The sequence below is a fragment of the Streptomyces sp. NPDC101152 genome, from assembly GCF_044768275.1.
GTDB lineage: Bacteria > Actinomycetota > Actinomycetes > Streptomycetales > Streptomycetaceae > Streptomyces.
This window is the reverse complement of the sequence record NZ_JBIWPO010000054.1, coordinates 1-48,041: the sequence shown is the minus strand read 5'-3', so window position 1 is coordinate 48,041 and position 48,041 is coordinate 1. Positions and strand designations below refer to the sequence as shown.

42 protein-coding genes and 2 pseudogenes are annotated in these 48,041 nt (G+C 71.8%); 22 read left to right on the top strand and 22 right to left on the bottom strand.

The genetic code is table 11. From position 1 onward, the window contains the following. Positions 1-116: 116 nt before the first annotated feature. Together ACIRVK_RS38715 and ACIRVK_RS38710 are read right to left on the bottom strand one after the other, a co-directional pair. Positions 117-2,510, bottom strand: a complete 2,394-nt coding sequence (locus ACIRVK_RS38715) for an HAD-IC family P-type ATPase (protein ID WP_404255704.1) — start codon at positions 2,508-2,510, stop codon at positions 117-119. A gap of 97 nt (positions 2,511-2,607) precedes the next feature. Further along, on the bottom strand, positions 2,608-2,874 hold the full coding sequence (locus ACIRVK_RS38710) for a DUF2530 domain-containing protein (protein WP_404255702.1): 267 nt from the start codon (positions 2,872-2,874) through the stop codon (positions 2,608-2,610). A gap of 153 nt (positions 2,875-3,027) precedes the next feature. On the opposite strand from ACIRVK_RS38710, the gene ACIRVK_RS38705 reads away from it, so the two are divergent. Beyond that, positions 3,028-4,479, top strand: a complete 1,452-nt coding sequence (locus ACIRVK_RS38705) for an NCS2 family permease (RefSeq protein ID WP_404255700.1) — start codon at positions 3,028-3,030, stop codon at positions 4,477-4,479. On the opposite strand, the gene ACIRVK_RS38700 is transcribed toward ACIRVK_RS38705, so the two are convergent. Beyond that, a complete protein-coding gene (locus ACIRVK_RS38700; RefSeq protein WP_404255708.1) occupies positions 4,472-4,660 on the bottom strand; it encodes a ribbon-helix-helix protein, CopG family in 189 nt (62 codons plus the stop codon). The two genes, ACIRVK_RS38705 and ACIRVK_RS38700, sit on opposite strands and share 8 nt — an antisense overlap. Before the next feature lie 146 nt (positions 4,661-4,806). Between ACIRVK_RS38700 and ACIRVK_RS38695 the strand changes: the two genes are divergently transcribed. The 3 genes from ACIRVK_RS38695 to thpR are packed head-to-tail and all read left to right on the top strand — an operon-like array spanning position 4,807 to position 7,207. Further along, positions 4,807-5,244 carry a MarR family winged helix-turn-helix transcriptional regulator gene (locus ACIRVK_RS38695; protein ID WP_404255698.1) on the top strand — a complete coding sequence of 146 codons (438 nt, stop codon included), beginning with the start codon at positions 4,807-4,809 and terminating at the stop codon, positions 5,242-5,244. A gap of 38 nt (positions 5,245-5,282) precedes the next feature. Then, positions 5,283-6,638, top strand: a complete 1,356-nt coding sequence (locus tag ACIRVK_RS38690) for an MFS transporter (RefSeq protein WP_404255696.1) — start codon at positions 5,283-5,285, stop codon at positions 6,636-6,638. Then, the gene (gene thpR / locus ACIRVK_RS38685) at positions 6,635-7,207 is read left to right on the top strand and encodes an RNA 2',3'-cyclic phosphodiesterase (protein WP_404255694.1); all 573 of its coding nucleotides are present in this window, start codon (positions 6,635-6,637) and stop codon (positions 7,205-7,207) included. Before ACIRVK_RS38690 ends, thpR begins: the two co-directional genes overlap by 4 nt. Positions 7,208-7,342: 135 nt before the next feature. Here the strand turns inward: thpR and ACIRVK_RS38680 are convergent, their stop codons facing one another. The 4 genes from ACIRVK_RS38680 to ACIRVK_RS38665 form a co-directional block, all read right to left on the bottom strand. Beyond that, positions 7,343-8,335 carry an aldo/keto reductase gene (locus tag ACIRVK_RS38680; RefSeq protein WP_404255692.1) on the bottom strand — a complete coding sequence of 331 codons (993 nt, stop codon included), beginning with the start codon at positions 8,333-8,335 and terminating at the stop codon, positions 7,343-7,345. Positions 8,336-8,365: 30 nt separating this feature from the next. Beyond that, positions 8,366-9,019, bottom strand: a complete 654-nt coding sequence (locus ACIRVK_RS38675; protein ID WP_404255690.1) for a 1,4-alpha-glucan branching protein — start codon at positions 9,017-9,019, stop codon at positions 8,366-8,368. A gap of 17 nt (positions 9,020-9,036) precedes the next feature. Beyond that, positions 9,037-9,630 carry a Uma2 family endonuclease gene (locus tag ACIRVK_RS38670; protein WP_404255688.1) on the bottom strand — a complete coding sequence of 198 codons (594 nt, stop codon included), beginning with the start codon at positions 9,628-9,630 and terminating at the stop codon, positions 9,037-9,039. Between the two features lie 109 nt (positions 9,631-9,739). Next, positions 9,740-10,414 (bottom strand): GDSL-type esterase/lipase family protein, encoded by a 675-nt coding sequence (locus ACIRVK_RS38665; RefSeq protein ID WP_404255686.1) that lies wholly within the window; start codon positions 10,412-10,414, stop codon positions 9,740-9,742. A gap of 118 nt (positions 10,415-10,532) precedes the next feature. Here ACIRVK_RS38665 and ACIRVK_RS38660 point away from each other — a divergent pair, with 118 nt between their 5' ends. Together ACIRVK_RS38660 and ACIRVK_RS38655 are read left to right on the top strand one after the other, a co-directional pair. Next, entirely contained in the window at positions 10,533-11,543 is a 1,011-nt protein-coding gene (locus ACIRVK_RS38660) for a WD40 repeat domain-containing protein (RefSeq protein WP_404255684.1), read from the top strand. Positions 11,544-11,670: 127 nt separating this feature from the next. Further along, the gene (locus tag ACIRVK_RS38655) at positions 11,671-13,182 is read left to right on the top strand and encodes a cellulase family glycosylhydrolase (protein WP_404255682.1); all 1,512 of its coding nucleotides are present in this window, start codon (positions 11,671-11,673) and stop codon (positions 13,180-13,182) included. A gap of 54 nt (positions 13,183-13,236) precedes the next feature. On the opposite strand, the gene ACIRVK_RS38650 is transcribed toward ACIRVK_RS38655, so the two are convergent. From ACIRVK_RS38650 to ACIRVK_RS38615, 8 genes are all read right to left on the bottom strand, one after another. Then, positions 13,237-13,731: a hypothetical protein gene (locus ACIRVK_RS38650; protein ID WP_404255680.1), complete on the bottom strand. Its 495-nt coding sequence runs from the start codon at positions 13,729-13,731 to the stop codon at positions 13,237-13,239. Between the two features lie 96 nt (positions 13,732-13,827). Next, positions 13,828-14,946, bottom strand: a complete 1,119-nt coding sequence (serC, locus tag ACIRVK_RS38645; protein WP_404255678.1) for a phosphoserine transaminase — start codon at positions 14,944-14,946, stop codon at positions 13,828-13,830. Between the two features lie 97 nt (positions 14,947-15,043). Continuing rightward, the gene (locus ACIRVK_RS38640) at positions 15,044-16,288 is read right to left on the bottom strand and encodes a cytochrome P450 (RefSeq protein ID WP_404255676.1); all 1,245 of its coding nucleotides are present in this window, start codon (positions 16,286-16,288) and stop codon (positions 15,044-15,046) included. A 67-nt stretch (positions 16,289-16,355) separates the two neighbouring features. Continuing rightward, a complete protein-coding gene (locus tag ACIRVK_RS38635; RefSeq protein WP_404255674.1) occupies positions 16,356-17,597 on the bottom strand; it encodes a cytochrome P450 in 1,242 nt (413 codons plus the stop codon). After that, entirely contained in the window at positions 17,594-18,217 is a 624-nt protein-coding gene (locus ACIRVK_RS38630; protein WP_404255672.1) for a GTP-binding protein, read from the bottom strand. The genes ACIRVK_RS38635 and ACIRVK_RS38630 overlap by 4 nt, the downstream gene beginning before the upstream one ends. Further along, positions 18,198-18,545, bottom strand: coding sequence for a DUF742 domain-containing protein (locus ACIRVK_RS38625; protein WP_404255670.1), 348 nt, complete (start codon positions 18,543-18,545; stop codon positions 18,198-18,200). The genes ACIRVK_RS38630 and ACIRVK_RS38625 overlap by 20 nt, the downstream gene beginning before the upstream one ends. Next, on the bottom strand, positions 18,542-18,949 hold the full coding sequence (locus ACIRVK_RS38620) for a roadblock/LC7 domain-containing protein (RefSeq protein WP_404255668.1): 408 nt from the start codon (positions 18,947-18,949) through the stop codon (positions 18,542-18,544). The genes ACIRVK_RS38625 and ACIRVK_RS38620 overlap by 4 nt, the downstream gene beginning before the upstream one ends. Then, positions 18,946-21,288: an ATP-binding protein gene (locus tag ACIRVK_RS38615; protein ID WP_404255666.1), complete on the bottom strand. Its 2,343-nt coding sequence runs from the start codon at positions 21,286-21,288 to the stop codon at positions 18,946-18,948. The genes ACIRVK_RS38620 and ACIRVK_RS38615 overlap by 4 nt, the downstream gene beginning before the upstream one ends. Positions 21,289-21,531: 243 nt before the next feature. Between ACIRVK_RS38615 and ACIRVK_RS38610 the strand changes: the two genes are divergently transcribed. The 3 genes and pseudogenes from ACIRVK_RS38610 (at position 21,532) to ACIRVK_RS38600 (ending at position 25,923) form a co-directional block, all read left to right on the top strand. Beyond that, on the top strand, positions 21,532-24,486 hold the full coding sequence (locus ACIRVK_RS38610) for an FAD-binding and (Fe-S)-binding domain-containing protein (protein ID WP_404255664.1): 2,955 nt from the start codon (positions 21,532-21,534) through the stop codon (positions 24,484-24,486). Between the two features lie 118 nt (positions 24,487-24,604). Continuing rightward, positions 24,605-24,965 (top strand): annotated as a pseudogene (locus ACIRVK_RS38605) (hypothetical protein); the annotation flags it as partial. 31 nt (positions 24,966-24,996) lie between these two features. Next, complete coding sequence (locus ACIRVK_RS38600) at positions 24,997-25,923, top strand: EamA family transporter (protein ID WP_404255662.1); 927 nt, start codon at positions 24,997-24,999, stop codon at positions 25,921-25,923. 20 nt (positions 25,924-25,943) lie between these two features. Here ACIRVK_RS38600 and ACIRVK_RS38595 read toward each other — a convergent pair whose 3' ends face one another. From ACIRVK_RS38595 to ACIRVK_RS38585, 3 genes and pseudogenes are all read right to left on the bottom strand, one after another. After that, positions 25,944-26,687, bottom strand: a complete 744-nt coding sequence (locus tag ACIRVK_RS38595; protein ID WP_404255660.1) for a class I SAM-dependent DNA methyltransferase — start codon at positions 26,685-26,687, stop codon at positions 25,944-25,946. A gap of 36 nt (positions 26,688-26,723) precedes the next feature. Then, positions 26,724-26,936 carry a DUF397 domain-containing protein gene (locus tag ACIRVK_RS38590; RefSeq protein WP_404255658.1) on the bottom strand — a complete coding sequence of 71 codons (213 nt, stop codon included), beginning with the start codon at positions 26,934-26,936 and terminating at the stop codon, positions 26,724-26,726. Beyond that, a pseudogene (locus ACIRVK_RS38585) lies at positions 26,896-27,752 on the bottom strand (helix-turn-helix domain-containing protein). Before ACIRVK_RS38585 ends, ACIRVK_RS38590 begins: the two are co-directional and overlap by 41 nt. A 103-nt stretch (positions 27,753-27,855) precedes the next feature. On the opposite strand from ACIRVK_RS38585, the gene ACIRVK_RS38580 reads away from it, so the two are divergent. The 8 genes from ACIRVK_RS38580 to ACIRVK_RS38545 are packed head-to-tail and all read left to right on the top strand — an operon-like array spanning position 27,856 to position 37,880. Continuing rightward, positions 27,856-28,650, top strand: a complete 795-nt coding sequence (locus ACIRVK_RS38580) for a TIGR03084 family metal-binding protein (RefSeq protein WP_404255656.1) — start codon at positions 27,856-27,858, stop codon at positions 28,648-28,650. Next, positions 28,647-30,329, top strand: coding sequence for an acyclic terpene utilization AtuA family protein (locus ACIRVK_RS38575; RefSeq protein WP_404255654.1), 1,683 nt, complete (start codon positions 28,647-28,649; stop codon positions 30,327-30,329). Before ACIRVK_RS38580 ends, ACIRVK_RS38575 begins: the two co-directional genes overlap by 4 nt. Then, the gene (locus ACIRVK_RS38570; protein ID WP_404255652.1) at positions 30,284-31,924 is read left to right on the top strand and encodes an acyl-CoA carboxylase subunit beta; all 1,641 of its coding nucleotides are present in this window, start codon (positions 30,284-30,286) and stop codon (positions 31,922-31,924) included. The genes ACIRVK_RS38575 and ACIRVK_RS38570 overlap by 46 nt, the downstream gene beginning before the upstream one ends. A gap of 17 nt (positions 31,925-31,941) precedes the next feature. Further along, complete coding sequence (locus ACIRVK_RS38565) at positions 31,942-33,789, top strand: acetyl/propionyl/methylcrotonyl-CoA carboxylase subunit alpha (RefSeq protein WP_404255650.1); 1,848 nt, start codon at positions 31,942-31,944, stop codon at positions 33,787-33,789. Between the two features lie 5 nt (positions 33,790-33,794). Then, the gene (locus ACIRVK_RS38560) at positions 33,795-34,925 is read left to right on the top strand and encodes an acyl-CoA dehydrogenase family protein (protein ID WP_404255706.1); all 1,131 of its coding nucleotides are present in this window, start codon (positions 33,795-33,797) and stop codon (positions 34,923-34,925) included. Positions 34,926-34,933: 8 nt separating this feature from the next. Then, positions 34,934-36,511, top strand: a complete 1,578-nt coding sequence (locus ACIRVK_RS38555) for a 4-coumarate--CoA ligase family protein (RefSeq protein WP_404255648.1) — start codon at positions 34,934-34,936, stop codon at positions 36,509-36,511. Continuing rightward, positions 36,508-37,242 carry an enoyl-CoA hydratase family protein gene (locus tag ACIRVK_RS38550; RefSeq protein ID WP_404255646.1) on the top strand — a complete coding sequence of 245 codons (735 nt, stop codon included), beginning with the start codon at positions 36,508-36,510 and terminating at the stop codon, positions 37,240-37,242. The genes ACIRVK_RS38555 and ACIRVK_RS38550 overlap by 4 nt, the downstream gene beginning before the upstream one ends. Then, positions 37,230-37,880, top strand: coding sequence for a TetR/AcrR family transcriptional regulator (locus ACIRVK_RS38545; protein WP_404255644.1), 651 nt, complete (start codon positions 37,230-37,232; stop codon positions 37,878-37,880). The genes ACIRVK_RS38550 and ACIRVK_RS38545 overlap by 13 nt, the downstream gene beginning before the upstream one ends. On the opposite strand, the gene pdxH is transcribed toward ACIRVK_RS38545, so the two are convergent. Continuing rightward, entirely contained in the window at positions 37,870-38,538 is a 669-nt protein-coding gene (gene pdxH / locus ACIRVK_RS38540) for a pyridoxamine 5'-phosphate oxidase (RefSeq protein ID WP_404255642.1), read from the bottom strand. The two genes, ACIRVK_RS38545 and pdxH, sit on opposite strands and share 11 nt — an antisense overlap. Before the next feature lie 143 nt (positions 38,539-38,681). On the opposite strand from pdxH, the gene ACIRVK_RS38535 reads away from it, so the two are divergent. The 3 genes from ACIRVK_RS38535 (at position 38,682) to ACIRVK_RS38525 (ending at position 42,461) form a co-directional block, all read left to right on the top strand. Next, positions 38,682-39,782 (top strand): citrate synthase 2, encoded by a 1,101-nt coding sequence (locus ACIRVK_RS38535; protein ID WP_404255640.1) that lies wholly within the window; start codon positions 38,682-38,684, stop codon positions 39,780-39,782. Between the two features lie 308 nt (positions 39,783-40,090). After that, entirely contained in the window at positions 40,091-40,912 is an 822-nt protein-coding gene (locus tag ACIRVK_RS38530) for a GNAT family N-acetyltransferase (protein WP_404255638.1), read from the top strand. 139 nt (positions 40,913-41,051) lie between these two features. Continuing rightward, complete coding sequence (locus tag ACIRVK_RS38525) at positions 41,052-42,461, top strand: PAS domain-containing protein (protein WP_404255636.1); 1,410 nt, start codon at positions 41,052-41,054, stop codon at positions 42,459-42,461. A gap of 51 nt (positions 42,462-42,512) precedes the next feature. Here ACIRVK_RS38525 and ACIRVK_RS38520 read toward each other — a convergent pair whose 3' ends face one another. After that, on the bottom strand, positions 42,513-43,268 hold the full coding sequence (locus ACIRVK_RS38520) for an SIS domain-containing protein (RefSeq protein WP_404255634.1): 756 nt from the start codon (positions 43,266-43,268) through the stop codon (positions 42,513-42,515). Positions 43,269-43,526: 258 nt separating this feature from the next. On the opposite strand from ACIRVK_RS38520, the gene ACIRVK_RS38515 reads away from it, so the two are divergent. Next, complete coding sequence (locus ACIRVK_RS38515) at positions 43,527-44,219, top strand: metal-dependent transcriptional regulator (RefSeq protein WP_404255632.1); 693 nt, start codon at positions 43,527-43,529, stop codon at positions 44,217-44,219. 447 nt (positions 44,220-44,666) lie between these two features. Next, positions 44,667-45,557 carry an alpha/beta fold hydrolase gene (locus ACIRVK_RS38510; protein ID WP_404255630.1) on the top strand — a complete coding sequence of 297 codons (891 nt, stop codon included), beginning with the start codon at positions 44,667-44,669 and terminating at the stop codon, positions 45,555-45,557. 3 nt (positions 45,558-45,560) lie between these two features. Here the strand turns inward: ACIRVK_RS38510 and ACIRVK_RS38505 are convergent, their stop codons facing one another. Continuing rightward, a complete protein-coding gene (locus ACIRVK_RS38505; protein ID WP_404255628.1) occupies positions 45,561-47,153 on the bottom strand; it encodes a transporter in 1,593 nt (530 codons plus the stop codon). Further along, on the bottom strand, positions 47,150-47,923 hold the full coding sequence (locus tag ACIRVK_RS38500) for an ABC transporter ATP-binding protein (RefSeq protein WP_404255626.1): 774 nt from the start codon (positions 47,921-47,923) through the stop codon (positions 47,150-47,152). The genes ACIRVK_RS38505 and ACIRVK_RS38500 overlap by 4 nt, the downstream gene beginning before the upstream one ends. Positions 47,924-48,041 lie beyond the last annotated feature (118 nt).

The following is a 48,041-nucleotide window of genomic DNA, read 5'->3' as shown; positions in this document are numbered from 1 at the left end:
TCCTCCGGCCGGCACGCCGAGAGCACGCTCCCCCACGCTCGAACAACTCGCGCGAGGGACCCCCACGACGCCGCGCGGCCGCCCTGCGGGCGACGACGCCACTTTCGCAACAGGCCCTAGGCGGGAAAGCGGCGGTCGACCCACTTCCACAGGAGTTCGAGGGCGGCCGCCGCCACCGCCGCGATGCCCACCGCGACCCACGGCATCGTCTCGCCCACCAGTTTCAGCGCGAAGAAGTGCTGGAGCCCGGGGACGATCAGGACGAACACGAACGCCCCGCCCATCGCGGCGACCAGGGCGACGCGCCACCAGGTGTAGGGGCGGGCGATGATCGCCAGGACCCACATGGAGATCAGGAAGAGGGTCAGCGTCGCGGCGCTGGTCTCCGCGTCCAACTGGCCGCCACCCGTGTAGTAGTGACGGGCGATCAGGTACGTCACGAAGGTGGCCACCGCCGCCACCGCCCCGCCGGGGATCGAGTACCGCATCACCCGCCGCACGAAGTGCGGTTTCGCCCGTTCCGTGTTGGGGGCCAGGGCCAGGAAGAAGGCCGGGACGCCGATGGTGAGGGTGGACAGCAGCGTCAGGTGCCGGGGCAGGAAGGGGTACTCGACCCCGGAGCAGACCACCATGATCGCCAGCAGGACGGAGTAGACCGTCTTGACGAGGAAGAGCGTCGCCACCCGCGTGATGTTGCCGATCACCCGGCGGCCCTCCGCCACCACCGACGGCAGGGTGGCGAAGCTGTTGTTCAGGAGGACTATCTGAGCCACCGCGCGGGTGGCCTCGGAGCCCGAGCCCATCGAGACACCGATGTCCGCGTCCTTCAGGGCCAGTACGTCGTTCACGCCGTCGCCGGTCATCGCGACGGTGTGGCCACGGGACTGGAGCGCCCCCACCATGTTCCGCTTCTGCTGCGGGGTGACCCGGCCGAAGACCGTGCCGTCGTCCAGGGACCTCGCCAGCTCCTCCTGCTCGGCGGGCAGGCCGCGGGCGTCGACCGCCCTGCCGGTCAGGCCCAGTTTCGCGGCCACCGCGCCCACCGACACCGCGTTGTCGCCGGAGACGACCTTGGCGTGGACGTCCTGCTCGGCGAAGTAGCGCAGGGTGTCGGCCGCGTCGGGGCGCAGCCGCTGTTCGAGGACGACCAGGGCGGTGGGGCGGGCGCCCCGGGCCGGCTCGGTGTCGTCCAGGTCGCGGGAGGAGCGGGCGAGCAGCAGGACCCGCAGGCCCTGCTCGTTGAGGCGGTCGGTCTCCAGCAGGGCGGGGTCGTCCGCGCCCAGCAGCACGTCCGGCGCCCCCAGCAGCCAGGTGCTGGACTGGCCGTCGCCCTCGCTGAAGGTGGCGCCGCTGTACTTGCGGGCGGAGGAGAAGGGGAGGGACTCGGTGCAGCGCCAGTCCTCCACGTCCGGGTAGGCGTCGATGATCGCCTGCAGGGACGCGTTGGGCCGCGGGTCGGACTCGCCGAGGGCGCCGAGGACCTTGCGGACGTACGACTCGTCGGCGCCCTGCAGCGGCCTGAGCTCGGTGACGTCCATGCCGCCCTCGGTGAGGGTGCCGGTCTTGTCGAGGCAGACGGTGTCGATGCGGGCGAGGCCCTCGATGGCGGGGAGTTCCTGCACCAGGCACTGTTTCCGGCCAAGGCGGATCACGCCTATGGCGAAGGCCACAGAGGTCAGCAGGACCAGGCCCTCGGGGACCATCGGCACGATGCCGCCGACGGTGCGTGCGATCGAGTCCTTGATGCCGTGCTGCTTGACGACCAGTTGGCTGATGACGAGGCCGATCGCGGTCGGGATCATCATCCAGGTCACGTACTTGAGGATCGTGGAGATGCCGGTGCGCAGTTCGGAGTGGACGAGGGTGAAGCGGGACGCCTCCTCGGCCAGTTGGGCGGCGTAGGCCTCGCGGCCGACGTTGGTGGCCTGGAAGGCGCCGCCGCCCGCGACGACGAAGCTGCCGGACATGATCCGGTCGCCGGGCCGCTTGGCCACCGGGTCGGCCTCCCCGGTCAGCAGCGACTCGTCGATCTCCAGACCGTCGGCCTCGACGCACACGCCGTCGACCACGGCCTTGTCGCCGGGCCCGATCTCGATCAGGTCGTCCAGGACGATCTCGGAGGTACTGACCTGGCCGGCCACCCCGTCCCGCCGTACCGTCGGCCGGGCCTCCCCGATCACGGCGAGGGAGTCCAGGGTCCGTTTCGCCCGCCACTCCTGGATGATGCCGATACCGGTGTTGGCGAGGATCACGTACCCGAACAGGCTGTCCTGGAACGGTGCGACGAACAGCATGATCAGCCAGAGCAGGCCGATGATCGCGTTGAACCGGGTGAACACGTTCGCCCGGACGATCTCGCCCATCGACCGGCTGCTGCGCACCGGTACGTCGTTGACCTGGCCCCGCGCGACCCGCTCGGCGACCTCGGCCGGGGTCAGTCCGCGCGTCGCCACCGGGGCGGGCACGGGGTGCACGGGGTCGAGCTCGGCGCCCGCGTCGATTCGCGTCATGCATTCGACGGTACGTGCGGTTTTGCGCCTTCACCCGCCGAGTGACGGAAAGTTCCGACCTGCGGAGGAGCAGGGGTCCTGCGGCGGTTGTAGGAAGTTACTCCCCGGCACCCGACCCCGGTACCGCCGCGCGCTTGATCGCCGCGTCCCGCTTCCTGACGAACCAGACGCCGTACAGGCCGAGCACGCCACCGGTCAGGCACGTCCACAGCCACCAGGTGTGGCCGTGGTCGTGGAACCAGCCGTAGAACGGCAGCTGCACCAGGAAGAGGACGAACCAGAGGATCGTGCCGCCGGTGATGGTGGCGACGACGGGCCCCTCCAGGGGCTCCGGCGCCTCGTGCTTCGCGGTCCACTTCGCCATGGAGGACAGCTTACGAGGCGATCGGGTCTACGCGGTTCTCCGCGGGTCCACCCCGGTCGAAGGCGGGTCTACGCGCGGAGATAGCGTCCGTGCGTTCATATGTTCATACTGAAACCGTTTGCGTCTGTCCACTTCTGCTCGTAGGAACATCCAATGTCCACCTCGGCTCCCGCCAAGGCCACCGCCCCGCAGCAGCCGGGGAACACCCCCGCGTCGGGTGTGCTCGACCGCTACTTCAAGATCTCCGAGCGGGGCAGCACGCTCCCCCGGGAGATCCGTGGCGGCTTCGCCACCTTCTTCGCGATGGCCTACATCATCGTGCTCAACCCGATCATCCTGGGCAGCGCGAAGGACATGTACGGGCACCACCTGGACAACGGCCAGCTGGTCACCGCGACCGCGCTGACCGCGGCGTTCACGACCCTCCTCATGGGCGTCGTCGGCAACGTGCCGATCGCGCTCGCGGCCGGCCTCGGTGTGAACTCGGTCGTCGCCCTCCAGCTCGCGCCCCGGATGTCCTGGCCGGACGCGATGGGCATGGTCGTGCTGGCCGGCTTCGTGGTGATGCTGCTGGTCGCCACCGGGCTGCGCGAGCGCGTGATGAACGCCGTGCCCTACAGCCTGCGCAAGGCGATCTCCATCGGCATCGGCCTGTTCATCATGCTGATCGGGCTCGTCGACTCCGGCTTCGTCTCCCGCATCCCGGACGCCGCCCAGACCACCGTCCCGCTCCAGCTCGGCGCGAACGGTCACCTGAGCGGCTGGCCGGTGCTGGTCTTCATTCTCGGCGCGCTGCTCACCCTCGCGCTGATCGTCCGTAAGGTCTCCGGCGCGATCCTGATCTCGATCGTCACGATGACCGTCCTCGCGGTGATCATCAACGCGGTGGCGAAGATCCCGTCCTGGGGCCTGACGACGCCCAAGTGGCCCGGCAACCCGGTCGCCACCCCCGACTTCGGCCTGATCGGCAAGGTCAGCCTCTTCGGCGGCTTCTCCCACGTCGGCGTGCTGACCGGGATCCTCTTCGTCTTCACGGTCCTGCTGTCGTGCTTCTTCGACGCGATGGGAACGATCATGGGCGTCAGCGACGAGGCCAGGCTGACCAACGCCCAGGGCGAGATGCCCGGCATCAACAAGGTCCTCTTCGTCGACGGCATCGCGGTCGCCGCGGGCGGCGCCAGCTCCTCCTCGGCCACCACCTGCTTCGTGGAGTCCACGGCCGGCGTCGGCGAGGGGGCCCGTACCGGGTTCGCGAACGTCGTCACCGGCGCGCTGTTCGCCGTGGCGCTGTTCCTGACCCCCGTCGCCACCATGGTCCCGTCCCAGGCGGCCACCCCGGCCCTGCTCGCGGTCGGCTTCCTGATCCTGGCCGGGTCGGTCAAGGAGATCGACTGGGCCGACCACACCCTCGCCATCCCGGCCTTCGTGACGATGGTGATGATGCCCTTCACCTACTCGATCACCAACGGCATCGGCATGGGCTTCCTCACCTTCGTGGTGCTGCGCCTGGTGGCCGGGCGCGGCCGGGAGATCCCGGTGCCGATGTACGTCGTCGCGGCGGTGTTCGGCTTCTACTACCTGATGCCGGCCCTGGGCCTCACGTGACCCCGTAGAACCTCTCGGTCTCCTCGACGGCGCTCTGGAACCGCTCGTCGAAGTCATCACGGACGAGCGTCCGGACCACATAGTCCTGGACGCTCATCCCCCTCTTGGACGCGTGGTCCCTGAGCCGCTCGAGCAGCTCCCCGTCTATTCGCAGGCTGAGCACTTCTGTCCCCATGGACACGAGGGTCGCTGCCGGGATCGGGGAGCTGGTCACTTTCCGCCGCCCTCTCACCCGTAAGGGTGAAGCTCTCGTGTCAGTGGCCAGGGTCACGGGAATCGCCCTGCGCGCCAGCTTGTTTAGCGAGAGTAATGAGTTACGCTAAAGACATGCCGGACCTCACGCATGGCGACGACGCTGCCGCCGTGAACTCCCTTCGCTCAGCCGTCATGCGGCTGTCCCGTCGGCTCAAGCACCAGCGCGTCGACGAGTCGCTGAGCCCCACCGAGATGTCGGTGCTGGGCACCCTGTCGAACTACGGCAGTGCCACCCCGGGCGAACTCGCCCGCAAGGAGCACGTGCAGCCGCCGTCGATGACCCGCATCGTCGCGCTGCTGGAGGCCAAGGGACTGGTGCGGCTGGAGCCGCACCCCGAGGACCGGCGGCAGAAGGTCGTCACCAAGACCGAGCAGGCCGAGGCCATGCTCAAGGAGAGCCGCGCCAAACGCAACGCGTTCCTGGCGGGCCTGGTCGAGGGCCTGGACGAGGACGAGTGGGCCAAACTGCGCGCCGCCGCCCCCGTGCTGGAGAAGCTCGCGCACCTGTAAGCAGCAGTACGGAGCACTGAAAAGAGGAGGCGAACCCTTTGAGTTCGGGACCCGGAGCAGAATCCGCCCCCGCACCGACCACCCCCCACACCTCCCCGCCCGCCCCCAGAGCCGCCCGCAAGTCCTCGATGTTCAGCTCGCTGAAGGTCCGCAACTACCGGCTCTTCTTCGCCGGCCAGGTCGTCTCGAACATCGGCACCTGGATGCAGCGCATCGCCCAGGACTGGCTGGTCCTCAGCCTCACCGGCTCCGCGACCGCCGTCGGCGTCACCACCGCCCTGCAGTTCCTGCCGATGCTGCTCTTCGGCCTCTACGGCGGTGTCCTCGTCGACCGTCTGCCCAAGCGCCCCACGCTGCTGTTCACCCAGTCCGCGATGGCCCTGACCGGAATCGCCCTGGCCCTGCTGACCTTCTCCGGCCACGTCCAGGTCTGGCACGTCTACGTCGCCGCCTTCGCCGTCGGCCTCGCCACGGTCCTCGACAACCCGGCCCGGCAGTCCTTCGTCTCCGAGATGGTCGGCCCGGAGCAGCTGCAGAACGCGGTCAGCCTGAACTCGGCGAACTTCCAGTCCGCCCGGCTCGTCGGCCCCGCCGTCGCCGGTGTGATGATCACCGGTGTGGGCACCGGCTGGGCGTTCCTCGTCAACGGCCTGTCCTTCGCCGCGCCGATCGCCGGCCTGCTGCTGATGCGGGCCCGGGAACTGCACGTCGTGGAGCGGGCGCCGCGCGGCAAGGGCCAGCTGCGGGAGGGCCTGCACTACGTCGCCGGGCGGCCCGACCTGATCTGGACGATCGTCCTCATCGGGTTCGTCGGCACCTTCGGCTTCAACTTCCCCGTCTACCTCTCGGCCTTCGCCGACAACGTCTTCCACTCCGGCGCCGGCGCCTACAGCGCCTTCAACACGCTGATGGCGGTCGGCTCCCTGGTCGGCGCCCTGCTCGCGGCCCGGCGCGGAACGGCGAAGATGCGGGTGATGATCGCGGCGGCGGCGGCCTTCGGAGGGCTGGAACTGGTGGCGGCCGTGGCGCCGTCCCTGTGGCTCTTCGCCCTGATCATGGTCCCGCTCGGCATGTTCGGCATGACGGTCAACGTCACCGCCAACACCACCGTCCAGATGGCCACCGACCCCGCCATGCGGGGACGGGTGATGTCCCTCTACATGATGGTCTTCATGGGCGGCACCCCCATCGGCGCGCCCATCGCCGGCTGGATCAGCGACACCTACGGCGTCCGGGCGGGCCTGGCGGTCGGCGGCGCGATCGCGGCGGGCGCGGCGGTCGTCATCGGCCTGCTCCTGGCCCGGGTGGGCGGACTACGGCTCACGCTCGGCTGGCACCGCGGCCATCCGGTCGTGCGGTTCGTGCCGCGCGAGGAACTGGCGGCGGCAGCGTGAGACTCTTCGCCGCCGTGCTGCCGCCCGAGGACGCCGTACGGGAACTCGCCGACGAGGTCGACCGCTTGCGCGCGCTGCCCGGCGCGGACCGGCTGCGCTGGACCGGCCGCCCCGGCTGGCACCTCACGCTCGCCTTCTACGGCGAGGTGGACGACGACGTCGTACCGGAGCTGTCGGCCAGGCTGGAGCGGGCGGCCCGCCGTACCGACCCCTTCCCGCTGGAGCTGCGCGGCGGCGGACAGTTCGGGCACGGGCGGGCGCTGTGGGCCGGGGTGTTCGGCGACGTCCCGGCCCTGCGGCTGCTGGCCGACCGGGCGGAGGCGGCTGCGCGGAAGGCGGGCGTGCCGATGGGCGACCACCGGCGCTACAAGGCCCATCTGACGCTGGCACGCAGCCGGGACGCGGTGGACGTGCAGCCGTTCCTGACGGAACTGGCGGGGTTCGAGGGCCGTAGCTGGACCGTGGACGAGCTGGCGCTCGTGCGCAGCAACCTGCCGAAGTCCGGCGTTCCCGGGGAGCAGCCCCGCTACGAGGCGGTCGCCCGTTGGGCGCTCGGAGGGGCCGGTTAGGCTCGGGTACGTGGACCCGAAGACCCGGAACCGGATCATGGCCGGTGCGCTCGTGCTGTTGTTCGTGGTGGTGGCGTTGGCGGCGGCGCTCGGAAAGTAGCCGAACCGACCGCCGCCGCCACACCGTCGTGCCGCCTACCAGGCGAAGGCCTCCGGGGAGGGCCCCGGACCCGGGAAGATCTCGTCGAGACCGGCCAGCAGCTCCTCGCTCAGCTCCAGCTCGACGGCGCTGATCGCCGACGCGAGCTGTTCGGCCGTACGCGGGCCGACGATGGGGCCGGTCACTCCCGGGCGGGTCAGCAGCCAGGCGAGGGCGGCCTCACCCGGCTCGACGCCGTGCTTGTCGAGCAGGTCCTCGTACGCCTGCACCTGCGCGCGGATGGTGGTGTTGGCGAGGGAGTCCGCGGCCCGGCCGCTCGCCCTGCGGCCGCCCTCGACCTCCTTCTTGATCACACCGCCCAGCAGACCGCCGTGCAGCGGCGACCAGGGGATCACCCCGAGGCCGTACTCCTGCGCGGCCGGGATGACCTCCATCTCGGCGCGCCGCTCGGCGAGGTTGTAGAGGCACTGCTCGCTGACCAGGCCGATGGTCCCGCCGCGCCGGGCGGCGACCTCGTTGGCCTGGGCGATCTTGTAGCCGGGGAAGTTGGAGGAGCCGACGTAGAGGATCTTGCCCTGGGTGACCAGGGTGTCGATGGCCTGCCAGATCTCCTCGAACGGGGTGGCGCGGTCGACGTGGTGGAACTGGTAGACGTCGATGTGGTCGGTCTGGAGCCGCTTCAGCGACGCGTCCACCGCGCGGCGGATGTTGAGGGCGGAGAGCTTGTCGTGGTTGGGCCAGGACTCGCCGTCGGCCGCCATGTTGCCGTAGACCTTGGTGGCGAGGACGACCTTGTCGCGTCGCCCGCCACCCTGCGCGAACCAGTTGCCGATGATCGATTCGGTACGGCCCTTGTTCTCGCCCCAGCCGTACACGTTCGCCGTGTCGAAGAAGTTGATGCCCGCGTCCAGCGCCGCGTCCATGATCGCGTGGCTGTCCGTCTCGTTCGTCTGCGGTCCGAAGTTCATCGTGCCGAGGACCAGTCGGCTGACCTTGAGTCCCGTGCGTCCGAGCTGCGTGTACTTCATGACCACCTAGCCAACGACGTGGAGCGCGCTCTAGGCAAGGGGCCTCGGGGCGGCGGGCTCCAGGAAGGCCACCACGGAACGGATCCGGATGCCGTCCGGGGATTCCCAGGCACCGGTCACCTGACCGGCGGCTCCCTCGGGGACGGTGTCCGGGTCGGTGGGGCGCAGGATCCGGCGGATGCGCAGGCCGGAACCGAGGGCGGTGCCGTCCTGGTCGTCGGTGACGGTGACGGGCCAGTGGGGGGAGGGGAGACCGGTGCCGGCGTAGGAGCGGGTGACCTCGTGGTCGGGGGTGTCGGTGAGGCTCTGCGCCTGGGCCTGGACGCGGCCCTCGAACAGGGCCAGGAGCTGGGCGTACAGCACCGGGTCGTGGACACCGTCGTAGGCCCAGCGGGGGCCGAGCACGCCGTGCTCCATGGTGCCGATGAGAGCGTCCTCGGCGCCGGGGAGCGGGGCGCCGCGGTAGGTGAGGGGCACGTGGTAGGCGACGGGTTCGGGGCCTGAGGTGTCGAGGGCCACCATGAACTCGATCCCGACCTCGCCCGCCGGGTCGTCAAGGCGGAACCCGCCGGCCTTGGTCAGCTCCGGCTCGCCGGCACCGACGTACCAGGGGCGGGTGGGCAGCCAGGCGGTGAGCAGTTCCAGCTTGGTGGGCTTGAGGGTGGTGTTGTGGATGATCGCCATGCGACGGATTCTGTCAGTCAGTCGCGGGGGAACTCGTCGGTCTTGAGGACGAGGTCGACCACGGTGCCGGTCAGGTCGAGGTCGGTGCCGAAGTCCACCTTCGTGGGCTCGGCGTAGTCGCCCTGCCGCGGGTCGGTGTGGACGAGACAGGTGCCTTGGTAGGGATCTGCGATGACGTACAGCGGGACCCCGGCCTCCGCGTAGGTCAGCCGCTTCGGCACGTAGTCGTTGTGGGCCGTGCCTTCCGAGATGACCTCGGCGACGAACTGGACGTCCTGGTAGCGCCACCGGCCTTTTTCGTCCTTCTTCGCCGAGTCCTTGAGCAGGGCGACATCGGGGCAGAAGCCGTTCTCGTGGCCCGGGAAGTCGATGCGGACGTCCGAGAAGACCTTGACCTTCCGCCCGAACCGGTCCTCGAGTGCCCAGAGGAACTCGCGGATGATCAGCCAGTGGGTGTCCCGCTGTGGCGTCATGAAAACGTTGCCCCCGACGATCTCGACCCTGAATCCTTCGGGGACGGGCATACGCTCAAGCCGTTCGAACCACTCGTCCAAACGCTCGGTGTCGGCGTCGGCGTCGGCCATCTCGATCCTGTCGTCAAGGACGGTCATCGTGGCGCTCCTCCCCGGCTGCCCCGTCGACGAGCAACAGCCGCGCAGTACAACGATACGCACGGTGACCAGGACACGCGGAGAGGAACACCTGCCCGATCGTTCGGGGCTACCCGCCGTACGGTCCGCCCATGTCCCAGGCCTGGTGCAGGGCGTCGGCGAAGGCGGCCGCGATCTTGTGTTCGCCGCTGGCGTTCGGGTGCGTCCCGTCGTAGGTGCCGAGGTGGATGTCGTACGAGGGCGGGGGCGGGACCAGCAGGAGCGGGGAACGGGGTTCGTCCAGGTCGGCGAGGACCTTCGCCAGCAGGTCGTTGAAGAGGGCGACCTGCGCCGCGAAGGGGCCGTCCTCGGCCGCGCGGACGTTCGGGATCACCGGGAGGACGGCCACCCGGACGCGGGCGTTGGCCGACCTCGCCTGCTCGACGAACGCCCGGACGTTGTCCGCCGTTTGCTCCGCGTTCGTGTAGAAGCCCAGGTCGATCAGGCCGAGGGAGACCAGCAGCACGTCGGCCCGGTGCGTGCGGACCGTGGCGCCGATCAGCGGGGCCATGTGCACCCAGCCCTCGCCCCAGCCGGCCAGGTGGGCGCGGGGGAAGTCCGGGTCCGCGTACGCGTACGAGGTCGGCGCGTCCGTCGCCTTGTCGTACAGCGTCTCGCGCGGGCCGACCAGGGCGAACGCGCCGCCGTGCGTCTCGCGCAGATGCTGCCACAGGCGGTACCGCCAGGTGTGTTCACCCGCGCTTCCGATCGTCATGGAGTCGCCGACCGGCATGAACCTGAGCATCCGCTCATGATGGACGATCACGAAGGGACCAATCGGACGGGCCGGGTGTGAGGCCCGCCACGGAGAGTGCGAGCGGCGCGCACGGCGGACCGGCGTCCCTGATGGCAGGCTGGGCCACATGCGCCGACCGTTCGCTCTGCCAGTGCCGGCCACGGCACTGGCCGGGGCCCTGCTCATGAGCGTCCTCGCCGTGCCCGCCTCCGCCGCCGACGGGAACGGCGACAAGGGCGACAGGGGGGACAAGGGGTTCACGATCACCGACCCGCGCGTCGCCGAGTCCAGCGGACTGGCCGCCTCCCACCTCCACCCCGGGATCTACTGGACCCACAACGACAGCGGTGACGGCCCGTACATCTACGCCGTCGACAGCGCCACCGGGAAGACGGTGGCCACGATCACGCTGGAGGGCGTCGGCACGCCGCGTGACGTGGAGGCCATCTCCATCGGGCCCGACGACCGGATCTACGTCGGTGACATCGGCGACAACCTCGGCGGCAAGTGGCCGTACGTGTGGATCTACCGGCTGCCCGAGCCGAAGAACCTCGTCGACCAGACCATCCGGGCCACGCAGTACGTGGTGAAGTACGCGAACGGACCGCGCAACGCAGAGTCGCTGGTCGTCGACCCGAAGACCGGCCGTCCGTACATCGTCGACAAGAACGAGGAGGGCGGCCACCTGTTCGAGGGCCCGGCCACTCTCTCGTCCACCCACGCCAACATCTTCCGCCCCGTCGCCACCGTCGACCTGTGGGCCACCGACGCGGCCATCTCCCCGGACGGCCGGCAACTCGCCGTGCGCGGGTACTTCGGCGGTATCTACTACGCCTGGAACGGGGGGCGGATCAAGCGGGAGGGCCAACTGGACGTGCCGTTGCAGGGCCAGGGCGAGTCCGTCAGCTACTCGCTGGACGGCACCAAGCTCCTGTACGGCAGCGAGGGCAAGAACAGCCCCGTGCAGGCGGTGGACGTGCCGGGCGGCGGTTCCAAGTCGGGCTCCGGGAGCGGCAGTTCGGGTGCTTCGGGGGCGGGTGGCGGCGGCCTGGGCGGCAACGTCAAGATCGGTGCGCTGGCGGTGGCGGTCCTGGCGGCGGGCGTGTTCGGGGTGCGGCGGCTGAGGCGACGGGACTGAGGGCGCGTGGTCGCCTTCGACCGTTCTCTTGACGCGAGCATGACCTATCTGTTTGCTGGAAGACGCGCGGGAGTGGGAGCGCTCCCACCGGTTCCGGGGCCGCGCCAACCCGAAAGGAACCAGGCACATGTTCCGCAACCTGCGAAGAGCGCTGTGCGCCGTCGCCGCGGCGCTCGTGCTGCCCCTGGCCGGCGTGCACGCGGCCCATGCGGCGGGCACGTCCGGGGCGGCCGGCGCCGGTTACTGGCACACCAGCGGACGCCAGATCCTGGACGCGGCCGGGCAGCCGGTCCGGATCGCCGGTGTCAACTGGTTCGGCTTCGAGACCGGAAACCACGTCGTCCACGGCCTGTGGTCCCGCGACTACCGGTCCATGATCGACCAGATGAGATCGCTGGGCTACAACACCATCCGGCTCCCGTACAGCGACGACGTCTTCAAGTCCACGACCGTCCCCGACAGCATCGACTTCAGCGGCGGCAAGAACGCGGACCTGCGAGGCCTCAACTCCCTCCAGGTCATGGACAAGATCGTGGCGTACGCCGGTCAGGACGGCCTCAAGGTGATCCTCGACCGGCACCGGCCGGACGCCGGCGGCCAGTCCGCGCTCTGGTACACCTCGTCCGTCCCCGAGTCGACGTGGATCGCCGACCTGAAGGCCCTCGCGGCCCGGTACCAGGGCCAGGACACCGTCATCGGCATCGACCTGCACAACGAGCCGCACGACCCGGCCTGCTGGGGCTGCGGGGACGCGGCGACCGACTGGCGGCTGGCCGCGGAGCGCGCCGGGAACGCCGTGCTCTCCGTCAACCCCAGCCTGCTGATCTTCGTCGAGGGCGTGCAGACCTACAACGGCGTCTCCGGCTGGTGGGGCGGCAACCTGATGGGGGTCGCGCAGTACCCGGTACGGCTGAACGTCGCCGGCCGTCTCGTGTACTCCGCCCACGACTACGCCACCAGCGTGGCCCAGCAGCCCTGGTTCAGCGACCCCTCCTTCCCCGCCAACCTGCCCGGCGTCTGGGACAAGTACTGGGGCTACGTCTTCAAGCAGAACCTCGCGCCGGTGTGGGTGGGCGAGTTCGGTACGACGCTCGCCTCGACGACCGACCAGAAGTGGCTGGCGGCGCTGGTGAGCTACCTGCGGCCGACGTCGACGTACGGCGGGGACTCCTTCCAGTGGACGTTCTGGTCCTGGAATCCCGACTCAGGTGACACGGGCGGGCTCCTGAAGGACGACTGGCAGACCGTGGACACCGTGAAGGACGGCTACCTGGCGAGCATCAAGGCACCTCTCTTCCCCGGCACCGGTACGGGTGGTGGCGGAGGCGGCGGGGGCACGGCTTCCTGCTCGGCCTCCTACGCCGTCAGCAGTGACTGGGGGAGCGGGTTCAACGCCCAGGTGACGGTGACCGACACCGGGAGCACGGCGCTGAGTTCGTGGAAGGTGACGTGGACCTGGAGCGGCTCCCAGCAGGTCACCAGCATGTGGAACGCGTCGTACACGCAGACCGGTACGACGGTGACCGCGGCGAACGCCGCTCACAACGGTGCTGTCCCCGTGGGCGGTTCGACGAGCTTCGGGTTCGGGGGCGCCCCGGGTGGGGGCGCGGTACCGACCCCGCAGTGCTCGGCGACCTGAGCGGGAGGGGCGTCCGGCGGTGGGTGCCGGGCGCCCCTTCGTCGTTGCCGGTGTTCAGCGCCTGGGGCCCTTTTTCACGGGCTTGATGCCGTGGATGCGGCGGGGTTTGGGGGCGTCGAGGAGGGTGACGCCGTTGTAGGCGCGGCCCTGGAGGAAGAGCGCGGGACCGACGGCGATCGCGAGGACGATCGCCCCGACGCTGATGGGGAACAGGGTCGGCAGCGACTGGCCCTCGGGCAGTGTCTTGCCGCCCTCGTGGACGACGTAGGGGAACGCCGTGAGGAGGACGAGCAGGCAGAGGGCGGCCAGGGTCAGCAGGATGACACTGGTCCGGCGGGTGCGTGCCTCGGTGCGGACCTCGGCCAGCAGGGACGCGTCGCACACGGGGCAGGTGACCTCGACGGTCTGCTTGCCCGCCTGCGGCCGGCGCACCCGGAAGATGCTGTCCCGCCAGGTGATCCGACGGGTACGGACGAGGAAGCCCGTCACCTTGTCGCTGAGGATGTGCCGCACCGCGAACTCCGCGGTGCCCGGTATCGGTCTGTTCATGCCACGGCCGTACCCAACAGCGAGGGCCCTGTCACCGACAGGGCCCTGCAACAAGCTGCGCCACAAAGGGGATTGACCAAGGGGCTGACCAGGGAGTTACAGCCTCTCGATCACGTAGTCGACGCACTTCGTCAGCGCCTCGACGTCCGCCGGGTCGATCGCCGGGAACATCGCCACGCGCAGCTGGTTGCGGCCCAGCTTGCGGTAGGGCTCGGTGTCGACGATGCCGTTGGCGCGCAGGACCTTGGCGACGGCCGCCGCGTCGACCTCGTCGGCGAAGTCGATCGTGCCGATGACCGCCGAGCGCTTGGCCGGGTCGGTGACGAACGGGGTCGCGTGCTTCGACTCCTCCGCCCAGCTGTACAGGCGGGTCGAGGAGTCCTTCGTCCGGGCCGTGGACCAGGCGAGACCGCCCTGGCCGTTGATCCACTCCAACTGCTGGTTCAGCAGGAAGAGGGTGGCGAGGGCCGGGGTGTTGTACGTCTGGTTCTTGCGGGAGTTGTCGATCGCCGTCGGGAGCGAGAAGAACTCCGGGACGTGGCGGCCGGACGCGTGGATGCGCTCGGCGCGCTCGATCGCGGCCGGGGAGAAGACGCCGATCCACAGGCCGCCGTCGGAGGCGAAGGACTTCTGCGGGGCGAAGTAGTAGACGTCGGTCTCCGACACGTCCACCGGGAGGCCGCCCGCGCCGGAGGTCGCGTCGACCAGGACCAGTGCGCCCTCGTCGGCGTCGGCGACCCGCTTGATCGGGGCGGCGACACCGGTGGAGGTCTCGTTGTGGGTGAACGCGTAGACGTCGACGCCCGCCTCGGCCTGCGGCTCGGGGTGGGTGCCGGGGTCGGAGGCGATCACGGTCGGCTCGGCCAGCCAGGGGGCGAGCTTCGCGGCCTTGGCGAACTTCGAGCTGAACTCGCCGAAGGTCAGGTGCTGCGACTTGTTCTCGATCAGGCCATGGGTCGCGATGTCCCAGAAGGCCGTCGAGCCGCCGTTGCCGAGGACGACCTCGTAGCCCTCGGGGAGGGAGAACAGCTGGGAGATGCCCTCGCGGACCTGGCCGACCAGGTTCTTCACGGGGGCCTGGCGGTGGGACGTACCGAGGAGGGAGGTACCGGTCGCGGCGAGGGCGTCCAGCGCCTCCGTCCGCACCTTGGAGGGACCCGCGCCGAAACGTCCGTCCGCGGGCTTGATGTCAGAAGGAATCTGGATCTCAGCCACGAGCCGGAGCGTATCCCCTCGGCGAAACCGGACGGAAACGTGTCCGTTCGATGAGACGACTCCTCCGGTTCGTGGACTTGTCGGAACCCACCAGGATCTACCTGGTCAGGCGGACCGGCAGTTCGAAGAGGTCGTTCTGGGTGACCACCGGCTTGTGGCGCAGGGCGGTGGCCGGGACCGCCAGGTCGAGGTCCGGGAAACGGGCGTACAGGGCCGGGAGGGCGACGCCTGCTTCGAGGCGGGAGAGGGCGGCGCCCGGGCAGACGTGCGGGCCGTGGCCGAAGCTGATGTGCCGGTTCGGGGAGGTCCGGGTGACGTCGAAGTCCCCGGCGGTCGGGCCGTGGGCGTGCTCGTCGCGGCCGATGGCGGCGTACGACACGATCAGCGCGTCGCCCGCGGGCAGGGTCCGGTCGCCGACCTGGACGTCCTCGGTGGCGAAGCGGATCAGCACGTGGGAGGTGGGGGTGGAGTGGCGCAGGGTCTCCTCGACGACCAAGGACCAGTCGGCCTTCCCGGCGAGGACCAGCGCCCGCTGCTCCGGATGGAGTGACAGCTGCACCACCGCGTTGACGATGAGGGAGATCGTCGTCTCGTGGCCCGCCGCGACCATCAGCTGGAGCGTGGAGACGATCTCCTCGTCGGTGAGGTGGTCGCCGTCCTCGGAGGCCAGGATCAGGGCCGAGGTGAGGTCGTTGCCGGGCTCGGCACGCTTGGCGGCGACGGTGTCCGCCATGATGCCCGCGAGTTCGGTGAGGGTGGCGACGACCTCGTCGGGCGGGGTCTGCGTCGAGAAGAACTTCTCGAACAGCTCCTTCAGGCGGGGGAGCCGGGCCTCGTCCATGCCCATCAGGTCGGCGATGACGTACATGGGCAGCGGGTAGGCGAAGGCGGCCTTCAGGTCGACGACCTCGCCGTCCGAGGGGAGCTTGTCGAGCAGCCCCTCCGTCAGCTCGGTGATCCGGCCGCGCATCTCCTCCACGCGGCGCGGTGTCAGTGCCTGCGCCACCAGCGTGCGCATACGGCGGTGGTCGGCGCCGTCCACCGTGAGCATGGAGCGGCCGGGGTTGGCGAGGCCGATCAGTGGCCAGTCCGCGGGGATCTCGCCGCGCTGCCAGGCGCCCCAGACGTCGATGTCCTTCACCAGCCGGGGGTCGGTCAGCAGCTGCTTGGCCTCGGCGTGCCGCGTGACCGCCCAGACGGGGACACCGCCGGGAAGCTCCACGGCGGCCAGCGGCCCGGCGGCCCTGAGGCGCGCGCTCTCGCCGTCGAGGTCGGCGACGAAGGGGTCCAACGCGATGCGGGTCTCCTCGGTACGGGTCTCTTCGATGCCGGTCGTCGTCATACGGGTGCCTCCCGAGGCAGGGGTGGGGTCGGACGGGCAGGGTGGTTCGGCCGGGCGGGGCGTGGGGTCAGAGGACCGGTACGGGGGTGAAGCGGACGGGGAGGGCGGTCAGGCCTCTCAGCCAGGGGGAGGGGCGGCGGGTGAGGGACTCCGGTGCGGCCGCCAGGTCGATGTCGGGGAGGCGGTCCAGTACGACCTCGATGGCGGTGCGCGCGATCACCTCGGCGATCTCCTGCGCGGGGAACGGGCACCGGTGCTCGCCGTGCCCGAAGGAGAAGTGCGCGCTGTTGCCGCCGGTGAGCGCGGAGCCGTCGGTGCGGACCTGCGGGTCGGAGTTGGCGCCCTGCAGGCCGAGGATCAGCAGGTCCCCGGCGCGGATGCGACGGCCGCCGAGCTGGGTGTCCCGCAGGGCCCAGCGGCCGGCCACGTTCTGGGTGGGGGTGTCCTCCCACAGCACCTCGTTCATGGCGTCGGCGACGCTGTTGCGGCCGCCGAACAGGGAAGCGGCGAACCGGTCGTCGGTCAGCATCAGGCGCAGCGAGTTGCCGATCCAGTCGGCGGTGGGCTGGTGGCCGGCCGCCAGCATGACCATCAGGTCCTGGATGATCTCCTCGTCGCCGAAGCCGGCGCGGTTGCCGAGCATCCGCGACACGACGTCGTCCGCGGGCGCCGCGCGGCGGTCGGCCAGCAGCCGGGCCATCGACGTGGCCAGGTGCGTCTGCCCGGCGATCGCCCGTTCCCGGCCGTCGACCATGTCGTTGAGGGCGGCCACCAGACCCGGACCCTGCTCGTCCGCGAAGCCGTACAGGCGGGCCAGCACCCGCACCGGGAGCAGCATGGCGTACTCCGCGACGAGGTCCGTCTCGCCCCGCGCGCAGACCGCGTCGATCAGCTCGTCGGCGAACCTCTCGGCGTAACCGCGCAGTTCGGAGGGGTCGACGGCCTCCAGCGCGTCGCTGATCATCGCTGCCCGCTCGCGGTGGCGTTCGCCGACGGTGTAGAGGATCGACGGCTGTCTGCGGCCGATCATCGGCAGCAGCGGCCAGTCGGCGGGGATGCGATCCCACTGGTTCCACAGCTCGGAGTCCCGGCTGAAGAGCACCGGATCGCCGGTCACCTGGTGCAGTTCGCGGTAGCCGAGCACCAGCCACGCCGGTACGTCGCCGTCGAGCAGCACCGGTGTGACGGCGCCGTGCTCGCGCCGAAGCTCCCGGTACAGGCGGGCCGGGTCGGCCTGGAAGCCGGGGCCGCCGAGCGGGACGGGGGGTGGGGGCACGCCGGGTGCGGTGCGGGCGGTGGGGGCGGTCACAGTGCCAACTCCTGTTCGGTGACGGGGGCTTGGCGGGCGTACCGGTTCCTGACGTGCTCCACCAGCGTGATCAGCACCCGCTTGCCGGAGGCGCGGGAGCGGGCGTCGCAGTCGAGCAGCGGGACGTCCGGGTCGAGATCGAGGGCCTCGCGCAGGCGCCCGGGCGGGTGGGCCGGGCCGCCGAAGTCGTTGCAGGCCACGATGAAGGGGGTGCCGCGGTGTTCCAGGCGGTCGATGGCGTACCAACTGTCGTCGATGCGGCGGGTGTCGACGAGGACGACGGCGCCGAGCGTGCCGGAGAAGAGGCGGTCCCACAGGAACCAGAACCGTTCCTGGCCGGGGGCGCCGAACAGGTACAGCACGTTGCGGGCGTCGAGCGTGATGCGGCCGAAGTCGAAGGCGACGGTGGTCGCCCGCTTGCCGCGGACGCCGTCGGTGTCGTCGACGTGCTCGCCGGCCTCGGTCATCGTCTCCTCGGTGCTGAGGGGGCGTATCTCGCTGACCGAGCGGACGAGGGTGGTCTTGCCGACGCCGAAGCCGCCGACGATCACGATCTTCAGGCCGTTGTCGGCGGTGGCGCCGAGGGGGCTGCGCGGAGGGTCAGAGGTTACGGAGTCCAACGAGCACCTGTTCCAGGACGTCGGGGTCGATGACGGCGGCCTTCTTCGGGTGGCGGGCGCTGACCCGGCCCGCGGCGAGGAGGTCGGTGAGCAGGATCTTGGTGATGCTCACCGGGAGGGACAGTTCGGCGGCCAGCTCCACCACGGAGGTGGGGTGCCGGGTGATCCGCAGGATCTCCGCGTGCTCCGACTGCATGCCGGGTACCGGGGCGGACTCGGCGACCACGAGGGTGACCAGGTCGAAGGGGCTGTCCGGGGCGGCGTGGGCGCGGCCCCCGGTGAGGGTGTAGAGGCGGTCGGGTGAGTCGTCCCTGCCGGGGCGGCTCATGAGGTCCGGGGACGCGCGCTCAGGTGTTCGCCGAGTTGCTCCACGAGTTCGGTCATGTTGTGGCCGACGAGGCCGGCGTCGGCGTCCTCGGTGGTGATGACGGCCAGGTGGGCGCCGTCGCCCGCCTCCACGATGAACAGCACGCCGCCGTAGAACTCGGTCATCGCCGAGCGCACGCCGCCGGTGCCGTCGCCGAACTCCACGGAGGCGCCGTGCGACAGGGACTGGATGCCGGCGGCGATCGCGGCGAGCTGGTCGGCCTGGTCGGGGGTCAGCGCCGGCGTGCGGCACAGCTTGAGCCCGTCCCGGGACAGCACGAGCGCGTGCCGCGCGCCGGGGGTGCGCTCCAGCAGGCCCTCGATGAGCCAGGTGAGCTTCTCGTCGGCGGTGGTCGTGCCGGTCATGAGGCGGGGGTGCCTTTCGGGTGAGGGTCGGGTGCGGGGTCGTGGCGGCGCGGCGCGTCCGTCGACGGGGCGTCCGCCTGGCGGTGAGGTTCGGCGGCCCCGGGGTCGTCGGGGGCGGCCTGGTCCGACAGCGAGCCGTGTACGGCGCGACGGAAGCTGCTGAAGCGGGCGGCGCGGGTCAGGGGGTCGTCGAGGGTGACGGGTGCGGGGCCGGCGTCGACGTCGGCGGCACGCGCGCGTGCGCGGTCGCGTTCCCGCTCGGCCGCGGCGAGCGCTTGGCCCCGGCGGCGTTGGGGGAGGTCGTGTGCGGAGGGGAGGGGCGGGTGCGACTCGTGCGCCCGAACACGGGCGGAGTCCGGTCCCGTCCCGGCGACGCCACGGTGCCCTTCGTACGCCTCGCGCAACGGATCCCCACCGGACGGCCACGGCTCCCCGTCGGCCGGCATCCAGGACTTCCCCCCGAGGGCCCCGCGCACACTGCCCGCACCACTGACGGACGCGTCCGCTGCTCCGCCGGGCGGTAACCCGGTCCCACCTTCGCCGGTCAGGCGCGTGCGGCTGTCGGCCGGGGCGTGTGCGGGCCCGTGGCCCGGCGGGGGGACGTCCCCTTCGGCAGGCAGATGCGTCCGCCAGCCGTCCGGCAGGCGGTTCCCGCCTTCGGTAGGCGCCGGCGTCCGTCCCTCGCCCCGCGGGTGCGTGCGGTTGTCGGCCGGGGCTGCGAGCCCCGGGCTGGACAGGGGTGGCCCGTCTTGGCTGGGCAGACGGCGCTCCGCTGTGGTGGGCAGTCGTGTTTGCCGGCCATCGGGCTCGTCGGCCGGCGTCGGCGTGCGGCCGCCGGCCAGCGGGAGCGCGCGGCTGTCGGCCGGGGCTTGTGCCGGCCCGTGGCTCGGCAGGGGGACGTCCCCTTCGGCAGGCACTTGGCTTCGCCAGCCGCCCGGCAGACGCGTCCCGACCTCGCCGGGCGCTTGTGTCCGCCCGGCGCCCGACAGGCGGGCCTCCTCGGTCGGCGTTTGTGTCCGCTCGTCGCCCGGCAGGCGGGTCCCGGCCTCGCTCGGCGTACCTGTCCGTCCGGTTCCCGGCAGGCGGGGCTCGCCCTTCCCCGGCAGAGACGGTCCGGCCTTCGTCGGTGTGCCCGTCCGGCCGTCGGTCGGGCTCGGGGGCTTGGTGGGCGGGAGGTCCTGGAGGGGCGGCGGGGTCGGCTGCGGGGTCGGGACGAGGATGTCCTGGGGGATGAGGAGGAGGACGCCGGTGCCGCCGCGGGCGGAGGGGCGGTAGGAGACCTTGAGGCCGTGTTTGCGGGCCAGGCGGCCTACGACCGCGAGGCCGAGGCGGGTGCCGGTGAGGCCGCCGAGGCCGTCCGTGTCGCCGGAGACGGCCTGCTGGGCCCGGCGGAGCTGGACCTCGCCCATGACCAGGCCGCTGTCCTCGACGGACACGATGACACCGGCCGGCACCTCCTCGACGTACACGTGCACCTCGGCGCTCGGCGGTGAGAAATTGGCCGCGTTGTCGAGGAGTTCGGCGAGGGCGTGCATCACGCCCTCCGCGGCGTGCCCGGCGACCGCGGCCTCGCTGGCGGAGTGCACGCGCACGCGTCGGTAACCGCTGATACGGCCCATCGCACCGCGCAGGATCGACTCCATGGCGATGGGACGGGCCCAGCGCCGCCCGGAGCGCGCGCCCGCGAGGACCGCGACGGAGTCGGCGAGCCGGCCCGCCTGGGCGGTGCGGTGGTCGAGGTGGAGGAGGTCGGCGAGGACGTCCTCGTCCGAGTGGCGCTCTTCCATGGCGCGCAGGTCGGCGAGCGTGCCGGTGGCCAGCGCCTGCATCCGTCCGGCCGCGTTGGCGGTGGCCGAGACGGCGGCGGCGCGGTCGTGCTCGGCCTGCCGGGCCCGCTCGGCCAGCCGGGCGTTCTCGGCGGCGAACCGGGCCCGTTCCTGGCCGAACTCGGCGCTCAGCCGCGCGCGTTCCCGCGCGATCTCGGCCGCCACCCGGGCCCGTTCATGGGTGAGTTCCTCGGTCAGCCGCACACGCTCCTGGTCGAACTCCGCGCTCTGCCGGATCCGGTCCTGCAGCAACCGTCCGGTGTCCGCGGCGACCGCGTCGAGCCTGCGCCGGGTCAGCCGCGTCGTCTGGACCGCGTGCGCGGCCACGGACACGGCCGCGACGAGCAGGACGGCTCCCACACCCGCCCCGATCGTGAGCGGAACCCGTTCGGACAGCGGTACTCGGGCGACCGCGCCGGCCACGGCGATCGCGGCCAGCAGGGCGGCGAGCAGCGGCGCGGGCATGACGCTGCGCAGGGTGGGGCGTTCGCCGGGCGGCGTGGGGGCGGTCATGAATCGGGTCCTCGGTCGGGGTCCTCGGTCGTTCGGTCGTGCAGTTCGTGCCGTCGTGCCGATCGTTCCGGTCGTGTCCCTGGCGAGAAGCGACACCTGGTGCTCAACTGGCCGTCACTATATGGGAGTTCGTGATCGAATTGGGACGGTTCTGGAGGCGTTCACAGATTCCGCCGCTCGCGCGGCGCGGTTCGCGTGGACGGGGGCGCCGTGACTGTCAGTGGTCGGATGCATGCTGGGGGCATGACGGATCTCGAGGCGGAGCTGCGCGGAGCCGTCCGGGGTGAGGTCGGGTTCGACGTCACGTCCCGGGCGCTGGCCACCATGGACGCGTCCAACTACCGGCGCGTCCCGCTGGGAGTGGTGGCCCCACGGGACGCCGAGGACGTGGCGGCCGCGCTGGCGGTGTGCCGGGAGCGCGGGGTGCCGGTGGTGGCGCGCGGCGGGGGCACGTCGATCGCCGGGCAGGCGACGGGCGTGGGCGTGGTGCTCGACTTCACGCGCCACATGAACCGCCTGATCTCCCTGGATCCCGAGGCGCGCACGGCCGTCGTGCAGCCGGGTCTGGTCCTGGACCGGCTCCAGGAGGCCGCCGCGCCGCACGGTCTGCGCTTCGGGCCCGACCCGTCCACGCACAGCCGCTGCACGCTCGGCGGCATGATCGGCAACAACTCCTGCGGCGCCCACTCGGTGGCGTGGGGGACGACCGCGGACAGCGTGCGGGAGCTGGCCGTCGTCACCGCGCGCGGGCACCGGCTGCGGCTCGGCCGGGACTGGACCGGCGCCCCGGAGGGCCTGCGCGCGCTGGCGGAGGGGGAGTTGGCGCGGCTGCGGACCGGGTTCCCGGAGCTGCCCCGCCGTATCTCCGGCTACGCGCTGGACGCCCTGCTGCCCGAGCGGGGCGCCGACGTCGCCCGCTCCTTCTGCGGCAGCGAGGGCACCCTGGGGGTGCTCACGGAGGCGGTCGTACGGCTCGTGGAGGCACCCCGCGCGCGTGCGCTCGCCGTGCTGGCGTACGCCGACGAGAGCGCGGCGGCCGAAGCGGCGGCGGGCCTGCTGCCGTACGGGCCGCTCACGGTGGAGGGCATGGCGGCCGACCTGGTGCGGTCCACGGTGGGGCTGCCGCGGGGCGGGGCGTGGCTGTTCGTCGAGACGGGAGGGGAGTCGGGGGCGGAAGCACGCGCGCGGGCGGAGGCGGTCGTGCGGGCCGCCGACGTCGTGGACGCGCTGGTGGTCACCGACCCGGCCAGGCAGCGGGCCCTGTGGCGCGTCCGCGAGGACGCCAGCGGTACGGCGACCAGGATGCCGGACGGCTCGGAGGCCTGGCCCGGCTGGGAGGACTGCGCGGTGCCGCCCGCCCGGCTCGGCGCCTACCTGCGGGACTTCCGCTCCCTGCTGTCCTCCCACGGACTGCGCGGCACGCCGTACGGGCACTTCGGCGACGGCTGCATCCACGTACGCATCGACTTCGACCTGCTCACCGAGGCCGGCGTCGCACGCTTCCGGCGCTTCTCGGAGGAACTCGCCGACCTGGTCGTCGCCCATGGGGGCTCCCTGTCCGGGGAGCACGGCGACGGACAGGCGCGGGCCGAACTGCTGCCGAGGATGTACGGCCCCGAACTGGTCGCCCTCTTCGAGCGCGCGAAGGCCGTCTGGGACCCGGACGACCTCCTCAACCCCGGCATGCTGGTCCGCCCCGCTCCCCTGGACGCCGACCTCCGGTTCTCCGTGCTGCCCCGGGAACCCGTCGAGGTGGCCTTCGGCTACCCGGCGGACGGCGGCGACTTCTCGGCGGCGGTCCGGCGTTGCGTGGGTGTCGCCAAGTGCCGTACGACGGCCGCGTCCGGTGCGTCGGTCATGTGCCCGTCCTTCCGGGCGACCGGCGCGGAGGAGCACTCCACGCGCGGGCGTGCCCGGCTGCTGCACGAGATGCTCGCCGGGGAACTGGTCACCGACGGCTGGCGGTCCACCGAGGTGCGGGACGCGCTGGACCTGTGCCTGTCCTGCAAGGGCTGCCGCTCCGACTGCCCGGTCGAGGTCGACATGGCCACGTACAAGGCGGAGTTCCTGCACCACCACTACGCGGGACGCCGCCGCCCGGCCGCCCACTACAGCATGGGGTGGCTGCCGAGGTGGTTGCGGCTCGTGGAGCGTACGCACACGGCGCGGCTGGTCAACTTCCTCGCCGGCGTGGGCCCGCTCGCGGCCCTCGGCAAACGGCTCGGAGGGATCGCCGCCGAGCGGGCGGTTCCGCGGGTGGCGGAGGAGACCTTCAGCCGGTGGTACGGACGCCGGGTCAGGGCGAGCGGGCGACGGGAGGCCGGTGCGGGAGCGGCGTACGAGGAGCATCCCCGGGAAGACGCCGGCGGAATGCTGCCGCGGCGGGTCCTGCTGTGGCCGGACACCTTCACCGAGCACCTGTCGCCCGACGTGGGCAAGGCGGCCGTGCGGATCCTGGAGGCGGCCGGACTCGGGGTGGTGCTGATCCCGCGCATGTCCCGGCCCGTCAGGCGGACGAGGGAGAAGGACGGCAGCGCCGGGTGCACCGTCAACCTCCTGCGGCGCCGCAGCCCGGTCTGCTGCGGTCTGACGTACCTCTCGACCGGCCAACTCGACCGCGCCCGCGCGGTGTTGCGCCGCACGCTCGACCTGCTCGACCCCTACCTCGCGTCGGAGACCGGGGAGGAGCCGGCGCCGGTCGTCCTGGAACCCAGCTGCGCCGCGGCCCTGCGCACCGACCTTCCGGAGCTGCTCCACGACGACCCGCGCGCGGCCCGGCTCGCCGCCTCGGTGCTGACCTTCGCGGAAGCCCTGGAGACATACGCACCCGACTGGACGCCGCCCCGGCTGGACCGCCCGGTGACCGGCCAGACCCACTGCCACCAGCACGCGGTCCTCGGCGACGGCCCCGACCGCCGCGTGCGGGAGGCCGCCGGCCTCGGCGGCGACCTCCAGGGCGGCTGCTGCGGCCTGGCCGGCAACTTCGGCTTCGAGAAAGGGCACTTCGAGGTGTCGTCGGCCTGCGCGGAGGACCAGTTGCTGCCCGCCCTACGGGAGGCGCCCGACGGGGCGGTGGTCCTCGCGGACGGCTTCTCCTGCCGTACCCAGCTGGAACACCTCGCCGGGGTGCGGGGCCGGCATCTGGCGGAGGTGCTGGCGGCAGGGCTCGACGGAGAGGAGAGCCGATCAGGTGTCTGAGCCCGTGACGGAAGGGAGGGCGGCAGACTCGGACCCATGCCTGAAGCCGCTGGTCGCCGTCCTCTCCGACGTCCACGGCGTGCTGTCCGCCCTCGAAGCCGTCCTCGCCCAGCCGGAGGTCGCCGCCGCCCGCGCCATTCTGCGCGACTCCCCGGTCCTGGTCCGGGACGAGCCGACGACCGGCCTCGACGCGATGGCCGCCCGCCGGGTGGTCAGACCCCTGCGGCGTCTGATGGCCGGCCGTACGACCATCATGATCACCCACGATCTCAACTTCGCCCGACGCCGACCGCATCCTGGTCGTCGACCGCGGCCGGATCGTCGACACCGTCGTACAGCTACGACTACGGCGCCTACGGCGGCCACGGTGGCGGGGAGCCCTGGACGGGCGGCTGAGTCCAGCATCCGGGACAGTTGCAAAACGGGTTCACACGCCTGACCGAGTCTATTACCGTAGACCTGGCAGTGCATCATGCTGAACGAACCCCGAGCCGAGCACCTGGACCGCCCGTGACCACCCCCAGCACGACCACTTCCTCGCCGACGGCGACGTCCACCTCCGCGCCCCCGCGCGGCCGGGGCTCGCTCGGCCCGATCGGCCTGGTGCTGTCCGGCGGCGTGTCCGTGCAGTTCGGTGCGGCGCTGGCGGTGAACCTGATGCCGAGGGCGGGCGCGTTCGGCGTCGTGACCCTCCGCCTGCTCGCCGCGGCCGTCGTCCTGCTGCTGGTCTGCCGCCCCCGGCTGCGCGGTCACTCGCGCACCGACTGGGGCACCGTGATCGCCTTCGGCGTCACCCTGGGCGCCATGAACGGCCTGTTCTACCAGGCCGTCGACCGCATCCCGCTCGGCGCGGCGGTCACCCTCGAGGTCCTCGGCCCGCTCGCCCTGTCCGTTCTCGCCTCCCGCCGGCTGGTCAACGCCGTGTGGGCCGCCCTCGCCCTCGCGGGCGTCTTCCTCCTGGGCGGCGGTGGCTTCGGCGACCTCGACCCGGTGGGCGTCGCCTTCGCACTGGGCGCGGCGGCCATGTGGGCGACGTACATCGTCTTCAGCGCCCGTACGGGGCGGCGGTTCCCGCAGGCCGACGGGCTGGCGCTGGCAATGGCGGTGGGTGCGCTGCTGATGCTGCCGCTCGGGATCGCCGAGTCGGGCACGAAGCTGATCGACCCGGTGACGATCGCGCTGGGCTCGGCGGTGGCTGTGATGTCCTCCGTCCTCCCGTACACCCTGGAACTCCTGGCCCTGCGCCGCCTGCCCGCGCCCACCTTCGCGATCATGATGAGCCTGGAACCGGCCCTCGCCGCGACGGCCGGCTTCCTCATCCTGGGCCAGACCCTGAGCCTCCTGCAGGCCGCCGCGATCGCCCTGGTCATCGGGGCGAGCATCGGAGCGGTGCGGACGCAGGCGGGACGGGGGAAGGCGCCGCTGCCGGAGGCCTGACGGCCTCTTTCCGGACGCGGTCAGCCGGCAGACTTCTCCCAGACCGACACGTGCTGTCGGCTCTCGCTCGTGAAGGGCTCCCGGGTCCAGCCGTCCCACCGGTCGCGCAGCCGCATCCCGGCCAGCCGGGCCATGAGGTCGAGCTCCGAGGGCCAGACGTAGCGGAAGGGGACGGCGAGATACGAGCCGTGGCCCTCCCCGTCGACCCGCACATGGTGCGAGCTCATCGACTGGGTGGCGACGTCGTAGAGATCGAACCCGAGCCGGCCGTCTCCGACATGGAACGGCACGGCGTTCTGCCCGGGCGGCAGTCGGCGCAGATCGGGAACGCCGACCTCGATGACGAAGCGGCCGCCGGGTTCCAGGTGCGCGGCGACGTTGCGGAAGCAGTCGACCTGGGCGTCCTGCGAGGTCAGGTTGTTGATCGTGTTGAACACGAGGTACGCCAGCGAGAAGGTGCCCGCCACCTTGGCCGTCGCGAAGTCCCCGATGGTCACCCCGATCGCGTCACCGCCGGGCTTGGCCCGCATCCGCTCGACCATCGCCCGGGACATGTCGATGCCGTGCACCTCGACGCCTCTGCGCGCGAGCGGCAGAGCGACCCGCCCGGTGCCTATGCCGAGTTCCAGCGCCCGCCCGCCGCCGGCCAGCTCCGCCAGCACGTCGACAGCCGGATCCAGCCTGTCCGCCGCGAACATCTCCGCCGACGACTCGTCATACCCCGCCGCGACGGACTTCCCGAAGTACCCGTCCTCATCGATCACCGGGGGACCGTACAGCGTGGCGGCGGACGGCGCGCGTCAATTTCCGTTCTCGACGGCACCCCGGACGAAGGCGGAGGAGGTGGCCGGGCTGAGGGTGACGACCCCTGCCGGGCGGTTTTTGGAGTCGCGGACGGCTATGACGGCTGTGTGGGGGGCGAGGTCGGCGACCTCCACGCAGTCGCCTCCGGTGTCGCCGCTGTACGACGACTTAAGCCACCGCGCCCCGGTCAGGTCCTGATGGTTCTGCATACCGTTCCTCCCGTACGCCGGCGATCAGCGCCGCCGAGTCCTCGACCGAGAGGGCCGCGGCCTGAAGATGATCGTAACGGGCTGAACCTTCCTTGAAAGCGTCCGTGTTGGCCGTCATGTGCCCCTGGATGAAGTCCTCCGTGTAGACGAGGTCCGGGTCGTCCGCGAAGCGCAGGAGGTTGAACGAGCCCATCAGCCCCGTGTGCGCGCCTGCCTCGAACGGCAGCACCTGGATGTCCAGCCACTGGCGCTTCTGCATGGTCAGCAGATGCGCCAGTTGCTCCCGCATGACCTCCCGGCCACCGATTTCCTGATGCAGCACTGCCTCGCTCAACACCCACATCATCGGCGGTTCGTCCCGGTTCAGGATGCGCTGCCGATCCAGCCTCGCGGCCACCTTGGTGTCGAGGTCGCCGTCCTCGCGGACCCCAAGAAGCGCTCGCGCGTACGCCGGGGTCTGCAGCAGCCCGTAGACCACCTGAGCCTGGAACGCGGAGATGTACGCCGCCGTGCCTCCATCTCCGCATACGGCTGAAACCAACTCGGCAACTGGTTGCGTAGAACCAACCCCACCAGCCTCGAAAACGTCCCGTCCGTCCCCAGCGCCGCATCCACCCGCTCGGAGAACTCCCGCGTCGGCACCCTCAGCGTCGTCTCGACCTGGCCGATCAGCGACCCCGTACAGAACACGATCGAACCGAGCGCCTGTTGGGTCAGCCCCGCTGCCTCACGGGCGCGCCGCAGCTCGAAGCCGTAGTAGTCCAGCGGCGACGCACTGGGATCAAGTTCGCGGATATGCACGGCGACCACCTCCATTAACTGAGAGTAGCCACTTGGCCGCGCACAGGTGCCAGACCTGTGGAAAAGGAATAATGCAAGCACGCTTGCTTGTTTCTGGCGGCCCTGCCATGCTCGCCCCATGGCTGACCCGACGCCCGTGATCGACGATCTCTGCGCGGAGAGCGAGGAACTCGACCTGCTCGTGGCCGAGTTGAGTCCGGAGCAGTGGGCGCTCGCGACCCCGGCGCCCGGCTGGACCGTCGCCCACCAGATCGCGCATCTCGCCTGGACCGACCACTCCTCCGTGCTGGCCGTGACCGACCAGGACGCCTTCGCCCGCGAGGTCGAGAAGGCGCTGACCGCACCCGGCGACTTCGTCGACAACGGCGCGCAGGAGGGAGCCGGAAAGCCGCCCGAGCAGTTGCTCGCCGACTGGCGTGCCGGACGCAAGGCGCTGGAGGAGGCCCTGCGCACCGCACCCGAGAACGCCCGTTTCCCCTGGTACGGCCCGCCCATGTCCACCGCCTCCATGGCTACCGCCCGCCTGATGGAGACCTGGGCGCATGGCGGGGACGTGGCGGACGCGCTGGGCGTGGCACGCACCCCGACCGACCGGCTCCGGCACATCGTCCGCCTCGGCGTCCGCACCCGCGACTTCGCCTTCGGCGTGCACGGACTGCCCGTACCGTTCGAGGAGTTCCGGATCGAACTCACCTCCCCGTCCGGCGAGTTGTGGGTCTACGGCCCCGAGGACGCCGACGACCGCGTCACCGGCCCAGTCCTCGACTTCTGCCTCCTGGTCACCCAGCGCTCCCACCGCGCCGACCTCGCCCTCGAAGCCTTCGGCCCCGACGCCGACCGCTGGCTGGACATCGCCCAGGCCTTCGCCGGCCCCCCGGGCGCCGGGCGCACGCCCAAGGGGGCCGGGGAATGACGACTGCCTTGCGCATCGGCAACGCCTCCGGCTTCTACGGCGACCGTTTCGACGCCATGCGCGAGATGCTCACCGGCGGTGAGCTGGACGTGCTGACCGGGGACTATCTGGCCGAGCTGACCATGCTGATCCTGGGCCGGGACCGGCTCAAGGACCCCGGTGCCGGATACGCCCGCACCTTCCTGCGTCAGTTGGAGGAGGGGCTGGGGCTCGCCCACGAGCGAGGGGTGAAGATCGTCACCAATGCCGGGGGGCTCAACCCCGCCGGACTCGCCGGCGCCGTACGGCAGTTGGCCGACCGGCTCGGCATCCCCGTCCGTGTCGCCCACGTCGAGGGCGACGATCTCAAGGCCCGCCATCCGGACAGCCTCGCCGCCCACGCCTACCTCGGCGGCTTCGGCATCGCGGCCTGTCTGCGGGCGGGCGCGGACATCGTGGTCACCGGGCGCGTGACGGACGCCGCGCTGGTCACCGGGCCCGCCGCCGCGCACTTCGGATGGGGGCCGGGGGAGTACGACCGGCTCGCGGGGGCCGTCGTCGCCGGGCACGTCCTGGAGTGCGGGACGCAGGCCACCGGCGGCAACTACGCCTTCTTCGCGGAGGGCGGCCGTGACGTGCGGCGGCCGGGCTTCCCGCTCGCCGAGATCCACGAGGACGGCAGCTCCGTCATCACCAAGCACCCCGGCACCGGCGGCTTCGTCGACGTCGGGACCGTCACCGCGCAGCTGCTGTACGAGACCGGGGGCGCCCGGTACGCCGGGCCGGACGTCACCGCCCGCCTTGACACCGTGCGGCTCACCCGGGAGGGGCCGGACCGGGTGCGGATCGACGGGGTGCGCGGCGAGGCGCCGCCCCCGACCCTCAAGGTCGGCCTCAACCGCCTCGGCGGCTTCCGCAACGAGGTCGCCTTCGTCCTCACCGGCCTCGACATCGAAGCCAAGGCGGCCCTCGTACGGGAGCAGATGGAGCCGGTGGTCAGCAAAGTGGCCGATGCACGTTGGGAGTTGGCCCGGACCGACCGGCCCGACGCGTCCACCGAGGAGACGGCGAGCGCGCTGCTGCGGCTCGTCGTGCGGGACCCGGACGAGGGTACGGTCGGGCGGGCGCTGAGCGGGGCCGCCGTCGAACTGGCGCTGGCCAGCTACCCGGGCTTCCATGTGCTGGCGCCACCCGGAAAGGGCGCGCCCTACGGGGTCTTCGAGGATGTGTACGTCCCCCATGGTGCCGTCAACCATGTTGCCGTCCACCACGACGGACGCCGGGAGCCGGTGGCGCCGGCCCACGACACCCTCGTACTCGAGGATCCACCGGAGCCCGAGCTGCCGCCGGAACCACTGCAGGACGGCCCCGTCCGGCGCGCGCCCCTCGGGCTGGTCGCCGGGGCCCGCAGCGGGGACAAGGGCGGGAACGCCAACGTGGGGGTGTGGGTGCGCGGTGACGAGGCCTGGCGGTGGCTCGTGCACGAGCTGTCCGTGGCCCGGTTCCGCGAGCTGCTCCCCGAGACCCGCGACCTGCCCGTCACCCGGCACATCCTGCCCAACCTGCGCGCCCTGAACTTCGTGGTCGAGGGGATCCTCGGCGCGGGCGTCGCCGCCCAGCACCGCTTCGATCCGCAGGCCAAGGCCCTCGGCGAATGGCTGCGCTCCCGCCACCTGGACATCCCGGAGGCTCTCCTGTGACCGTCATCCACTCCGGCCTGGACATCGCCGGTCCGGACTACCGGGCCAACCGCGAGGCCATGCTCGCCAAGCTGGCCGACCTGGAGGCCGAACACGCCAAGGCGCTGGCGGGCGGGGGCGAGAAGTACGTCCAACGGCACCGCAAACGCGGGAAGTTGCTGGCCCGCGAGCGCATCGAGCTGCTGCTCGACCCGGACACGCCCTTCCTGGAGCTGTCGCCGCTGGCCGCCTGGGGCAGCGAGTACGCGGTCGGTGCCTCGCTCGTCACCGGTATCGGGGTGGTCGAGGGCGTCGAGTGCCTGATCACCGCCAACGACCCGACCGTGCGCGGCGGCGCCAGCAACCCCTGGTCGCTGAAGAAGGCCCTGCGCGCCAACGACATCGCCCTCGCCAACCGCCTGCCCTGCATCAGCCTGGTGGAGTCCGGAGGCGCCGATCTGCCCTCCCAGAAGGAGATCTTCATTCCCGGTGGCGCCATCTTCCGGGATCTGACGCGGCTTTCGGCGGCCGGGATCCCGACGATCGCCGTCGTCTTCGGCAACTCGACGGCCGGGGGCGCGTACATCCCCGGCATGTCCGACCACGTGATCATGGTCAAGGAGCGCGCCAAGGTGTTCCTCGGCGGGCCGCCCCTGGTGAAGATGGCCACCGGCGAGGAGAGCGACGACGAGTCCCTGGGCGGCGCCGAGATGCACGCGCGCGTGTCGGGCCTCGCGGACTACTTCGCCGTCGACGAACCGGACGCGCTACGACAGGCACGGCGCGTGGTCGCCCGCCTCAACCACCGCAAGGCGTACGGCGATCCGGGTCCGGCCGAGCCCCCGAAGTACTCCGCCGACGAGCTGCTGGGCATCGTCCCGGGCGACCTGAAGACCCCCTTCGACCCGCGTGAGGTCATCGCCCGGATCGTCGACGCCTCGGACTTCGACGAGTTCAAGCCGCTGTACGGGACGAGCCTGGCGACCGGGTGGGCCACGCTGCACGGCTATCCGGTCGGCATCCTCGCCAATGCTCAGGGGGTGCTCTTCAGCGAGGAGTCCCAGAAGGCGGCCCAGTTCATCCAGCTCGCCAACCAGCGCGACATCCCGTTGCTCTTCCTGCACAACACCACCGGCTACATGGTCGGCAAGGAGTACGAGCAGGGCGGGATCATCAAGCACGGCGCGATGATGATCAACGCGGTGAGCAACAGCCGCGTCCCGCACCTGTCGGTGCTGATGGGCGCCTCCTACGGCGCCGGGCACTACGGCATGTGCGGGCGGGCGTACGACCCGCGCTTCCTCTTCGCCTGGCCCAGCGCCAAGTCGGCCGTCATGGGCCCGCAGCAGCTCGCCGGCGTCCTGTCGATCGTCGCCCGGCAGTCGGCGGCGGCGAAGGGGCAGCCGTACGACGAGGACGGGGACGCCGCCCTGCGCGCCATGGTGGAACAGCAGATCGAGTCCGAGTCGCTGCCGATGTTCCTGTCCGGACGGCTGTACGACGACGGCGTCATCGACCCGCGGGACACCCGCACCGTCCTCGGCCTGTGCCTCTCGGCCGTCCACACCGCGCCCTACGAGGGCGCGCGCGGCGGCTTCGGCGTCTTCCGGATGTGAGGGATCCAGTGACTTCCATGATCACTTCTGTCCTTGTCGCCAACCGGGGCGAGATCGCCTGCCGGATCTTCCGCACCTGCCGTGAGCTGGGCATCCGGACGGTCGCCGTGCACTCCGACGCCGACGAGAACGCGCTCCACGCGCGCGTGGCCGACACGGCGGTACGGCTGACGGGCGCGGCGCCCGCGGAGACGTATCTGCGCGGCGACCTGATCGTGAAGGCGGCGATCGCCGCCGGCGCGGACGCCGTGCACCCCGGCTACGGCTTCCTCTCCGAGAACGCCGACTTCGCGCGGGCGGTCGTCGACGCCGGGCTGGTGTGGATCGGGCCGTCCCCGTCCGCCATCGAGGCCATGGCGTCCAAGACCCGCGCCAAGGAGCTGATGGGGCTAGCGCCCCTGGCCGACGTGACCGAGGCCGACCTGCCGGTGCTGGTGAAGGCGGCCGCGGGCGGGGGCGGGCGCGGGATGCGGGTCGTGCGCCGTCTCGAGGAGCTGAGCGGCGCGCTGGAGGGCGCGCGCGCTGAGGCCGCGAGCGCCTTCGGGGACGGCGAGGTGTTCGTCGAGCCGTACGTCGAGAACGGCCGCCATGTCGAGGTGCAGGTGCTCGCCGACACGCACGGCACGGTGTGGGCGTTGGGCACGCGCGACTGCTCCCTCCAGCGGCGCCATCAGAAGGTCATCGAGGAGGCACCGGCGCCCGGACTCTCCGCGGAGCTCGAAGAGGAGCTGCGCGTGCTGTCCGTACGCGCGGCGCGCGCCGTCTCGTACGTCGGCGCGGGCACGGTGGAGTTCCTGGTCGCCGCCGACAAGGCGGACTTCCTGGAGATGAACACCCGCCTTCAGGTCGAACACCCCGTCACGGAGGCCGTGTTCGGCATCGACCTGGTCGCCCTGCAACTCCGGGTCGCCGAGGGCCACGCACTCGACTCCGAGCCGCCACGCGCGCGTGGGCACGCCGTCGAGGCCCGCCTCTACGCCGAGGACCCCGCGCACGACTGGTCCCCCCAGACCGGCACCCTGCACCGCCTCACCGTCCCCGGCATCCGCCTCGACACCGGCTACACCGACGGCGACACCATCGGCGTCCACTACGACCCGATGCTCGCGAAGGCGGTCGCCCACGCCCCCACGCGCGCGGAAGCCGTCCGCAAACTGGCCGGCGCCCTGGAACGCGCCACGCTCCACGGCCCCACCACCAACCGCGACCTCCTGATCCGCTCCCTGCGCCACGAGGAGTTCACCTCGGCCCGCATGAACACCGGCTTCTACGACCGCCACCTGCTCGATCTCACTGCGCCCGCCCCCGACCCGTACGCCCCCCTGGCCGCCGCCCTCGCCGACGCGCGCTCGAACGGCTCCCGCTTCGGCGGCTGGCGCAACCTCCCGTCCCAGCCGCAGGTCAAGCGGTACGCGACGGGGGGCGAGGAGCATGAGGTGCACTACCGGCACGCGCGCGGAGGCGCCCTGGAGGCGGAGGGGGTGCGGGTCGTGCACGCCGCGCCCGACCTCGTCGTCCTCGAAGTGGACGGCGTCCAGTGGAAGTTCGCGGTGTCGCGGTACGGCGACGAGGTGTACGTGAACGCGGACGCCCTCAAGGCGCTGCCCCGCTTCCCCGACCCGGCCGCCCAGCACGCCCCCGGCTCCCTCCTGGCCCCCATGCCGGGGACGGTCGTCAGGGTGGCCGAAGGACTGGCCGTGGGAGCCGCCGTACGGGCCGGAGAGCCCTTGCTGTGGCTGGAGGCGATGAAGATGCAGCACAGGATCACGGCACCGGTCACGGGGACGCTCAGCGCCCTGCACGTGAGCGCCGGCCGGCAGGTGGAGGTCGGCGCGCTGCTGGCCGTCGTGGAGGAGGAGCAGTGAGCGTCATGCTGGAGACCGAGGAACACAAGGCCCTGCGCGCGGCCGTCGCCGCCCTCGGCAGACGCCATGGCCGAACCTTCGACCGTGAGGCGCTCTGGTCCGAAGCAGCAAAGCTCGGCTACCTCGGCGTCAACCTCCCCGAGCAGTACGGAGGCGGGGGCGGCGGGATCACCGAACTCTCCATCGTCCTGGAAGAACTCGGCGCCGCCGGCTGCCCGTTGCTCATGATGGTCGTCTCCCCGGCGATCTGCGGCACGGTCATCGCCCGCTTCGGGACCGACGCCCAGAAGCGCGCCTGGCTGCCCGCCCTGGCCGACGGCACCCGCACCATGGCCTTCGGCATCACCGAACCCGACGCCGGCTCCAACTCCCACCGCATCACCACCACCGCCCGCCGCGACCCGGACACCGGCGACTGGCTGCTCAGCGGCCGCAAGGTGTTCATCTCCGGCGTCGACATAGCCGACGCCACCCTCATCGTCGGCCGCACCGAGGACGCGCGCACCGGGCGCCTCAAGCCCTGCCTCTTCATCGTCCCGCGCGATGCCGAAGGCTTCACCCGGCGCCAGATCGACATGGAACTCCAGGCCGCGGAGAAACAGTTCGAGCTGGTCCTGGACGACGTACGGCTGCCCGCCGACGCCCTGGTCGGCGACGAGGACGCCGGTCTCCTCCAACTGTTCGCCGGCCTCAACCCCGAGCGGATCATGACCGCCGCCTTCGCGATCGGCATGGGCCGCTACGCCCTCACGCGCGCCGTCGAGTACGCGCGCGACCGCGCCGTCTGGAACACCCCCATCGGCGCCCACCAGGCCATCGCCCACCCCCTCGCCCAGGCGCACATCGACCTCGAACTCGCCCGCCTGATGATGCAGAAGGCCGCCCACCTCTACGACGCCGGGGACGACGCCGGCGCCGGTGAGGCCGCCAACATGGCGAAGTACGCGGCGGGGGAGGCCTGCGTGAAGGCGGTCGACCAGGCCGTGCACACCCTCGGCGGCAACGGCCTCACCCGCGAGTTCGGGCTCGCCTCGTTGATAACCGCGGCGCGCGTGGCTCGTATTGCTCCCGTGAGCCGGGAGATGATTCTCAACTACGTCTCCCACCAGACCCTGGGCCTGCCCAAGTCGTACTAGGAGGAACCGTGTTCCGGAGCGAGTACGCCGATGTAGCGGCCGTCGACCTGCCCATCCACGACGCGGTGCTGGGCCGGGCCGCCGAGTACGGCGACGCGCCCGCCCTGATCGACGGGACCGACGGCACCACCCTCACGTACGAACAACTCGACCGCTTCCACCGGCGTGTCGCGGCGGGGCTCGCCGACGCCGGCGTCCGCAAGGGCGACGTCCTCGCCCTGCACAGTCCGAACACCGTCGCCTTCCCGACCGCCTTCTACGCGGCCACGCGCGCGGGTGCCTCCGTCACCACCGTGCACCCGCTGGCCACGCCCGAGGAGTTCGCCAAGCAGCTGCGGGACTCGGCGGCCCGCTGGATCGTCACCGTCTCCCCGCTCCTGGAGAGTGCGCGCAGGGCGGCCGAACTCGCGGGCGGGGTACGGGAGATCTTCGTCTGCGACAGCGCGCCCGGCCACCGCTCCCTCATCGACATGCTCGCCTCCACCGCGCCCGAACCGGTGGTCGACATCGACCCCGCCGAGGACGTCGCCGCGCTGCCGTACTCCTCCGGTACGACCGGCATCCCCAAGGGCGTGATGCTCACCCACCGGCAGATCGCCACCAACCTCGCCCAGCTCCAGTCCGTCATGCCGTCCGGCCCCGGCGAACGCATCCTCGCCGTCCTGCCGTTCTTCCACATCTACGGCCTGACCGCCCTCATGAACGCGCCCCTCAGGCTCGGCGCCACGGTCGTGGTCCTGCCCCGCTTCGACCTCGACACCTTCCTCGCCGCCATCCAGAACCACCGCATCACCGGCCTGTACGCCGCCCCGCCGATCGTCCTCGCCCTCGCCAAGCACCCCGCGGTCGAGCAGTACGACCTGTCGTCGCTTCAGTACATCCTCAGCGCCGCCGCACCCCTGGACGCCCAGCTCGCCGCGGCCTGCTCCCGGCGGCTCGGCCTGCCGCCCGTCGGCCAGGCCTACGGCATGACCGAACTGTCCCCCGGCACCCACGTCGTCCCCCGCGAGGCCATGCGCGACGCCCCGCCCGGCACCGTCGGCAAGCTCATCGCCGGCACCGAGATGCGCATCGTCTCCCTCGACGACCCCGACAAGGACCTCGGCGTCGGCGAGTCCGGCGAGATCCTCATGCGCGGCCCCCAGGTCATGAAGGGCTACCTCGGCCGCCCCGACGCCACCGCCGCGATGATCGACACCGGCGGCTGGCTGCACACCGGCGACGTCGGCCACGTCGACGCCGACGGCTGGCTGTTCGTCGTCGACCGGGTGAAGGAACTCATCAAGTACAAGGGCTTCCAGGTCGCCCCCGCCGAACTGGAGGCCCTGCTGCTCACCCACCCCGGCATCGCCGACGCGGCCGTCATCGGCGTCTACAACGACGACCACAACGAGGTCCCGCACGCCTACGTGGTCCGCCAGCCCACCGCCACCGACCTCTCCGAAGGCGAGGTCATGATGTACGTCGCCGAACGCGTCGCCCCCTACAAGCGCGTCCGCCAGGTCACCTTCATCGACGGCGTCCCCCGCGCCGCCTCCGGCAAGATCCTCCGCCGACAGCTGCGGAAACCCCAGGAGCGCGCATGACGTTGATCGGACACACGCGCGCGCGGGGAGTCGAGACCCTCAGCCTCGACTCCCCGGCCAACCGCAACGCGCTCTCCGCCGCCCTCGTGGCCGAACTCGCCGAAGCGCTCACCGACTGCGCCAAGGACAGCGACGTCCGCGCGGTCGTCCTCACCCACACAGGCAACACCTTCTGCGCCGGCGCCGACCTGCGCGACCCGCCCCACCCGGACACCCTCGTGGCACTGCTGCGGCAGATCGTCGAACTGCGCAAACCGGTCGTCGCCCGGGTCACCGGCCACGTCCGCGCGGGCGGCCTCGGCCTGCTCGGCGCCTGCGACATCGCGGCCGCCTCCACCCCGTCCACCTTCGCCTTCACCGAGGTCCTCATCGGCGTCGCCCCCGCCGTCATCTCCCTGCCCCTGCTGCCCCGTACGGACCCCCGCGCCCTCGCCCGCTACTACCTCACCGGCGAACGCCTCGACGCCGCGGAGGCCGCCCGCATCGGCCTCGTGACCGCCGCAGGCGACGACGTCGACGCCGTACTGGAACCCGTCCTCGACGGACTGCGCCGAGCCTCCCCGCAAGGCCTGGCCGAAACGAAAGCACTGCTCACGGCCAGAGTGCTGGAGGCCTTCGACCGCGACGCGGCCGACCTCACCGCGCTCTCGGCCCGGCTGTTCTCCTCCCCGCAGGCCCGCGAGGGAATGACGGCCTTCCTGGAACGACGGGACCCCCTATGGGCACTGTGACCACCGCGGACGAACGCGAGGAACGCGAAGAACGCGCCGAGCGCGTGCCCAAACAGGACCGCAGCCGGGCCACCCGGCAGCGGCTCCTGGAAGCCGCCGTGGCCTGCCTCGCCGAACACGGCTGGGCCGGCTCCACCGTCACCGTCGTCGCGGAACGCGCCGGCGTCTCCCGAGGCGCCGCCCAACACCACTTCCCCACCCGCGAGGACCTCTTCACCGCCGCCGTCGAATACGTCGCCGAGGAACGTTCCACCGCCCTGCGCGCCCTGTTCCCCGAGGGCGCGGCGGGCGACCGCCGCGCGGTGATCGCCGCCCTCGTCGACCTCTACACCGGCCCCCTCTTCCGCGCCGCCCTCCACCTCTGGGTCGCCGCCTCCAACGAGGACCAGCTCCGCCCCCGCGTCACCGAACTCGAAGCCCACGTCGGCCGCGAGACCCACCGCATCGCGATCGACCTCCTCGGCGCCGACGAATCCCGCCCAGGCGTCCGCGAAACCGTCCAGGGCCTCCTGGACATGTCCCGCGGCCTGGGCCTGGCCAACCTGCTGACCGACGACGGGGGGCGGCGGGAGCGGGTGGTGGCGCAGTGGGCCGACATCCTGGACGGGGTCCTCGGCCGGGGGACCGCTAGGGACTGAGCCGCTCCACCCGCCAGCTCCCGTCCGCCTCCGCCACGTACCGCAGCCGGTCGTGCAGCCGGTTCTCGCGGCCCTGCCAGAACTCCACCGTCTCCGGGGCCACCCGGAAGCCGCCCCAGTGCGGCGGGACGGGGACCTGCTCACCCTCCGGGTAGCGGGCCGCGAGCTCGGCGTAGGAGGCGTCGAGTTCGGCGCGGGAGGGGATCACGCTGGACTGGGCGCTCGCCCAGGCACCGAGCTGGGAGCCGTGCGGACGGCTGCGGAAGTAGGCGGCGGTCTCGTCCCGGCCGGTGCGGCGGGCTACGCCGCTGACGATGACCTGGCGGGCCATCGGGTGCCACGGGAAGAGCAACGAGACGTACGGGTTCTCGGCGAGGTCGCGGCCCTTGCGGGAGTCGTAGTTGGTGTAGAAGACGAAGCCCTGCTCGTCGAACTGCTTCAGCAGCACCGTCCGGGAACTGGGGCGTCCCTGCGCGTTCGCCGTGCAGACGACCATGGCGTTCGGCTCGAACAGATGGGCCTCGGTGGCGGCCTGCGCGAACCAGTGCGCGAACTGTTCCACGGGCGTCGCGGCCAGCTCGGACTCGGCGAGGCCCTCGGCCCGGTACTGCTTGCGCATCGCGGCGGGATCGAGGGGGACGGCGTCTCGGTCGGTCACGCGGTCATCTTGCCGTACGCCCGGATGCCGTATCGCAGGGCCTCCATGGCACTGAGTGCCGTGAACCCTCCCCAAAAGTGACACCCGGGGATATCGTGCTGGTGCCGTTCCGGTTGCCGTACCACCTCACGAGGAGCCGCCTGATGTCCGACTTCGTACCCGGGCTCGAGGGAGTCGTCGCGTTCGAGACGGAGATCGCCGAACCGGACAAGGAGGGCGGCGCCCTGCGGTACCGGGGCGTCGACATCGAGGACCTGGTCGGTCACGTCTCGTTCGGCAACGTCTGGGGGCTGCTGGTCGACGGCGCCTTCAATCCCGGCCTGCCGCCCGCCGAACCGTTCCCCATCCCCGTCCACTCCGGCGACATCCGGGTGGACGTCCAGTCGGCGCTCGCCATGCTGGCGCCCGTGTGGGGCCTCAAACCGCTCCTGGACATCGACGCCGCCCAGGCCCGCGAGGACCTGGCCCGAGCCGCCGTGATGGCCCTGTCGTACGTCGCCCAGTCGGCGCGCGGACAGGGGCTGCCGATGGTCCCGCAGCGCGAGATCGACAAGGCGCAGTCGGTCGTCGAACGGTTCATGATCCGCTGGCGCGGAGAGCCGGACCCGAAGCACGTCGCCGCCGTCGACGCCTACTGGACGTCGGCCGCCGAGCACGGCATGAACGCGTCCACGTTCACCGCGCGGGTGATCGCGTCGACCGGCGCGGATGTCGCGGCGGCGCTCTCCGGCGCCGTGGGAGCGATGTCGGGCCCGCTGCACGGCGGCGCCCCCTCCCGTGTCCTGCACATGATCGAGGAGATCGAGCGCACCGGGGACGCGGAGGCGTACGTCAAGCAGGCCCTCGACCGGGGCGAGCGCCTGATGGGCTTCGGGCATCGCGTCTACCGCGCCGAGGACCCCCGCGCGCGCGTGCTGCGCCGCACCGCCCGCGAACTGGGCGCGCCCCGCTTCGAGATCGCCGAGGCTCTGGAGAAGGCGGCCCTGGAGGAACTCCACGCCCGCCGCCCCGACCGCGTCCTGGCGACGAACGTCGAGTTCTGGGCGGCGATCATCCTGGACTTCGCCGAGGTGCCGGCGCACATGTTCACGTCGATGTTCACGTGCGCGCGCACGGCCGGCTGGTCCGCGCACATCCTGGAGCAGAAGCGCACGGGCCGACTGGTGCGTCCGTCGGCGCGCTACGTGGGCCCGGCGGCACGCGGCCCGCGCGAGATCGAGGGATACGACAGCATCGCCCACTGAACGCAGACGACCCGCGAGCTCTGGTCCCTCCGCCTCGGCGGAGAAGCCGGCCGGACATACCGGCGAGCTCGCGGGTCGGGTGACTGCTTGGGATTGGGCCGGCTGCGCGTTTCGCTCACGCGCTGGTCCGGCACCGCACTCGGTGTGGTGGCGAGCCGCTAGCCCGCAGCCACCTCACGCGTCCGGTCTTCATACATCTTCCGAACCACCTCCCTTCCGTGTACCCCACACCCTAGGAACGGCTCGGCCCCCGATCAACCGCTTTTTTCGGGAGAAGGACCCAGGGCGCCTCGATTAGCGTTCCGCGCATGACACAGCGACGCGCGGTTCTCAGTGGTTCTTCGTTCGAGGAGCAGATCGGGTATGCCCGGGCCGTGGTGGACGGGGACTGGGTGCACGTGTCCGGGACCACCGGGTTCGACTACGCGGCGATGACGATCTCCGAGGACGTGGTGGAGCAGGCCGAGCAGTGTCTGCGGAACGTCGGGGACGCGCTGGCCGAGGCCGGGTGCACGTTCGAGGACGTGGTGCGGGTGCGGTATCTGCTGCCGGAGCGGGAGGACTTCGAGCCGTGCTGGCCCGTGCTGCGCCGGGCGTTCGGGGAGGTGCGGCCGGCGGCGACGATGATGGTGTGCGGGCTGGCGGATCCGCGGATGCGGATCGAGGTCGAGGTGTACGCGCGGCGACGGGAGCTGCGGATCGAGGCCGTGCACGGGGAGGACATGCTGGAGGAGTGGCGGCATGTCCACAACGTTGTCGTGCCGCCGGCGGCCATGTCGCTGGACGAGGCACGGGAGCGGCTTGGGCGGTACCGGCTGGAGAACGCGTATCTCGGGGATGTGCTCGTGGGGTGTTCGACCGTGCGGCCGCCGGAGGGGGAGGGGGCCGTCGCGACCGTCATCGCACGCGTGCTGCCCGAGTACCGGGGGCGGGGGTTCGGGGCCTGCCTGTACGAGCGGGGGCTCGCGCACGCGCGTGTTCTGGGCGCGCGGGGTGTCGAGACGTGCGTGCTGGCGGCCAATGAGGACGGGTTGCGGTTCGCGCAGAAGCTCGGGTTCGTGGAGATCGAGCGGTATGTGCTCGACGGGGAGAGTGATCTCTGGGTTGATCTTCGTCTGGGTCAGGGGTGATGGTGGAGTTGATGCGGTCGGCAACGATTCCTTCAATCTTGGGGAACTCGGTGTGTGCTGCGTCACGTTCCAGTTAGATGATTGCGAGTGAGTGAACCGACGCGCCGTACCTGCGGACGCAGCTTGGCAGGGGGTCCAGGTGAGTGCTTCCCGGCGTAGTGGGACCACCGATGAGCTGGGGCCGGACGAGCCCGAGCGGGCCGGTCCCGTGGGCCCTGACGGCTCGGACCTGCTGGCCGCGCTGCTCGACGGGATGGACGCGGCGCTGTGTGCCTTCGACGCGGGCGGGGTCGTCACCCACTGGAACCGTGAGGCGGAGCGGATCCTGGGGTGGACGGCGGCCGAGGCGGTGGGGCGGCACGGGTTCGCCGGGTGGGCGGTGCGGGAGGCCGACGCCGAGGAGGTCGAGGGGCGGCTGATGTCCGCCATGGAGTCTCCCGGGCGGCAGGTGCACGAGTTCGCGTTGCTGACGAAGGACGGCGGGCGGGTGCTCGTACGGACGCAGTCGGCCGCCGTGCGGGGGCCGGACGGGAAGCCCGCCGGGGTCTACTGCGCGTTCAGTGAGGTGCACACGCAGATAGATCTGGAGCGGTCCATCGCGCTCAGTGAGGCGTTGTTCGAGGACGCCAGTTGGGGTGTGGTGCTCGTCGACGCGGATCTGCGGCCCGCGGTGGTGAACGCGCACGCGGCGCGTGCGCTCGGGATCGGGCGTACGTCGGCGCTGGGGCGGCCGCTCGGCGAGTTGCTGGCGCAGGGGGTCGAGGAGCTGGAGAGCGCGCTCACGCATGTGCTGGCGGAGGGCGCGCCGCCCGCGCCGGCCGAGATCTGGGTGAGTGTGCGGACGTCGGAGGGTGAGCAGCGGCGGTGCTGGCGGTGCGGGTTCGTGCGGCTGGCGTCTCCGTTGGCGGAGGAGCCGGTGCCGTTGGGTGTGGGCTGGCTGTTCCAGGACGTGACGGAGGGCAAGCAGGGCGAGCAGGAGGCTTCGCTGCAGCGGTTCCGTACGAACCAGTTGCACCGGGCGGCTCGGGCGGCGGCGGAGTGTGAGGATCCGCTGGAGGCGGCGACGGTCCATCTGGACTTCGCGCTGGCCGGGTTCGCGGATCACGCGTTGATCGACCGGGTGGCGGGGGGTGCGGTGGTCGACGGGGCCGTGGAGGCGCCCGTGCGGCTGGTGCGGGTGGCCGCGACGCCTTCGGGGGCGCCGGGGCCGAGTCTGCTGACGGGGCGGGCGGGGTTGCCGGTGCGGTACGGGCCGGGGCATCCGGCGCTGCAGTGCGTGGAGCGGGCGGGCTCGGTGCGGGCCAGTGTGGGGGCGGTGGCGGCCGAGCAGGCGCGGGAGTGGGCGGTGGCCCGGCAGTGGCCGTCGGACGCGGTGCACGCGTTGTGCGCGGTGTTGCGCAGCCGGGGGCGGACGCTGGGTGTGGTGACGTTTCTGCGGGGGAGCGGGCGGAGTCAGTTCGAGCGGGCCGACGCGGTGTACGCGGAGGACGTGGCGGTGCGGATCGCGGTGGCGTTGGATCTGGCGGGAGCGGTGGGCGGGGGCGGCTGAGGTCCGGCTGCTGCCGGGAGAAGGTCCGATGACCGCCGGCAGAAGCTCTCGCTAGCGCCGGTAGAAGATCCGGTCGCCGTATTCCTCCATCACGCGGCCGTTCCATTGGTGGCCGCCGTCCACGTTGCCGGAGCGCAGCAGTGGGGGTTCGATGCCCCGTTCCGCGAGGGCGCCCGCGGCCGTGGCCATCACCGACTGCATGATCGCGCTGGTGACGACCGTGGAGGCGGGGGCGAAGGGGGCCGGGACGGTGTCGAGGGTGAGGGTGGCGTCGCCGATGGCGATCTTGGAGTCGAGGACGACGTCGCAGTGGTCGCGCAGGTAGGTGCCGGAGGCGTGGCGGGAGCTGGTCTCGGACGCGTACGCCACCGAGGTCAGGCCGATGACCTTGACGCCGAGGGCGCGGGCGTTCACGGCCATCTCGACGGGGAGCGCGTTGCGGCCGGACAGGGAGATGATCACCAGGGCGTCGCCGGCGCGCAGCGGCGAGGTGTCCAGGACGGCGCTCGCGAGGCCGTCGACGCGTTCGAGGGCGGAGCCGAGGGTGGCCGGCATGACGTCGACGCCGACGACGCCGGGTACGGCGAGCAGGTTCATCAGGGCGAGGCCGCCGGCGCGGTAGACGACGTCCTGGGCGGGGAGGGAGGAGTGGCCGGCGCCGAAGGCGAAGAGGCGGCCCCCGTCGGCGACGGTGTCGGCGAGCAGGGTGCCGGCCGCGGCGATGTTGTCGGCCTCCTCCTCGCGGACCCGTCGCAGGAGGTCGATCGCGGCGTCGAGGAACCGGTCGGCCAGTGTGCCGTCGCTCATGCGGGTCCTTCCGGGGCGGCGTGGGGTGTCGGTGTCGCGTCGTGCCGCGGATCACGGTGCGGTCTGGACCAGTGCCGTGTCAATACGGGCGCCGGGGGCGGTCGGTGCGGGGTGCGCGGCTGCCGGTACCCGGGCGTAACCCCGTGGTTCCAACGGTGCGGCACGGTTGTCAGTGGTATGCGTCAGAATTGAAGTCAGGGCCAGCGCACGCGCCGGGAAGCTGCTCGTGCTTCCGGCAGATCTCATCGAGGGGCACGTATGTCCGGACTGATCGACACCACGGAGATGTATCTCCGCACCATCCTCGAGCTGGAGGAGGAAGGTGTGGTCCCCATGCGCGCCCGGATCGCCGAGCGGCTGGACCAGAGCGGGCCGACCGTGAGCCAGACGGTGGCGCGGATGGAGCGGGACGGTCTGGTCGCCGTGGCCGCCGACCGGCACCTGGAGCTCACGGACGAGGGCCGCCGGCTCGCCACGCGCGTGATGCGCAAGCACCGGCTCGCTGAGTGTCTGCTGGTCGACGTGATCGGCCTGGAGTGGGAGCAGGTGCACGCGGAGGCGTGTCGCTGGGAGCACGTGATGAGCGAGGCCGTGGAGCGGCGTGTGCTGGAGCTGCTGCGGCACCCGACGGAGTCGCCGTACGGCAACCCGATCCCCGGCCTGGAGGAGCTGGGGGAGAAGGACGGCGCCGATCCGTTCCTTGACGCGGGCATGGTCTCGCTGGCCGACCTCGACCCGGGCTCCGACGGGAAGACGGTGGTGGTGCGCCGTATCGGCGAGCCGATCCAGACGGACGCGCAGCTGATGTACACCTTGCGTCGCGCGGGTGTGCAGCCCGGTTCGGTGGTGAGCGTGACTCAGTCGCCGGGTGGTGTGCTGGTGGGCAGCGGCGGTGAGGCCGCCGAGCTGGAGGCGGACGTGGCCTCCCACGTGTTCGTCGCCAAGCGCTGACAGCCGACGGTTACTGCTCCGGTCGGTTCGCGGGGGCTCGGGTCACAGCCGGGATTCGGTGCGTCGAATGCGGGGCGTGTCGCGGTCTCGCGTGCGAGGCTGTCGCGTGAGGCATATGACCGAGGGGGGAGTGGGATGTGCCGCGGACGTGTGGATGGCCCCGGCGCCGTGTGGCGCCGGGGCCTGTCCTCCCCTGTGCTGACCCGGAGCCCCGAGCTCTCAGGGTCATCCCCCTCGGACCGTTTTCCCCGAGCGGTCCGCCTCCCGCTGAAGATCTCCCCTCGGCGGCGGCGATCATTCCTTGACTGTGGTCACTCGAACGAGGGGTGTTGCTCGCGGAAACGGCATTTTCGAATACCCATTCGATAGTCTGCGGGTGACGGGACAGGCGGGATCCGCGCTTCAGGAGTGAGTGCACGGCAACGGCGGAGCAGGGGGGCCAGGACCATGGCGCGACGCATCGACGTGACCGGGGCGGGCGGCGTACGCCTCGCGGCCTGGGAGTTCGGGGACCAGCCCAAGAGCGACCCGGCGCACGGGGGCGAGTCGGCCGTCGACCAGGAGCGGGCCCCCGCGGTGCTGTTATTGCACGGCCTGATGGGCCGCGCCTCGCACTGGGCCGCCACCGCCCGCCGGCTGTCCGGGCGGCACCGCGCCGTCGCTCTCGACCAGCGGGGCCACGGCCAGAGCGAGAAGCCCCCGCACGCCGCGTTCACCCGGGAGGCGTACGTCGAGGACGCGGAGGCGACGCTCGAGCAGCTCGGTCTCGGTCCGGCCGTCCTCATCGGTCACGCCATGGGCGCCCTGACCGCCTGGCAGCTGGCCGCGAAACGGCCCGATCTGGTGCGGGGCCTGGTCATCTGCGACATGCGGGCCTCCGCGCTCGGGGCCGCCTCGCAGCGGGAGTGGGCCGACTGGTTCGCGTCCTGGCCCCTCCCCTTCGCCACGTTGGCCGACGTACGCAAGTGGTTCGGCGAGGACGATCCCTGGGTGGAGCGGCCGAATCCGGCGCGCGGGGAGTTCTACGCCGAGGTGATGCACGAGTCCGCCGACGGCTGGCGGCCCGTCTTCGACCCCGAGCAGATGCTCAGGTCCCGGGAGACCTGGGTGTACGACGCGCACTGGGAGGAGCTGGCGCAGGTGCGGTGCCCCGCGCTGGTGGTGCGGGGGCTCGACGGCGAGCTGGGGCGGGCGGAGGCGCAGGAGATGGTGCGGGTGCTGCCGCGCGGGGAGTACGCGGAGGTGACGGACGCCGGTCACCTGGTCCACTACGACCAGCCGGAGGCGTGGCTCGCGGCCATCGAGCCCTTTCTCGACACCGTCCTCAGCACCCGGTGACCCTCACCCCTTGCTGACCGCCGCCAGGATCTCCGGCAGGCGGGCCGCCGTCCGCGGTGCCGCCAGACGCAGTCCCGCCCAGGTGATCGTCGCGCCGTAGGCCGCGCCCACCGGCAGCAGGAGCCAGCTCCACCGGTCGCCGCCCTCCGCCACGTTCACCCAGATCGTCGCGGCGATCACCGGGGCGGACAGCAGGGCCGCGGAGACCATGCCGCCGAAGATGGAGATCCAGGCGAGGCCGGTCTGGCCGGGGGCGACGTTCTTGTGGCCCTCCTGCGGGATGGAGTACGGGAAGCGGGCCGAGGTCCACGCGCCGGTGGCCAGCATCGCGCCGAGGAGCGCGATGGAGAGCCCGAGCACCTCCGGCAGCCGCGGCCAGTCGCCGAGCATCGCCGTGGTCAGTACCGTCACGAGCGCGGCGTACGGCAGGGTGATCACCAGCAGGGCCAGGGCCCGCCCCCGCAGCTCGACGTAGGCGTCCTGGGCGGAGGAGATGGTGGCCGCGACCATCCAGAACGCCGAGGTGTCCTGCCCGAACTGGTTGTACATCTGGATGCCGAGCATCCCGGCGGCGAAGCACGCGAAGTAGATCGAGCCGGTGCCCTGCAGCGCGTTGAACACCGGCACGATCACGCCGATGGCCAGGGAGGTGACCCAGGCCGCCTTGGTCTTGGGGTCGCGCCAGACGTAGCGCAGGCTGCGTTCCATGACGGTGCCGGTGCGCCCGGTGGGCAGCAGCCGGGCCAGGCCGCCGGAGGCGCGCTCACGGGCGCCCGGTTCGGCGGCGGGCTGCAGGGTCGAGCCGTCCGGCGAGGTCATCAGCCGGGTCAGGTGCCGGGACCATACGGCGATCAGCGCCACCAACGCGCCCGCTGTCAGGGCGAGTTGGGCGGCAGCGGTGCCGTAGGAGCCCTTGCTCGCCGAGTCCACCGCGCCGATCGCCGACGCCGGCGGCACCCAGCGCACGACGTCCCCGACCGGCGCGAGTGTGCCCAGCCCGCTCGAACCCAGGCGCTGCGCCCCGAAGTTGACCAACTGCGCGCCGATCGCGACGACCAGCCCGCTCAGCACCGCGAGATCACGCCCCCTGCGGCTGGTCAGCAGCCGCACGTTGGCGGCGGCGACGGCCCGCGCGAGGGCCACGCACACCAGCAGGGCGAGGACGACGGCGACGACTCCGACGGCGTACGCCGTACCTCCGTGGGCGACCGCGACCGTCGAACCCGTCAGCAGGAGCAGCGTGAACAGCGGCCCCAGGCCGACCAGCGAGGCGACCAGCAGCGCGCGCACCAGCGGCCGGGGCCGCAGCGGCAGCATCACCAGCCGCGTCGGGTCGAGGGTCTCGTCGCCGCTGGGGAAGAACAGCGGCATCACGGCCCAGCCCAGCGCCAGCACGGCCGTCAGCAGCACGACCACGGCCTCGACGTGCGCGTGCCCGCGCAGCGCGACCAGCCCGATCAGCTGCAGCGCCCCGAAGAGCACCACGACGACCGCCGAGGCGACGTAGGCGGCCCGCCGTCCCCCGGACCGCCGCAGCCCGTTCCTGAGCAGCGACAGCTTCAGCTGTACGACGGTCCGGGTGATGTCGGCGGTCATCGGGCCCCGCCGCCCAGCCAGTCCAGGTCGGTGCCGGCGTCGCGGCCGCCCGCGCCGACGAGCTGGAGGAACGCCTGTTGCAGGGATGGAGCGTCGCCGCGGACCTCGGCGAGGGGGCCGTGGGCGCGGATGCGGCCGGCCGCCATCACGGCGACCCAGTCGCACAGGGACTCGACGAGTTCCATGACGTGGGAGGAGAAGACGACGGTGGCGCCGGAGGCCGTGTACCGCTCCAGGACGCCCCGGATGGTCTGCGCGGACACCGGGTCGACGCCCTCGAACGGCTCGTCCAGGAAGAGCACTTCGGGATTGTGGAGGAGTGCGGCCGCGAGGCCGATCTTCTTGCGCATGCCGGTCGAGTAGTCGACGACGAGCTTGTGCTGGGCCCCGGCCAGGTCGAGCACGTCCAGCAACTGCGCGGCCCGCTTGTCGACCTCGGCCCCGGGCAGCCCGCGCAACCGGCCGGAGTAGCCGAGCAGTTCGCGCCCGGACAGCCGCTCGAACAGCCGCAGCCCCTCGGGCAGCACACCGATCCGCGCCTTCACGGCCACCGGGTCGCGCCACACGTCGTGCCCGACGACCTCGACGGTGCCCTGATCGGGGCGGAGCAGGCCGGTCACCATGGAGAGAGTGGTGGTCTTCCCGGCCCCGTTCGGCCCGACCAGTCCGATGAACTTCCCCGCGGGCAGTTCCAGATCGATCCCGGCAACGGCTATCTGCTGCCCGAACCGCTTCCAGAGCCCCTGTACACGTACGGCGGCTGACGTCATGCATGAACCCTACGGCCGGGTCACGGCGCTAGGGCCTGTTGCGAAAGTGGCGTCGTCGCCCGGAGGGCGGCCGCGCGGCGTCGTGGGGGAGCGTGCTCTCGGCGTGCCGGCCGGAAGG

Coding starts and splice junctions, on each gene's coding strand:
- ACIRVK_RS38715 (WP_404255704.1), bottom strand. CDS start 2,510: ATGACGCGAATCGACGCGGGCGCCGAGCTCGACCCCGTGCACCCCGTG.
- ACIRVK_RS38710 (WP_404255702.1), bottom strand. CDS start 2,874: ATGGCGAAGTGGACCGCGAAGCACGAGGCGCCGGAGCCCCTGGAGGGG.
- ACIRVK_RS38705 (WP_404255700.1), top strand. CDS start 3,028: ATGTCCACCTCGGCTCCCGCCAAGGCCACCGCCCCGCAGCAGCCGGGG.
- ACIRVK_RS38695 (WP_404255698.1), top strand. CDS start 4,807: ATGCCGGACCTCACGCATGGCGACGACGCTGCCGCCGTGAACTCCCTT.
- ACIRVK_RS38680 (WP_404255692.1), bottom strand. CDS start 8,335: ATGAAGTACACGCAGCTCGGACGCACGGGACTCAAGGTCAGCCGACTG.
- ACIRVK_RS38675 (WP_404255690.1), bottom strand. CDS start 9,019: ATGGCGATCATCCACAACACCACCCTCAAGCCCACCAAGCTGGAACTG.
- ACIRVK_RS38670 (WP_404255688.1), bottom strand. CDS start 9,630: ATGACCGTCCTTGACGACAGGATCGAGATGGCCGACGCCGACGCCGAC.
- ACIRVK_RS38665 (WP_404255686.1), bottom strand. CDS start 10,414: ATGCTCAGGTTCATGCCGGTCGGCGACTCCATGACGATCGGAAGCGCG.
- ACIRVK_RS38660 (WP_404255684.1), top strand. CDS start 10,533: ATGCGCCGACCGTTCGCTCTGCCAGTGCCGGCCACGGCACTGGCCGGG.
- ACIRVK_RS38655 (WP_404255682.1), top strand. CDS start 11,671: ATGTTCCGCAACCTGCGAAGAGCGCTGTGCGCCGTCGCCGCGGCGCTC.
- ACIRVK_RS38650 (WP_404255680.1), bottom strand. CDS start 13,731: ATGAACAGACCGATACCGGGCACCGCGGAGTTCGCGGTGCGGCACATC.
- ACIRVK_RS38640 (WP_404255676.1), bottom strand. CDS start 16,288: ATGACGACGACCGGCATCGAAGAGACCCGTACCGAGGAGACCCGCATC.
- ACIRVK_RS38625 (WP_404255670.1), bottom strand. CDS start 18,545: ATGAGCCGCCCCGGCAGGGACGACTCACCCGACCGCCTCTACACCCTC.
- ACIRVK_RS38620 (WP_404255668.1), bottom strand. CDS start 18,949: ATGACCGGCACGACCACCGCCGACGAGAAGCTCACCTGGCTCATCGAG.
- ACIRVK_RS38615 (WP_404255666.1), bottom strand. CDS start 21,288: ATGACCGCCCCCACGCCGCCCGGCGAACGCCCCACCCTGCGCAGCGTC.
- ACIRVK_RS38610 (WP_404255664.1), top strand. CDS start 21,532: ATGACGGATCTCGAGGCGGAGCTGCGCGGAGCCGTCCGGGGTGAGGTC.
- ACIRVK_RS38590 (WP_404255658.1), bottom strand. CDS start 26,936: ATGCAGAACCATCAGGACCTGACCGGGGCGCGGTGGCTTAAGTCGTCG.
- ACIRVK_RS38580 (WP_404255656.1), top strand. CDS start 27,856: ATGGCTGACCCGACGCCCGTGATCGACGATCTCTGCGCGGAGAGCGAG.
- ACIRVK_RS38575 (WP_404255654.1), top strand. CDS start 28,647: ATGACGACTGCCTTGCGCATCGGCAACGCCTCCGGCTTCTACGGCGAC.
- ACIRVK_RS38570 (WP_404255652.1), top strand. CDS start 30,284: ATGGCTGCGCTCCCGCCACCTGGACATCCCGGAGGCTCTCCTGTGACC.
- ACIRVK_RS38565 (WP_404255650.1), top strand. CDS start 31,942: ATGATCACTTCTGTCCTTGTCGCCAACCGGGGCGAGATCGCCTGCCGG.
- ACIRVK_RS38560 (WP_404255706.1), top strand. CDS start 33,795: ATGCTGGAGACCGAGGAACACAAGGCCCTGCGCGCGGCCGTCGCCGCC.
- ACIRVK_RS38550 (WP_404255646.1), top strand. CDS start 36,508: ATGACGTTGATCGGACACACGCGCGCGCGGGGAGTCGAGACCCTCAGC.
- ACIRVK_RS38545 (WP_404255644.1), top strand. CDS start 37,230: ATGGGCACTGTGACCACCGCGGACGAACGCGAGGAACGCGAAGAACGC.
- ACIRVK_RS38535 (WP_404255640.1), top strand. CDS start 38,682: ATGTCCGACTTCGTACCCGGGCTCGAGGGAGTCGTCGCGTTCGAGACG.
- ACIRVK_RS38530 (WP_404255638.1), top strand. CDS start 40,091: ATGACACAGCGACGCGCGGTTCTCAGTGGTTCTTCGTTCGAGGAGCAG.
- ACIRVK_RS38520 (WP_404255634.1), bottom strand. CDS start 43,268: ATGAGCGACGGCACACTGGCCGACCGGTTCCTCGACGCCGCGATCGAC.
- ACIRVK_RS38515 (WP_404255632.1), top strand. CDS start 43,527: ATGTCCGGACTGATCGACACCACGGAGATGTATCTCCGCACCATCCTC.
- ACIRVK_RS38510 (WP_404255630.1), top strand. CDS start 44,667: ATGGCGCGACGCATCGACGTGACCGGGGCGGGCGGCGTACGCCTCGCG.
- ACIRVK_RS38505 (WP_404255628.1), bottom strand. CDS start 47,153: ATGACCGCCGACATCACCCGGACCGTCGTACAGCTGAAGCTGTCGCTG.
- ACIRVK_RS38500 (WP_404255626.1), bottom strand. CDS start 47,923: ATGACGTCAGCCGCCGTACGTGTACAGGGGCTCTGGAAGCGGTTCGGG.